The sequence below is a fragment of the Rosenbergiella sp. YN46 genome (assembly GCF_036620675.1).
Lineage (GTDB): Bacteria > Pseudomonadota > Gammaproteobacteria > Enterobacterales > Enterobacteriaceae > Jejubacter.
Genome location: NZ_JAZHEE010000022.1, coordinates 1 through 56,900, shown reverse-complemented (window position 1 = coordinate 56,900; position 56,900 = coordinate 1). Strand labels below are relative to the sequence as shown.

The following is a 56,900-nucleotide window of genomic DNA, read 5'->3' as shown; positions in this document are numbered from 1 at the left end:
AAACGCAGACTCAGGCAACGGGCATCTCCGATCGTCGCTGGAAAAAGGCACTGCGATTACTTCAGGCCAGCGCCTTCTTTAGCGGTCGAGACGCGGTAGCCCCCATCGATCTTATCCTGCTAAAAGACTGCCTGTGGCACGATATCAACAGCCTGCATCAGCTCAATAAAGAGGTGGAGTTATTGATGACCGGGAGCGCCTGGCAGCAACAGGCGATGCTATCCCGTCTTGGTGCCATCAGGCAACAGCTGTTGCGTCTGCAACAGCACCAGAGCGATAAGGACGCGCTGAAGGTCGAACGACAGAGCGGTATGTTCAATCGCCGCCACAGCTACAGCCTGCCGGAGAACCTGCAGGATGCTAACCTCACTCTGCTACTGCAAAAACCGCTGCGACTCCATGATATGGAGGTAATTCACGTTGAAATCGCCCGCAGCGCCTTAAGCACCTGGCTGCAGAAAGGCGGCGAAATTCGCGGCAAACTGAACGGCATTGGCTTCGCCCAGCCGCTGAATATGGAAGTTGACGGCAACCGCCATCTGGTGATCCGCGACATCAGCCTTCAGGAAACCTTCCTGGCGCTGCCGGGTACCCGGCAGCCGGAAGTTCCGGAATCGATTATCGAACAGCTTGATGAGCTGGAAAATACCTGGCGTCAGCAGTACCACGAGTTTAATGAGCAGCAGAGGTGCCTGTTCATCTCACGGGAGTGGTTAGGATCCATCGAAGCCAGCCTGGAGGAAGTCGCTGCCCAGATAAAACAGGCGCGCCAATGCTGAGTCTGGCGGCGCTGGATTCCATCCTCGCCATCAGCGAAGGAGAGCTGATAGAAGGCGTTATCGTGATGCTGCTGGCCGCCCCTCAACTGGAAAGTTTCTTTAAAAAATTTCCGCGCCTGAAAAACGCCGTCTCCCGGGATGTGCCACGCTGGCGGGAAAAACTCAGGATGCGGCTGCACGAAACCCGGGTACCGCCACAGCTGGCCCGGGAAGTACTGCACTATCAGTCCTGTCAGCAGCTGGATACCCCGGACTTTATCATCCAGTTGCCCACGACATTGGCCCTGCTGTCGGAGGTCGCATCGCCCTTTACCGCCCAGGCCCAGCAGATGGCGGCAGATAATCCCCGCTTTACCCCAGCGCTCCATACCCTGTTTCTGCAGCGCTGGCGCCTGAGCCTGATAGTCCAGGCCACCACTCTAAGCCAGAAGCTGCTGGAGGAAGAACGCGAGCAGCTTCTGGCGGAAATTCAGCAACGTCTGGCGTTGAGTGGTCAGTTAGAACCGGTGCTGGTGGCCAGCGATAATGCCGCTGGTCGCCTGTGGGATATGAGTGCCGGGCGCCTGCGCCGTGGCGACTATCAGATGATCGTGAGATACGGCGACTTCCTGCAGCATCAACCCGAATTGCAGGCCCTGGCGGAGCAGCTGGGCCGATCGCGGGAGGCGCGGTCGATCCCCAAACCGGATGCCCCCACCGAAATCTGGCGTCAGCAGGTATGCGTACCCGCTTCAGTGCCTGAGCAGGTGGAAGGGCTGCATCACAGCGACGATATTCTGCGGCTATTGCCACCGGAGCTGGCAACGCTGGGAATCAGCGAGCTGGAGTACGATTTTTATCGACGGCTGGCGGAAAAACAGCTCATCACCTACCGGCTACAGGGAGATGCCTGGCAGGAAAAAATCAGCGAGCGCCCGGTTATCCATCAGGATTTTGACGAGCAGCCGCGCGGCCCGTTTATCGTCTGCGTCGATACCTCCGGCTCAATGGGCGGCTTTAATGAACGCTGCGCCAAGGCGCTCTGTCTGGCGCTGATGCGTATCGCTCTGGCGGATAACCGGCGCTGCTTTATTATGCTGTTCTCAAGCACGGTGGTGCGCTATGAACTGAGCGCCGATGACGGTATTGAACAGGCGATTCGCTTTCTGAGCCAGCGCTTTCGCGGCGGCACAGATCTGGCTGGCTGCCTGCGATCGGTCATCGAAAAAATGCAGGATGGCGAATGGTACGATGCTGACGCGGTGGTTATTTCTGATTTTATCGCCCAGCGCCTGCCGGATGAGGTGATTCGTAAGGTGAAGTCGCTACAGCGCCGCCAGCAGCAGTGCTTTCACGCCATCGCCATGTCAGCTCACGGCAAACCAGGAATACTGAAGATCTTCGATCATATCTGGCGCTTTGATACCGGTATGCGCAGCCGTCTGCTGCGGCGCTGGAAACGCAGCGATCGCAGATAACAAAACCGGGCGACCAGTGCCGCCCGGCGGGGAAAGAAAGATTACAGCAGCGCGTCCACGCTCTCATGCACCTGCGTGGGCCATACGCCGCACTGCACCTGGCCGATATGCGGCAGTTGCAGCAGCAACATCACGAGGCGTGACTGCCCGATACCGCCACCGATCGTTTGCGGCATCTCGCCCGCCAGCAGACTCTGGTGCCATAACTGCTGCAGACGATCTTCATCACCGGTAATCCTGAGCTGACGCTTCAGGGTTTCGGCATCCACCCGGATCCCCATAGAAGATATCTCAAAAGCGTCTTCCAGAACCGGGTTCCAGACCAGGATATCACCATTCAGGCCGGCGAAGCCGTCCGCCGTCGGCGTGGTCCAGTCGTCATAGTCCGGCGCACGCACGTCGTGGCGCTTGCCATCAGCCAGCTTACCGCCAATACCGATCAGGAATACAGCCCCCAGCTCGCGGGCAATAGCCCGTTCACGGCCTTTGCCGTCCAGATCCGGGAAGCGGCGCTGAAGCTCTTCGCTGTGCACAAAGTGAATCTGTTCCGGCAGGAACGGCGTCAGGCCAAACTCGCGGCTCACTTCCGCCTCGGTGGCACGAATGGCCCGCCACAGGGTTTCGACCGTCTGCTTCAGAGTCCCGAGATGGCGTTCGCCATCGCCCATCACCCGCTCCCAGTCCCACTGATCGACATATACCGAATGTACCGGCGAGAGCCGATCTTCATCCGGGCGCAGCGCTTTCATATGAGTATAGATACCTTCGCCGGCGCTGAAATCATGCAGTCCCAGGGTTTTTCGCTTCCACTTGGCCAGTGAATGAACCACTTCGAACTGTGCCTGCGGCAGCGCTTTGACTTTCACCTGCACCGCCTTTTCACAGCCGGACAGATTGTCCTGGGTGCCATCCCCCACCTGACTCAGGATAGGCGCCTGCACTTCCAGCAACCCCAGTTGCTCTTCCAGCTGGCGGGAAAAGTGAGATTTAACGAAACTGATTTGGCGTTGTTTTGCGATCCAGGTGGATTTCATTGTCTTTGCTCCTGTCTTCCAATAGAGAAGATTAAGCAACAAAAACTGCCATGGATTCAATATTCACCATCAAAAAAGCCCTTATCGATTATAATCCAATAATAAATACCAACTAAAAATGAACATCATTTAATATCCATAAGGAAAAACGATGGAAAATTATCAGATCGACAATCTCGACCGCGGCATTCTGACGGCATTAATGAAAAATGCCCGCACCCCCTATGCCGAGCTGGCCAAACAGTTTAGCGTCAGCCCCGGTACCATTCATGTACGGGTGGAAAAGATGAAGCAGGCGGGCATCATTACCGGCGCCCGCATCGATATCAGCCCGAAGCAGCTGGGTTATGACGTCTGCTGCTTTATCGGCATCATCCTCAAAAGCGCCAGGGACTATCCGGCCGCACTGGCCAAACTGGAAAGCCTGGATGAAGTGACCGAGGCGTACTACACCACAGGCCACTACAGCATCTTTATTAAGGTGATGTGTCGCTCCATCGACTCTCTTCAACAGGTACTTATCAACAAGATACAGACCATCGACGAGATCCAGTCTACCGAGACGTTGATCTCCCTGCAGAACCCGATTATGCGTACCATCACGCCATGATACGGCAAATTTAATACCCATGTTGTCCACAGGTAGATCCCATCACGTACACAGCGTACAATAGCGACGTTTTGATTAATGGCGGGACGATGTAATGGCGGATATCACCCTGATTAGCGGCAGCACGCTGGGCAGCGCGGAATATGTTGCGGAACATCTGGCGGAAAAACTGGAAGCCGCGGGTTATACCACCGATACCCTGCATGGCCCGAAGCTTACGGATCTTTCCCTGACAGGTACCTGGCTGGTAGTGACTTCCACCCACGGCGCAGGCGATCTACCGGACAACCTGCAGCCGTTGTATGACGAACTCAGCGCGAAGCGCCCGGATCTCAGTGCACTGCGTTATGGCGCGATCGGAATTGGCAGTAGCGAATATGACACCTTCTGTGGCGCCGTTGAGAAAGTCGATTCCTTGCTGGGCGATCTTGGCGCGCAGCGCCTGGGCGAAACGCTGAAGATCGACATCCAACAATACGATATTCCGGAGGATCCGGCAGAGGCCTGGCTGGGATCCTGGCAAAAATTGCTGTGAGAATTGTAAAGATCTCACGATCTTCTGTGGATAACTATGCTTAAAAGCTTGGATCAAGCGGTAGTTATCCAATGTACAACCTCGGTTCAGTTTTTGACCTGTGTATAACCCTCCATTCTGATCCCAGCTTATACGGTTCGGGATCACCGATCATCCACAACAAAGGATCTTGTCTAATGTTTTGATCCTTTTGGGAAGATCTCGCTTATCCACAGGACAAGGCGATCCTAATAAGAGATCACAATAGAACAGATCCTCTATATAAAGATCTTCTTTTTAATAAGCGACGATCCCAACACTTTCTGAATCGTCTAAAGTTGAGTAGAATTCCCGCCCCGGGGAGATCCCTACCCAGTTCGCACAATCGCGAGGCAGTTAACATGTTTTATCCGGATCCTTTCGACGTCATCATCATTGGCGGGGGTCATGCAGGTACTGAGGCCGCGATGGCCGCCGCTCGTACGGGCCAGCAGACCCTACTTTTGACGCACAATATCGATACACTGGGGCAGATGTCCTGCAATCCAGCGATCGGTGGAATCGGAAAGGGACATCTGGTTAAAGAAGTGGATGCGCTTGGCGGCCTGATGGCCAGTGCCATCGATCGGGGCGGTATTCAGTTCAGGATACTAAACGCCAGCAAAGGGCCGGCTGTACGCGCCACTCGGGCACAGGCCGATCGCGTGCTCTATCGGCAGGCGGTGCGCACAGCCCTGGAGAACCAACCTAATCTCATGATCTTCCAGCAGGCGGTGGACGATCTTATCGTGGAAAACGATCGCGCCGTGGGTGTAGTGACCCAGATGGGACTGAAGTTCCGGGCCAAAGCCGTGGTATTGACCGTTGGAACCTTCCTGGACGGCAAAATTCATATCGGTATGGATAATTACAGCGGTGGTCGCGCTGGCGATCCGCCCTCTATTCCGCTGGCGCGCCGTCTGCGTGAGTTACCGCTGCGCGTAAGCCGCCTGAAAACCGGTACGCCGCCGCGTATCGACGCCCGTACTATCGATTTCAGCCAACTGGCACCGCAGCATGGCGATAACCCTCAGCCGGTTTTCTCTTTCCTGGGGGACGTCAGCCAGCATCCTCAGCAGGTGCCCTGTTACATCACCCACACTAATGAAAAAACGCATGAGGTGATTCGTAACAACCTCGATCGCAGCCCGATGTACGCCGGGGTGATTGAAGGCGTAGGGCCGCGCTATTGTCCTTCCATCGAAGATAAAGTGATGCGCTTTGCCGATCGCAATGCTCATCAGATCTTCCTTGAACCAGAAGGACTGACCAGCAACGAAATTTATCCAAATGGCATTTCCACCAGCCTGCCGTTCGACGTCCAGATGCAGATTGTGCGTTCCATGAAAGGCATGGAAAACGCGAAGATCGTGCGTCCTGGCTACGCCATCGAATACGATTTCTTCGATCCGCGCGATCTGAAGCTGACCCTGGAGAGTAAACATATCCATGGGCTGTTCTTCGCCGGACAAATTAACGGTACTACCGGCTATGAGGAGGCGGCGGCTCAGGGACTGCTGGCGGGTTTGAATGCTTCCCGCTATTCCGCCGATAAAGAGGGCTGGGCCCCTGCTCGCGCTGAAGCCTACCTTGGGGTACTGGTTGACGATCTCTGTACGCTGGGCACCAAAGAACCCTATCGTATGTTCACGTCCCGAGCCGAATATCGGTTGATGCTGCGTGAAGATAACGCCGATCTGCGTCTGACCCCCATTGGACGTGAGCTGGGTCTGGTGGATGATGAACGCTGGGCCCGTTTTAACCAGAAGGTCGAAAATATCGAGCGTGAACTCCAGCGTCTGCGGGATACCTGGGTACATCCGGGTACGGCAGCCGGTGAGGCGGTTAATGCGCTGATCAATTCTCCGCTTTCCCGGGAGGCTAACGGCGAAGATCTGCTAAAACGTCCGGAAGTCACCTATGAGAAGTTGACCGTGAATGCGCCTTTTGCTCCGGCGCTGGAAGATGCCCGGGCGGCAGAACAGGTTGAGATTCAGGTGAAATACGCGGGCTATATCGCGCGTCAGCAGGATGAGATTGAAAAACAGCTGCGCAATGAGAATACCGTTTTGCCGACCGATCTGGACTATCGCCAGGTCATGGGGCTGTCCAACGAAGTGATCGCTAAGCTTAACGATCACAAACCGGCTTCTATTGGTCAGGCATCGCGGATCTCCGGCATCACCCCCGCTGCCATCTCCATTCTGCTGGTCTGGCTGAAAAAACAGGGAATGCTGCGTCGCAGCGCCTGACGGATTACGATGATATGGGTAAGGGGAACCTTACCCATTTTTTATTGGATATAACCATGCTGAATAAACTCGGAGTGTTGCTGGCTGCTGCGGGCATCGAACTTCCCGATCATCAAAAACAGCAGCTGGTGGACTATGTCGGTCTGCTGCATAAATGGAACAAGGCCTATAACCTGACGTCGGTACGCGATCCCGGCGAAATGCTGGTTCGTCACATTCTGGATAGTATCGTGGTGGAACCGCATTTACAGGGCTCGCGCTTTATTGATGTTGGCACCGGCCCGGGACTGCCAGGGATCCCTCTGGCCATCGTTCGACCTGATGCTCACTTCACCTTGCTCGATAGCCTGGGAAAGCGGGTGCGCTTTCTGCGTCAGGTGCAGCACGAACTGGGGCTGGAAAATGTGACGCCTGTTCAGAGCCGGGTGGAAGAGTGGCCGGCAGAACCGCCGTTCGACGGCGTTATCAGCCGGGCTTTCGCTTCGTTGAGCGATATGGTGAGCTGGTGTCGCCAGCTGCCAGGGGAGGAGGGGGCTTTCTACGCCCTTAAAGGCGTGCGTCCTGATGATGAGATAGCAGCCCTGCCTGCCGACCTTCGGGTTCAGCAGATCGTAAAACTGGAGGTTCCCGAACTGGATGGGGAGCGTCATCTGGTGATTATCAGAGCAAATAAAACTTAATATTTATCAAAAAAAGTGTGATTAAAAGGCGCTGCGACTGGCGGAAAATTATACGGTGTTGAATTGTCATGGTTAGTAACATTTAACCTTGCAACAACAAAGGTTTTCCTGCCGATTAACGTAGCGCTTTTTGCTAACACAGAATAATAATCAACATGGAAAATATCAGGGCGCTATAAGTCAGGCAGGCTAATTTAAAACGATATGTTAAATGTTGGTTTTAAATGTCAATGGGATGAGTTCTGCTTGTTTAAGCCTGTTTAAATAACAATTGACTGAAATTGCCTTTTTTATCAGCAAGATGAGTTTTTGTACCGACGACACATTGCTTAAAAAGTTTACAGTAAAAAGTGCGTTATGTGATCAGTTGCACGTTTTGTTGTCAGTCAATTCTGCTTTTTTGCACTTTTGAATGAGCCAGCAGGGTTTCTGCAAAAGTTAGGAAAATGGGCGCCTGAAAATTTTTTAAATAATTATTCACCTTTTTGCTACTTATGGTTTGAAATCACGAGGCCGCACCGTATAATTTGACCGCTTTTTGATGCTTGACTCAGAGCCCCAAAGACAGTTTTATACGACACGCGACATACCTCTAAGGGAGCAGAAGTGGAGAACCTATGTCTGTGTCGCTAATGAATAGAAACGTGGCCCGCAAGCTTCTGTTTATTCAGCTACTGGCAATTGTCGCAATCGGACTGCTGTTTTGCCTGAAAAGTCCCTTTTGGGGCGCTTCCGCATTAGGCGGGGGCATGGCAGTCTGGCTGCCGAACGCGCTGTTTATGATTTTCGCCTGGCGCCACCAGGCTCACACCCCCGCTAAAGGCCGCGTGGCCTGGTCATTCGCTTTGGGCGAAGCGGTTAAGATGGTTGTGACCTTCATCCTGCTGGTGGTGGCGTTGGCTGGCTTTAAGGCGGCATTTCTGCCGTTGATCGTGACCTGGATATCGGTGCTGGTGGTACAGATGCTGGCGCCAGCTGTAATTAACAACCAAGGGTAAGAGGCATCATGTCTGCAGGAGAAATCTCAACCCCGCAGGACTACATAGGACACCATCTGAATAACCTTCAGATTGACCTGCGTACGTTCTCGCTGGTGGATCCGCATAACCCCCCGGCCACATTCTGGACGCTCAACATCGACTCTATGTTCTTCTCTGTGGTTCTGGGTCTGTTGTTCCTGTGGCTGTTCCGTAAGGTAGCCAAAGGCGCCACCAGTGGCGTTCCGGGGAAATTCCAGACGGCGGTCGAACTGGTTGTCGGCTTTGTAAACAACAGCGTCAAGGATATGTATCACGGCAAGAGTAAGGTGATTGCGCCGCTGGCGTTGACCATCTTCGTCTGGGTGCTCCTGATGAACCTGATGGATCTGCTGCCGATCGACCTGCTGCCTTACATCGGCGAGCACGTCTTCGGACTGCCGGCGCTGCGTGTGGTGCCGTCTGCAGACGTCAACATCACTCTGTCGATGGCGCTGGGCGTATTTATCCTGATTCTTTTCTACAGCATCAAAATGAAAGGCGTGGGCGGCTTTACCAAAGAGCTGACTCTGCAGCCGTTCAACCACTGGATCTTCATCCCTGTGAACCTGATCCTGGAAGGCGTAAGCCTGTTGTCCAAGCCGGTTTCTCTTGGCCTGCGACTGTTCGGCAACATGTACGCCGGCGAGCTGATTTTCATTCTGATTGCAGGTCTGCTGCCGTGGTGGTCTCAGTGGGTTCTGAATGTGCCCTGGGCCATTTTCCACATCCTGATCGTTACGCTGCAGGCTTTCATCTTCATGGTTCTGACGATTGTCTATCTGTCGATGGCATCTGAAGAGCATTAATTTTACACAACACTACTGCGTTTAAACTGAAACAAACTGGAGACTGTCATGGAAAACCTGAATATGGATCTGCTGTACATGGCTGCCGCTGTGATGATGGGGCTGGCGGCAATCGGTGCTGCGATCGGTATCGGCATCCTCGGGGGCAAATTCCTGGAAGGCGCTGCGCGCCAGCCTGATCTGATTCCTCTGCTGCGTACTCAGTTCTTTATCGTAATGGGTCTGGTGGATGCAATCCCGATGATCGCTGTGGGTCTGGGTCTGTACGTGATGTTTGCGGTCGCATAAGTCGGGCGTTGCAGTCATTCGAGTATAGACAGATACGCAATATCAGAACGTTAACTAATTAAGAGGCATTGTGCTGTGAACCTTAACGCAACAATCCTCGGCCAGGCCATCGCGTTTGTCCTGTTTGTTCTGTTCTGCATGAAGTATGTATGGCCGCCGATTATGGCTGCCATTGAAAAACGTCAGAAAGAGATTGCTGACGGTCTTGCTTCCGCAGAGCGTGCCAAAAAGGATCTTGACCTTGCACAGGCCAACGCGACCGACCAGCTGAAAAAGGCAAAGGCGGACGCTCAGGTAATTATCGAGCAGGCTAACAAGCGCCGCTCGCAGATCCTGGACGAAGCAAAAGCCGAAGCAGAGCAGGAACGTAACAAAATCGTGGCGCAGGCTCAGGCTGAAATTGAAGCCGAACGTAAGCGCGCTCGCGAAGAACTGCGTAAGCAGGTTGCTGTGCTGGCCGTGGCCGGCGCCGAGAAGATCATTGAACGTTCCGTGGATGAAGCTGCTAACAGCGACATCGTGGATAAACTGGTCGCTGAACTGTAAGGAGGGAGGGGCCGATGTCTGAATTTATTACGGTAGCTCGCCCCTACGCCAAAGCAGCTTTTGACTTTGCAGTCGTTCACCAGAGCGTCGACCGTTGGCAGAACATGCTGGCGTTTGCCGCCGAGGTATCCAAAAACGAAAACATGACAGAGCTTCTCTCCGGCGCTCTGGCGCCGGAAACGCTCGCCAATTCGTTTATCGCCATCTGCGGTGATCAACTGGACGCTAACGGCCAGAACCTGATTCGGGTTATGGCCGAAAACGGGCGTCTGATCGTGCTTCCGGACGTGCTTGAAGAGTTCCTCCGGTTACGCGCAGCCCAGGAAGCGACCGTGGAGGTCGATGTCACCTCCGCAAGTCGGCTGAGCGAAGAGCAGCTTTCGAAGATCGTAAGCGCTATGGAAAAACGTCTGTCACGCAAAGTGAAGCTGAATTGCAAAATTGATAAGTCTGTAATGGCAGGTGTCATCATCCAGGCGGGTGATATGGTCATTGATGGTAGCGTACGCGGCCGTCTTGAGCGCCTGGCAGACGTCTTGCAGTCTTAAGGGGACTGGAGCATGCAACTGAATTCCACCGAAATCAGCGAACTGATCAAACAGCGAATTGAACAGTTCAACGTTGTGAGCGAGGCTCATAACGAAGGTACTATCGTTTCCGTCAGCGACGGAATCATCCGCGTACACGGCCTGGCTGACGTCATGCAGGGTGAGATGATCTCCCTGCCGGGCAACCGCTATGCTATCGCACTGAACCTGGAGCGCGACTCCGTAGGTGCCGTAGTCATGGGGCCTTACGCGGATCTGGCCGAAGGCATGAAGGTAAAATGCACCGGCCGTATTCTGGAAGTTCCGGTTGGCCGTGGCCTGCTGGGCCGTGTGGTTAACACTCTGGGCGCGCCGATTGACGGTAAAGGGCCGGTCGATAACGACGGTTTCTCTCCGGTTGAAGCTATCGCGCCGGGCGTTATCGAGCGTCAGTCCGTAGACCAGCCGGTACAGACCGGTTATAAGTCCGTCGACGCCATGATTCCGATCGGCCGTGGTCAGCGTGAGCTTATCATCGGCGACCGTCAGACCGGTAAAACCGCACTGGCCGTCGATGCTATCATCAATCAGCGTAATTCCGGCATTAAGTGTGTCTACGTCGCTATCGGTCAGAAGGCGTCCACTATCTCTAACGTGGTGCGTAAGCTGGAAGAGCACGGCGCGCTGGACAACACCATCGTGGTTGTCGCGACGGCGTCTGAATCCGCCGCACTGCAGTACCTGGCGCCGTATGCCGGTTGTGCGATGGGTGAATACTTCCGCGACCGCGGCGAAGACGCGCTGATCGTTTATGACGATCTGTCCAAGCAGGCCGTTGCTTATCGTCAGATTTCCCTGCTGCTGCGCCGTCCGCCTGGACGTGAAGCATTCCCGGGTGACGTATTTTACCTCCACTCCCGTCTGCTGGAGCGTGCTGCGCGCGTTAACGCCGAGTATGTAGAAGCCTTCACCAGGGGCGAAGTGAAAGGCCAGACCGGTTCTCTGACCGCGCTGCCGATCATTGAAACCCAGGCGGGTGACGTTTCCGCATTCGTACCGACCAACGTTATCTCCATTACCGATGGTCAGATCTTCCTGGAGTCCAGCCTGTTCAACTCCGGTATTCGTCCGGCGGTTAACCCGGGTATCTCGGTATCTCGTGTTGGTGGCGCGGCCCAGACCAAGATCATGAAAAAGCTGTCCGGCGGTATCCGTACCGCACTGGCGCAGTATCGTGAACTGGCGGCGTTCTCGCAGTTCGCTTCCGACCTGGATGATGCAACGCGTAAGCAGTTGAACCACGGTCAGAAAGTGACCGAATTGCTGAAGCAGAAGCAGTATGCTCCTATGTCCGTTGCTCAGCAGTCTCTGGTACTGTTCGCAGCGGAACGTGGCTACCTGGAAGATGTCGAGATTGCGAAAGTAGGCAGCTTCGAAGCTGCGCTGCTGGCTTATGTTGATCGCGATCACGCGGCCCTGATGCAGGAAATCGACAAGACTGGCGGCTACAACGATGAGATCGAAGGCAAGCTGAAAGGCGTCCTCGATTCCTTCAAAGCAACTCAGTCCTGGTAATGGTCTGGCGGTTCGCATAACGCGGGCCGCCAGGCTTTGAGGAGAAGCTCATGGCCGGCGCAAAAGAGATACGTAGTAAGATCGCAAGCGTCCAGAACACGCAGAAGATCACTAAAGCGATGGAGATGGTCGCCGCTTCCAAAATGCGTAAGTCGCAGGAGCGCATGGCGGCCAGCCGTCCTTATGCCGATACCATGCGCAAGGTGATTGGTCACCTTGCTAACGGTAATCTGGAATATAAGCATCCTTACCTGGAAGAGCGCGAGGTTAAGCGCGTAGGCTACCTCGTGGTTTCTACCGACCGTGGACTGTGCGGCGGTCTGAACATTAATCTGTTCAAAAAGCTGCTCGGTGAAATGAAAACGTGGTCTGACAAAGGCGTTCAGAGCGATCTGGCGCTGATTGGCTCCAAGGGTGCCGCGTTCTTTAACTCCGTGGGCGGTAACGTGGTCGCACAGGTGACGGGCATGGGGGATAACCCTTCCCTGTCTGAACTGATTGGCCCGGTTAAGGTAATGCTGCAGGCCTACGACGAAGGCCGTCTGGACAAGCTTTATATTGTCAGCAACAAATTTATCAACACCATGTCCCAGGAACCGACCATCACTCAACTGCTGCCGCTGCCTGCGGCGGAAGACGAGGAACTGAAGCGTAAGACCTGGGATTATCTGTATGAGCCGGATCCGAAGGCGCTGCTGGATACCCTGCTGCGTCGTTATGTGGAGTCCCAGGTTTATCAGGGCGTGGTGGAAAACCTGGCCAGCGAGCAGGCTGCCCGTATGGTGGCGATGAAAGCCGCAACCGACAACGGCGGAAACCTGATTAAAGAGCTGCAACTGGTGTACAACAAGGCTCGTCAGGCCAGCATTACTCAGGAACTCACCGAGATTGTCTCGGGGGCCGCTGCGGTTTAACCAGGTTATTACCCTAAGTAGTTCGGCAAGCGGGAAGGCAGCTAACGCACCGGCAGGTTGAAATACAACGGGTAAACGAATTACGTAGAGGATTCAAGATGGCAACTGGAAAGATTATCCAGGTAATCGGCGCCGTGGTGGACGTCGAGTTTCCTCAGGATGCTGTACCAAAGGTGTACGATGCTCTTGAGGTTATGAATGGTAACGACAGGCTGGTGCTGGAAGTTCAGCAGCAGCTGGGTGGCGGCGTGGTACGTACCATCGCCATGGGCTCTTCCGACGGTCTGCGTCGTGGTCTGGAAGTCAAAGACCTTGAGCACCCGATCGAAGTGCCGGTAGGTAAAGCGACGCTGGGTCGTATCATGAACGTACTGGGCGAGCCGGTCGACATGAAGGGCGACATCGGCGAAGAAGAGCGCTGGGCGATTCACCGTGCGGCGCCGAGCTATGAAGAGCTCTCCAACTCTCAGGAGCTGCTGGAAACCGGTATCAAGGTTATGGACCTGATCTGTCCGTTCGCGAAGGGCGGTAAAGTCGGTCTGTTCGGTGGTGCGGGTGTGGGTAAAACCGTAAACATGATGGAGCTTATTCGTAATATTGCGATCGAGCACTCCGGTTATTCGGTGTTTGCGGGCGTGGGTGAACGTACCCGTGAAGGTAACGACTTCTACCACGAAATGACCGATTCCAACGTACTGGATAAAGTATCCCTGGTTTATGGCCAGATGAACGAGCCGCCGGGAAACCGTCTGCGCGTTGCGCTGACCGGTCTGACCATGGCCGAGAAATTCCGTGACGAAGGTCGTGACGTTCTGCTGTTCGTCGATAACATCTACCGTTATACCCTGGCAGGTACCGAAGTATCCGCACTGCTGGGCCGTATGCCTTCTGCGGTAGGTTATCAGCCGACGCTGGCGGAAGAGATGGGTGTTTTGCAGGAGCGTATCACCTCCACCAAGACAGGTTCCATCACCTCTGTACAGGCGGTATACGTACCTGCGGATGACCTGACTGACCCGTCTCCGGCAACCACCTTTGCGCACCTTGACGCTACCGTGGTACTGAGCCGTCAGATAGCGTCTCTGGGGATCTACCCGGCCGTTGACCCGCTGGATTCCACCAGCCGTCAGCTTGATCCGCTGATCGTTGGGCAGGAGCACTATGACGTTGCTCGCGGCGTGCAGTCCATTCTGCAGCGCTATCAGGAACTGAAAGACATCATCGCCATCCTGGGTATGGATGAACTGTCTGAAGAAGATAAGCTGGTGGTAGCCCGCGCGCGTAAGATTCAGCGCTTCCTGTCTCAGCCGTTCTTCGTGGCAGAAGTTTTCACCGGCTCTCCGGGCAAGTTCGTTTCTCTGAAAGACACCATCCGTGGCTTTAAAGGCATTATGGACGGTGAATACGATCACCTGCCGGAACAGGCTTTCTATATGGTTGGTACCATTGAAGAAGCCGTGGAAAAAGCCAAGAAACTTTAACGCCTTAATCGGAGGGTGATATGGCTATGACTTACCACCTGGATGTCGTCAGCGCAGAGCAGCAGATGTTCTCTGGTCTGGTTGAGAAAATCCAGGTTACAGGCAGCGAAGGCGAACTGGGGATTTACCCGGGCCACGCGCCGCTGCTTACCGCCATTAAGCCTGGTATGATCCGCATCGTGAAACAGCACGGCCACGAAGAGTTTATCTACCTCTCCGGCGGCATCCTGGAAGTACAGCCCGGCGCCGTAACGGTGCTGGCTGACACCGCGATCCGCGGTCAGGATCTCGATGAGGCGCGGGCGATGGAGTCTAAGCGTAAAGCAGAAGAGCATATCCGTAATTCGCACGGCGACGTCGATTACGCGCAGGCTTCTGCCGAACTGTCTAAGGCCATCGCGAAATTGCGTGTTATTGAGCTGACCAAAAAAGCGATGTGACTCAGGCTTGAAAAGTAAAACGCCAGTCAGGGCAACCCGGCTGGCGTTTTTTATTGATATCTGTCACCGTCAAAACCATCGTGCAGTAAGGATGTATAGTATTAATGCGCGTATTTCTGCGCTATCTGCTTAAGCTCTGTGCTTCTTGATACATCAATGCATTTCATGACGATAAATTCAGAGTTCTCATTTTTACCGACATATTTTTTCGCAAGATACTCTTTAACGAGTTTATTCGTTTCTTCATAGGCTTCGGCGGGATATGAGCCCAGCTCAACATACGCCCCTACGGCTGAAAGCGCATCTTCCTTCACCGCCTTATCTGTGAATCCCTTTGCAAGGCAGGTACTCAGCGCGAAATTTGCTAAATTATATGGTTGTGCACTGTTGCTGGTATCTTTTGCCAGCGCGGGAAAAGTAAATAGCATTGTCATCATGACTACTTTAATGTCCATAACTGAACTCCACTCGATTGCGGAAAATAACATTTATCAGAGCATTTTTTACCATCCCAGAGAGTAACATGCCCCGTTGCATCACTCCAGCCTGTAACATTGAATAACAGAATGCCTTTTTTACCGTCAAAGCCACTGGATATATCTGCTTTACCAAATTTAGAATTTAGAAATTTAATCATATCGCTTACCCGGTATATATACCATTTCTTATCTGCACCAGATGATGTTTTCCATCTGTTTTCATCTCTGGGAATGATAATTCCTGAATAATTAATGGCATAGCTTATGCGGATTGCGCAAGCATATTTCGAATATACGGTCGTTTATATTACTCTCGACTTTGCCTCCAACAACTTTTCCAACCTGAGGTACGCTTCTATTAACCTTCGCAAAGTTATCCCACATCCTGATAAAGCTGGGTCTGCTTGTCATATTTAAGGTCCCTTTATGTGATAATTGTAACAGTAAGAAATAATTGAAACCCCTGAAATGGTGATTTTAGGATTAGAGCCTTTCTTTTTATTTTATGGCTAAAAATAATATATAAAACAGAGGGATAAATAATTTTTCGCCTATGTATGAGTGAAAGCCGGGGGATTTTCCTCATCAGAGACCATTCTGAGGGCATAATGGAGTAAAATTATGCCGGGGCGGATGCTTTTTCCGCAGTTCGTTTTTTGGTGAAAAATATGTAGAATTTTCAAAGCTAAACCGCTTTACTTTTTTCACTCAACATATTCAGGATGCGTATGTCACATAATGCGATGAGCGTAGTGATCCTTGCCGCAGGCAAAGGTACTCGCATGTATTCCGATCTCCCCAAGGTGCTGCATACCCTTGCGGGTAAGCCGATGGTGCAGCATGTCATTGATGCAGCCAGCGAACTGGGGGCGCGTCAGATTCACCTGGTTTATGGTCACGGCGGTGATTTACTGAAGCAGACGCTGAAGAACGATGCGCTGAACTGGGTGTTGCAGGCCGAGCAATTGGGAACCGGTCATGCCATGCAGCAGGCGGCGCTGTTTTTCGCTGATGATGAAGATATCCTGATGCTTTACGGCGACGTGCCGCTGATTTCAGTGGAAACCCTGGCGCGCCTGCGTGAAGCGAAGCCACAGGGCGGCATTGGCCTGTTGACCGTAGAACTGGCCAATCCCACTGGCTATGGTCGCATCACCCGGGAAAATGGTCGGGTGACAGGTATCGTCGAACATAAAGACGCCAGCGAGGCCCAGCGCCAGATAAATGAGATCAATACCGGCATTCTGGTGGCAGGGGGCGCCGACCTGAAGCGCTGGCTGGGACAACTGGATAACAACAATGCCCAGGGCGAATTCTATATTACCGATATCATCGCCATGGCTTATCAGGAAGGTCGCGAGATTGCCGCGGTTCATCCGCAGCGTCTGAGTGAAGTGGAAGGCGTTAATAACAGACTGCAGCTTTCCAGGCTGGAGCGGGTTTATCAGGCTGAGCAGGCGGAAAAGCTGCTGCTGGCGGGCGTGATGTTGCGCGATCCCCAGCGTTTCGATCTGCGCGGCAGTTTGACCCATGGCCGTGATATCGAGATCGATGCTAATGTGATTCTGGAAGGCCAGGTTACGCTGGGCGATCGGGTTAAAATTGGTGCCGGTTGTGTGATTAAAAACAGCATCATTGGCGATAACTGCGAAATTAGTCCCTATACCGTGGTAGAAGATGCCCATCTGGAGGCCGACTGTACCATTGGGCCGTTCGCGCGTTTGCGCCCAGGCGCCGAGCTGGCGGAAGGCGCCCACGTGGGGAATTTCGTCGAAATGAAAAAAGCGCGACTGGGTAAAGGTTCTAAAGCCGGGCATTTGTCCTATCTCGGAGATGCCGAGATAGGTGATAACGTAAATATTGGCGCCGGAACCATCACCTGCAACTATGATGGCGCTAACAAACATAAGACCCTGATTGGCGACGACGTTTTTGTGGGGTCCGATACCCAACTGGTAGCGCCGGTCAGCGTGGCGCGCGGTGCGACGATCGGTGCGGGCACCACCGTGACGCGCGATATCCAGGAAAACGAGCTGGTCATCAGCCGGGTGAAGCAGACTCATATTCAGGGCTGGCAGCGTCCGGTGAAGAAAAAATAATTTTTGCCCCTCTCCTTCCGGGAGAGGGGGAGCAGTGCTTATAAAAATAACCCCACTCTCTACAAAGGCTCGGGGGCCGGGAAAACCGGAATAACAGGTCAGCGACAACGCAGGCGGAAACGCCTTGATCTAAGGAATCAATACGATGTGTGGAATTGTTGGCGCGGTCGCGCAACGTGATATTGCAGAAATTCTTCTCGAAGGGCTACGCCGTCTGGAATACCGGGGCTATGACTCCGCCGGTCTGGCAGTGGTCGACGCACAGGGGAATATGACCCGTCTGCGTCGTCTGGGGAAGGTTCAGGCGCTGGCGCAGGCTGCTGAAGAGCACCCGTTGCATGGCGGCACGGGTATTGCGCATACCCGTTGGGCGACCCACGGCGAACCGTCTGAAGTGAATGCTCACCCGCATGTCTCCGGGCATATCGCGGTGGTACACAATGGCATTATCGAAAACTATGAGCCGCTGCGTGAAACCCTGAAAGCGCGAGGCTATCAGTTTATCTCCCAGACTGATACCGAAGTTATCGCTCATCTGGTTCACTGGGAAATGGAACAGGGCGGCAGTCTGCGTGAAGCGGTGCTGCGCGCCATACCTCAGTTGCGCGGCGCTTACGGCACCGTGATTATGGATACCCGTAATCCGGACACCCTGCTGGCGGCCCGCTCGGGTAGCCCGCTGGTGATTGGTCTGGGCGTTGGTGAAAACTTTATCGCCTCCGATCAGTTGGCTCTGCTGCCGGTAACCCGCCGTTTTATGTTCCTGGAAGAGGGCGATATCGCGGAAGTAACCCGTCGCAGCATCACCGTTTTTGATCGTTCCGGCGAGCCGGTCACGCGTGAAGAGGTGGAGTCGAATCTGCAGTATGATGCCGGCGATAAGGGCGGCTATCGTCACTATATGCAGAAAGAGATCTACGAGCAGCCGAACGCTATTAAGAGCACCCTGACCGGACGTATCAGTCACGGTACTGTGGATCTGAGTGAACTGGGCCCGAACAGCGACGAACTGCTGTCAAAGGTTGAGCATATCCAGATAGTAGCCTGTGGTACCTCCTACAACTCCGGAATGGTGTCCCGCTACTGGTTTGAAGCCATGGCTGGCGTTCCCTGCGATGTGGAGATCGCTTCTGAATTCCGCTATCGCAAGTCAGCGGTGCGCCGTAACAGCCTGATTATCACCCTCTCCCAGTCCGGTGAAACCGCCGATACGCTGGCGGCGCTGCGTCTGGCGAAAGAGCTTGGGTACCTGGGCTCGCTGGCTATCTGTAACGTGCCGGGTTCTTCGCTGGTGCGTGAATCCGATCTGGCGCTGATGACCAAAGCGGGCACTGAAATCGGCGTGGCTTCCACCAAAGCCTTTACTACCCAACTGACCGTGCTGCTGATGCTGGTGGCGAAAATAGGTCGTCTGAAAGGCGTGGATCCAAATGTCGAGCACAATATCGTGCATGCACTGCAGACTCTGCCCAGCCGTATCGAGCAGATGCTGGCTCAGGACAAGCGTATTGAAGCTCTGGCGGAAGACTTCTCTGATAAGCACCATGCGCTGTTCCTGGGGCGTGGCGATCAGTACCCCATCGCGCTGGAAGGGGCACTGAAGCTTAAAGAGATCTCCTATATTCACGCCGAAGCCTATGCCGCCGGTGAGCTGAAGCATGGCCCGCTGGCGCTGATCGATGCTGATATGCCGGTTATCGTGGTTGCACCGAATAACGACCTGCTGGAGAAACTGAAGTCCAATATCGAAGAGGTGCGTGCCCGTGGCGGCCATCTCTACGTGTTTGCCGATGAGGCAGCTGGCTTTGTAGACAGCGAAACCATGCACATCATTCAGATGCCGCATGTGGAAGAGGAGATTGCGCCTATCTTCTATACCGTTCCGCTACAGCTGCTGTCCTACCATGTGGCACTGATTAAAGGCACTGATGTGGACCAGCCGCGAAACCTGGCGAAGTCGGTTACGGTAGAATAATTGGTTATCGTCTATGAAAAACCCGCCGCGACTGGCGGGTTTTTTTTACTTTATTTTGCTACTCAACTGACTGATTTCCTGTTTCAGCGAGCCTATTTCACGCGCGTTGCTCTCCTGATTGCGCTTTAAGGCGTCGTTTTCCCGGGAAAGATCGTCTATTTTCTTGCTAAGGTTGCTGGTCTCTTTTTTCATCTCATCCAGCTGGCGTTTCATATTCTCGCCTGATTGCTTACCGGTATCCTCTATCTGGCGCTTTAATTCATCCCGATCGCGTTTCAGCTGCTCCACATCGCTTTGGGTCTGCTTTAATGACTCTATGCTCGGGTTATCGGTAGTATTTAAGTGGATGACGCCATTGATGTCGGGGCTGCCGTCGGAGGTTACCAGCCGCGCACCGGTGGATGAAAACCCTGAGAATTGCAGGTTGTCTCCGGCACTGGCGTAAAGTGGAACCATCAGGCAGAGCATGCCGGCTCCGATGAGAAATGATTTAACCATCTGTTACCCCTTCTTTTTCTGTGGATAACGAAAAGTATAAATTCAAACTGTGGCGTTTTTAGGGAGACTTTATGGAATTATCTATGCCTGTCTCACCCACTCCAGCCTGCCTGTTGTCATAAAACTGTCATAATTAGTACATGTTGCTGTCACCAAACTGTCCTATTTTGTCCATGCAGTCACATGAGAGCCTGGCGTGGACGATGAGGCAATGAGCACAGGCTTCTTACACAGCAAATGATGACCCCTGCAGGAGACACTATGAACGTAATGCGTACCACCGTCGCTACTGTTGTCGCCGCGACCTTCTCTCTGAGCGCGTTTTCCGCTTTTGCAGCGGCAAGCCTGACTGGCGCGGGCGCCACCTTTCCTGCTCCGGTGTATGCCAAATGGGCCGACAGCTATCAGAAATCTACGGGAAATAAAGTTAACTATCAGGGGATTGGCTCCTCTGGCGGTGTAAAACAGATCATCGCCCATACCGTTGATTTCGGCGCTTCCGACGCCCCTCTCTCCGATGAAAAGCTGCAAAACGGTGGTCTGTTCCAGTTCCCGACCGTGATTGGCGGGGTGGTGATGGCGGTTAATCTGCCAGGCGTTAAGTCTGGCGAGCTGACGCTGGATGGCAAAACCCTGGGCGATATCTATCTGGGCAAAGTTAAGAAGTGGAATGATCCGGCGATTGCCAAACTGAACCCGGGGATTAAGCTGCCTGAGCAGAACATTGCCGTGGTGCGTCGCGCCGACGGTTCCGGCACTTCCTATGTCTTTACCAGTTATCTGTCTAAAGTGAATGAAGAGTGGAAGTCGAAAGTCGGCGCCGGGACTACCGTGAAGTGGCCGACGGGGCTGGGCGGCAAAGGCAACGATGGCATCGCCGCCTTTGTTCAGCGTCTGCCGGGTGCTATCGGCTTTGTTGAGTATGCTTACGCCAAGCAGAACAAACTGGCCTATACCAGACTGATTTCAGGCAGCGGACAGCCGGTCAGCCCGACAGAAGAGAGCTTCTCTAAAGCTGCTGAAAGCGCGGACTGGAGCAAAACCTTTGCTCAGGATCTGACCAACCAAAGCGCTGAAGGAGCATGGCCGATCTCTTCCGCCACCTTTATTCTGGTACATAAGGATCAGAAGAAGCCAGAGCAGGGCACCGAAGTACTGAAGTTCTTCGACTGGGCCTACAAAAATGGCGGCGATGAAGCTAAAAAGCTGGATTATGCCACCCTGCCGGAAAGCGTGGTTGAACAGATTCGCGCCGCGTGGAAAACCAGCGTTAAGGACAGCAGCGGTAACCCGTTGTATAAATAAGCCTTTCCAGAAGGCCGGGTCGCCGGCCTTCAATACTGATTAAGTTGAGTGAGTTTATGGCAGCAAGCAGGCCTGCATTTACACCTCCTGGCAAAAAGGGCGACATTCTGTTCGGCGCGCTGGTAAAACTGGCTGCGCTGATTGTCCTGTTTCTGCTGGGTGGAATTATCGTCTCCCTGATAGTCTCTTCCTGGCCGAGCATTGAAAAGTTCGGTTTCAGCTTCCTGTGGTCTAAAGAGTGGGATGCGCCCAACGATACCTTCGGTGCGCTGGTGCCGATTTATGGCACTCTGGTAACGTCGGCCATCGCGCTGATTATCGCTGTGCCGGTAAGTTTTGGTATTGCGCTGTTTCTGACTGAACTGGCTCCCGGCTGGCTGCGACGTCCGCTGGGTATCGCCATTGAACTGCTGGCGGCGATTCCCAGTATCGTTTACGGCATGTGGGGGTTATTTGTCTTCGCTCCACTGTTCGCCACTTACTTTCAGGAGCCGGTCGGCAACGTGCTGTCATCGATCCCTATTGTCGGTGAGCTGTTCTCTGGCCCGGCTTTCGGGATCGGGATCCTGGCGGCAGGCATTATTCTTGCCATTATGATCATCCCCTATATCGCTTCGGTGATGCGCGACGTGTTTGAGCAGACGCCGGTGATGATGAAGGAATCTGCCTACGGTATCGGCTGCACTACCTGGGAAGTTATCTGGCGTATCGTTCTACCGTTCACCAAAAATGGGGTGATTGGCGGCGTGATGCTGGGGCTGGGTCGCGCGTTGGGCGAAACCATGGCAGTGACCTTTATTATCGGTAATACCTACCAGCTTGATAGCGCTTCACTCTATATGCCAGGCAACAGCATTACTTCGGCGCTGGCGAATGAGTTCGCCGAAGCGGAATCCGGTCTGCATACCGCAGCACTCATGGAGCTGGGGCTTATTCTGTTTGTGATTACCTTTATCGTGCTGGCTGTCTCCAGGCTGATGATTCGCCGACTGGCTAAGAATGAGGGGGCACGCTAATGGCTACCATGGAACTACAAACGGCGGCGACCCTGGCGGAATCGCGTCGCAAAATGCAGGCGAGACGCCGTCTGAAGAACCGTATCGCGCTGACGCTGTCGATGGCGACGATGGCATTCGGCCTGTTCTGGCTGATCTGGATTCTGTTCGCTACGGTGGCGCGTGGCATCGACGGTATGTCGCTGTCGCTGTTTACTGAAATGACGCCGCCGCCTAACTCTGAAGGGGGCGGTCTGGCGAACGCCCTGGTCGGCAGCGGGTTGCTTATCGTGTGGGCCACCGTCTTCGGCACGCCGCTGGGTATTATGGCGGGCATCTATCTGGCTGAGTATGGCCGTAAGTCGTGGCTTGCAGAGGTGATTCGCTTTATCAACGATATTCTGCTGTCGGCTCCTTCCATCGTGGTTGGTCTGTTCGTCTATACCATCGTGGTGGCCCGGATGCAGCACTTCTCTGGCTGGGCCGGGGTGATAGCACTGGCGCTGCTACAGGTGCCTATTGTGATTCGCACCACGGAAAATATGCTCAAGCTGGTACCGGACAGTTTACGTGAGGCCGCTTATGCGCTTGGTACGCCGAAGTGGAAGATGATTTCGGCTATTACCCTGAAAGCGTCCGTATCCGGAATTATTACCGGTGTGCTACTGGCAGTGGCACGTATCGCAGGTGAAACGGCACCACTGCTGTTTACTTCGCTCTCCAACCAGTTCTGGAGCACCGATATGATGCAGCCGATAGCCAACCTGCCGGTCACTATCTTTAAGTTCGCCATGAGTCCCTTCGCCGGATGGCAGGAACTGGCCTGGGCCGGAGTATTGATCATCACACTGTGCGTTCTGTTGCTGAATATTGTGGCGCGCGTGCTGTTTGCGAAACGTAAACACGGTTAATAAGTACGGCGTGGCTGCTGGCGGCGCCGGATGAGGAAAGAGAAGCTAATGAGTATGGTTGAAACCACCCCGGGTAAGATTCAGGTTCGTGATTTGAACTTCTGGTACGGGAAATTCCATGCCCTGAAGGATATCAGTCTGGATATCGCTAAAAATCAGGTAACGGCCTTTATTGGCCCTTCCGGCTGCGGGAAATCGACGCTGCTGCGAACCTTCAACAAGATGTTCGCACTCTACCCTGAACAGCGCGCGGAAGGTGAAATTTTACTGGATGGCGAAAATATTCTGACCCAGAGCCAGGACATTGCCCTGCTACGCGCGAAAGTTGGTATGGTGTTCCAGAAACCCACGCCATTCCCGATGTCGATTTACGATAACATCGCTTTCGGCGTGCGCCTGTTTGAAAAACTGTCGCGAGCCGATATGGACGAACGCGTACAGTGGGCGCTGACTAAAGCAGCGCTGTGGAATGAAACCAGGGATAAGCTCCATCAGAGCGGTTATTCGCTGTCTGGCGGTCAGCAGCAGCGTCTGTGTATCGCCCGTGGTATTGCGATTCGCCCCGACGTTTTGCTGTTGGATGAGCCATGCTCAGCGCTGGATCCCATCTCCACCGGGCGTATTGAGGAGCTTATTACCGAACTGAAGCAAGACTACACCGTGGTGATTGTTACCCATAATATGCAGCAGGCAGCGCGCTGTTCGGATCACACTGCGTTTATGTACCTCGGCGAGCTGATCGAATTCAGCGACACGGATTCTCTGTTTACCACGCCGAAGAAGAAACAGACCGAAGACTACATTACCGGGCGTTACGGCTGACCGTGGGAGAAACAGATGGATAATCTCAACCTTAATAAGCACATTTCCGGCCAGTTCAACGCTGAACTGGAACATATTCGTACTCAGATTATGACCATGGGCGGGCTGGTGGAGCAGCAACTGACCGACGCCATCACCGCCATGCATAACCAGGACGCCGAACTGGCACAGCGGGTTATCGAAGGCGATAAAAAGGTCAATATGATGGAGGTGGAGATTGACGAAGCCTGCGTGCGCATTATCGCCAAGCGCCAGCCCACAGCCAGTGACCTGCGTCTGGTGATGGCTATCATCAAAACCATTTCCGAACTGGAACGCATAGGCGATGTGGCGGATAAGATCTGCCGTACGGCGCTGGAGAAGTTTTCTCGCCAGCACCAGCCGCTGCTGGTGAGTCTGGAGTCGCTGGGCCGCCACACGGTGCAGATGCTGCATGATGTGCTGGATGCCTTCGCCCGCATGGATATCGATGAAGCGGTACGCATCTACCGGGAAGATAAGAAGGTCGATCAGGAGTATGAAGGCATAGTCCGCCAGTTGATGACCCATATGATGGAGGACACGCGCACCATTCCGAGCGTATTGACTGCGCTGTTCTGCGCCCGCTCCATTGAGCGAATTGGCGATCGCTGCCAGAACATTTGCGAATTTATCTTCTACTTCGTTAAAGGCCAGGACTTCCGTCACGTGGGGGGCGATGAACTGGATAAGCTGCTGGCTGGCAGCGATCCTAAGGAATAGCACGGGCTAATTCACTGATGCCATCGCCGAATTATGATGGCATCATTATTTTTCTGATAGCGGCGCTGAGATATATTTCACTGTAAATTTCTAAATCCCAGCGTTATCATCCATAATCTTACCGCAGCTTCTGTCATATAGCTGTTATTCTTCGGTTTATAACACCGTATCAAATGAATTTCCTTTTGTCTGAATTATGTCCCTGTACTGTATAGGGGTTGAAAAAATAAACTGCTTTATTATTTTTATAAAACAGACGATATCAATATGATAACTGCTATTGATTATCATCACACCTGATTAATCACTTATTGATTTTTAGCGTTTTTTTTATCAATGGCTTTCTTTCCTTTTTATTTATTCTGGTTTTTTGACGGTTATTATTCCATTTTGTATGTTTTTTTTGGTTTTTTATATTTTATGATGGGCGGTGTTCTTGGATTTATGAGGTTGCTCCTCGTTATGTGAAGTGCTAACCTCTGAACGATATATTGTTTTTATATATTAAAGTTGTCACAGCAATCGTCATAATTATGAATGTAAAATAATTCTTCGTTTTTTATTAAAGAGAGTTTTGCTCATTTATGGATATTATTGACCGTCTTATTAATGAATTTTTCCCTGAGCGCCAGGTACCATTGATTCAAAAAAAATTATTTAAATGGGCTTTAGGCGAAAAACTTTTTTCTCCATTTTTAAATGATATCAATGACAGGTGGGGCTTAGAATATGTATATGCCGCTGCAAAAAAACTAAATTTGCAGATAAATGTTAACTGCTATGATTATGATAACATTCCGGCAACAGGGCCTGTTGTTATCGTATCAAACCACCCCTCACTGGTTGATGGGCTTGCTCTGGTCAGTACTGTCTCGGTAGTAAGAAAAGATATAAAAATCATCGCTAATCACCTGCTTCAGATCATGTTTCCAGCGATTGAAGGCAACTCTATCGGCATTCAAAATATGCATGGTAAGTTCGCTAAAAAACAGTTTAAAGAGATCAATGAACATTTGAAGAATGGCGGTGTGCTTATTATTTGTCCATCAGGTCGTCTGGCTAAAGCAACATTAACAGGAATTAAAGAGTCTCAGTGGTATACCGGATTTATTCAGTTTGCGGTCAGGGCTAATGCTTCATTAGTTCCGGTTTATATCTCGGGAAGAAATTCACTGCTATATTATTTGGTGGCTACTGTCTGGCGACAGCTTTCTAACATTATGTTCATGCGTGAATTACTTCGTCATAAAGATAAAAAGATACATCTTAAAATAGGGAAGCAAATAGATTTATCATCCGTTTATAATGATAAGAAAAATATTGATTGGATTTCTGATAATATCAGGGAGCATGTTTTAAGAATCGGAGAGGGGAAGAAAACGATTCTCCCTGAACTACCTCCCGTTGCTCTTCCTGAAGATCGCGTTAAATTATTCAAAGAACTTAATGAGGGTAAGAAGTTAAGAGTATTGAATGATGGAAAGATTCTTTTTCTTTATCAGTATCAAAAGGGTGGATATTCACCTGTTATTGCAGAACTTGGCCGCCTTCGGGAGTTGACTTACCGCTCCATTGGCGCCGGGACAAGGAATCGACGTGACAATGATATTTACGATAATGAATATTATCATATCATACTTTGGGACCCTGATGAACTTGAGATCGTGGGGGCCTACCGACTAATGCCTGCAGGTGTACAAATTGAAAGGAAAGGAATTGAGGGATTATATAGCAATAGCATTTTTAACTATCAGCAAGAGTTTATTCCAAAAATAAATGAGTGTATTGAGATTGGTAGGGGATTTATACAAAATAAATATCAAAGAACTGGAACGCTTGATGCGTTATGGAAAGGTATTTTTAGCTTTGTTATAAATTATCCCCAATGTAAGTATTTTCTGGGGGTGTTATCGATACCTCAATCATACCCAGAATATGCATGTAAGCTAATTGTGCATTTCTTTAATGTTTATTTTTACGATAGTGATAATGTCTGTGTGTCGCCTAATTATTATTCGGTAAATGATGAGGATATTACACGTGTTTTTTCTGGTGGTTGTTTTGAAGATGACTGGCAGGTGTTAAATAAAAAATTATGTGAGCTGGGCTGTGAACTTCCATGGCCATATAAACAGGCAGCAAAGTGGTATCAGCCCGGAGGCTCCCGGATTTTCTGTTTCACCGTGGATGATCATTTTAATTCTATTGCTGGGTTGAATTTTTGTGAGATTTCTAAGTTAAAAAAATCTTATTTCTCTCATTATATAGCCAAACAAAAGTTAGCATAATATTTTATTGTCCAGAATCACGGCGTGTGAATGAATCACATGCTTTTTAATTATATAGTATGTGTATATCATGATGTTAATCATAAAAAAACTGATGATTGCTTTAGTATTTTTTAGTCTGTGTGGATGCGATAATTCAGCTAATGACAGTTTATCAGGATTTGTTAGTGGTGACTTTGTATATCTATCGCATAATCAAACAGAGAAAGTGAAGGAGGTCTTTGTAGAAAAGGGAATGAGGGTTAAAAAGGGGCAACGCCTGGTTTTAATGGATCAGTTTATAACGGAAAATGCCAGGCATATCGCTGATAAAAATTATCAGGCCGAGCTGGCGCTGCTGAGAAACCTCCAGACCGGGGAACGGAGCGAGGAACTTGACATTATTCGTTCTCAGCTTGAACGGGCAAATTCGGCGGCGGATATGGCAAAGAATCAAATGAATAGATATCGGAAGCTCTATCAAACTCATGTAATATCGGGAGCTGACTGGGATGCAGCCAGAGACGATTACATTCAAAAAATGGCTCAGGTTAAAGAACTGACTTCTCAGTTAAAGGCAAAAAATCTCCCTGCGCGCAGTGAGCAGATCAAAAACCAGGAGTCCCGGGTAGAATCCGCCAGACTACAGTTAGATAAAGCACTCTGGGATGAGCAGCAAAACGTTATCACGGCTCCGATGGACGCGCTTGTCTACGATATTATTTATTTACCTGGCGAGCGACCTGTTGCCGGTCGCCCGGTAATGAGTTTATTGCCGCCAGAAAATATCAAAGTTCGTTTTTTTGTTCCTGAAAAAAAACTGGGTGCTCTTTCTTTAGGGCAGAAAGTCAGGTTGAGTTGCGATGGTTGTTCTAAATCTCTTTCGGGAAATATTAGTTATATCAGTGCTCAGGCCGAATATACGCCGCCAGTTATCTATAGTGCTTCCCGCCGCGAGAAATTATTATTTATGGCTGAAGCCAGGCCTGACCAGACAGCTTCATTAGCTTTGAAGGCTGGACAGCCTGTAGAGGTAGGGTTGGTCTTCAATGAGTGAGCTGTCCATTGATGTTGAAAATCTGAATAAATACTTTGGTGCTAACCATGCCGTTAAAGATTTTTCATTACAGGTAAAAAAAGGTGATATCTACGGGTTTCTCGGCCCTAATGGTAGTGGAAAAACTACTTCGATCCGGATGATGTGTGGCCTGATTACGCCTGACTCAGGAAGCGGACAATGCCTGGGGATGGATATTTTTACTCAACGCGAAGCCATAAAACAGCATATTGGTTATATGACTCAGCATTTTTCTATGTGGGGAAATTTAACGATAAGTGAAAATCTGCTGTTTATCTCCCGGCTATATGCGCTGGAAAATGCCAGGCAACGGGTTGCTCAAACGCTGGATTATCTGGGGTTGACATCCCGACAGCATCAGCTGGCGAAAGTCCTTTCTGGAGGATGGAAACAGCGTATGGCTCTGGCGGCATGTATGTTGCATCGTCCTTCGCTGTTATTTCTTGATGAGCCTACCGCCGGTGTTGATCCTAAGGCACGTCGGGAATTCTGGCATACGCTTCACCAGCTTTCGGATGAGGGGATTTCTATCCTTGTCAGTACGCATTATATGGATGAAGCCGAGCGCTGCCATAAAATCGCATATATTTCTTATGGAAATTTACTGGCCAATGGCACTATTCGGGAAATCATTAAAGCGCAGAATCTTATGACGCTACAGATTCGTGGAAAAGCACTTTCTGAACTGGAAATCCGTCTTCAGGCATTGAGTGAGGTTGAGCAGACGGTTATTTTTGGCAATGCGCTTTATGTTACTGCCAGAGAGGGAGGGGGATTGTTAAGCGCATTGCATCGTATTCTTCCTCTGGATTATGAAATTAACCCCGTGGAAACCAATCTTGAAGATGCTTTTACCTGGTTGATGAAAAATAATGATGAAAAGAACAATAATTAATTTTTCGCTCACGCGCTGGCTTGGTGTTTTAATTAAAGAATTTCATGAGTTACGACGTGATAAAGTTAGTGTGGCAATGGTTTTTTTAACGCCGCTTTTTCAGTTAATTATTCTTGGTTATGCTGTGAATATGGATCCGCATAAGATACCTACTGCGCTATTGAATTATGATGCAGAAAGGATGAGCCAGGTTTTTGTTACAGCAGCAAAAAATACGGATTACTTTTCTTTTATCCCCATGGCAACAGAGCAGGAAGCGAGAAATGCTTTTGTTCGTGGTGATGTTATATTTATTGTAACTATTCCTGAAGGGTTTACTAAAAAAATGCTTAGGGGTGAAAAACCTCAGCTTCTTATTCAGGGTGACGCTATTGATCCTATGACAATTGGGAACGCATTAAGCGCACTGGTTCAGTCGTCTAAAAATATGTATCAACGAGATCTTCCAGATGCTTTAAGATATGATAAGGCAGATGTCCAAGATAATTTTGAACTCGTTATTCATAGAATGTTTAACCCTGAGGGGATAACTCAATATAATACTATACCGGGTATCATTGGCTCTATATTGAGTACTACTCTTATTCTTATGACTGCGCTGGCAATTACGCGTGAAAGAGAAAGTGGGGCAATGGAAAATCTGTTAATCTCTCCAGTGACAGGGTTTGAAGTTATTTTGGGTAAAATAACACCGTATGTCATGATAGGTGTTTTTCAGTCATTGATGATTGTGATTTGCTCTGTGTTTTTATTCAAAATACCTTTGTCAGGCAGCATTTTTTTTCTTGTTTTTGTGTTGGTGTTGTACATTTTTTTATGTCTGGCCATTGGTATTAGCATTTCTGGTATGGCCAAAAGCCAGCTACAGGCATTGCAGATGTCTTCTTTCTATTTTATTCCTTCCGTTATGCTATCTGGTTTTATCAGTCCTTTTATCAGTATGCCTGTCTGGGCTCAGGTGATAGGTTCCTGCCTGCCTTTGACATATTTTATCCGATTAGTGAAAGGAGTGATGCTTAAAGGATATACTGTTATTGAGCTATTACCGGATTTGTTGTCATTACTGGGTCTGGCAGTTGTTATTATTTTTATCGCCCTGAAGACATATCGAAAAACGCTTGATTAGTGATATTTCCGGCCCTGCATTTACAGAGCCGTTTGGTTTAGTGACAAATATTCCATCCCCGGGCTTCCCACAGCGACGGTAGCTGCGCCAGGTCGGTAAAGGTGGTCACTTTCGGGTGATCTATGGGTTTATTGTGAGGATCGGCGCAGAAGTAGAAAACTTCCATACCGGCGGCGATACCGGCCTGGGCGCCCGCCATAGAGTCATCTACCAGGATGCAGCGCCGGACGTCCACTCCCATTACCTCCGCCGCGTGGAACATCATCGCCGGGTCTGGCTTCCAGCGTTGCAGATCGTAACCGCTGAATAAACGCTGCGGGAAGTGATGCAGCATGCCGGTTTTACCCAGCGAATGTTCCATTTTGCTGACCGGGCCGTTAGAGACCACGCACATGGGCAGACTGATGCTGTCCAGCAGGGATTGCGCGCCGGGAATGGCTTCCAGTTCGGCTTCAAACAGGCGAGCCACTTCGGCGCGATAGACTGGCTCCAGCGCTTCCCGGGTCAGGGCGGTGCCATGCTCCTGGTTAATGATGTCGATAATTTCGTAGAGCTTGACGCCCTTAAAGCGTTTAAAAACGGTTTCCAGATCCAGTTCAATACCGTAGCTGGCGAACATATGCACGTAGGCACGGGAACAGATGACTTCGCTGTCGACCAGCGTTCCGTCACAATCGAAAAATAGCGCTTCTATCTGAGACATGCTGTTTCCTGTAGGTAAGTGTTAAGGGGAATTGTGCCACGCAATCGATGCCGTATAAGCAACTTCAATGAAAAAAGTGCATATTTACCGTCAACCCGGCGCCATTTTGGTATAGGATAGCGGCGGATTTTTTCCCCTCTTAAAATTCGGTAACTGATAATGAGCCAACAACAGACTCCCCGTCCGGCGGAACAGGGACTTTTTGAGCGCGTGTTTAAATTACGCGATCACGGCACGACGGTACGCACCGAGGTGATAGCCGGTTTTACCACATTCCTGACCATGGTCTATATCGTTTTCGTCAATCCGCAGATTCTGGGGGCGGCGGGTATGGATACCCAGGCGGTATTCGTCACCACCTGCCTGATTGCTGCCTTCGGCAGTATCCTTATGGGCCTGTTTGCCAACCTGCCGGTTGCCCTGGCGCCTGCGATGGGGCTGAATGCCTTTTTCGCCTTCGTGGTGGTGGGGGCTATGGGGCTCTCCTGGCAGGTGGGCATGGGTGCTATTTTCTGGGGCGCCGTTGGGTTGCTGTTGCTGACGCTGTTCCGCGTCCGCTATTGGATGATAGCTAATATTCCGCTGGGGCTGAGAGTGGGGATTACCAGTGGTATTGGGCTGTTTATTGGCATGATGGGCCTGAAAAACGCCGGGATTATCGTCGCCAATCCGGAAACCCTGGTCGCCATTGGCGATCTCAGCTCTCACAGCGTGCTGTTGGGCGTTCTGGGTTTCTTTATCATTGCTATCCTGGCGTCGCGTAATATTCACGCAGCAGTACTTATTTCCATTGTAGTGACTACGCTGCTGGGACTGTGGTTTGGCGATGTGCACTACGGTGGCATGATCTCGATGCCGCCGGGAATCACTTCTGTGGTGGGCCAGGTGGATCTGTCCGGCGCGCTCGATCTGAGCCTGGCAGGCGTTATTTTCTCATTTATGCTGGTGAACCTGTTCGACTCTTCCGGCACTCTGATTGGCGTCACGGACAAAGCGGGACTGACCGACAGTCAGGGGAAATTCCCGCGAATGAAGCAGGCACTGTTTGTGGATAGCGTATCTTCGGTTGGTGGAGCCTTTATTGGTACCTCTTCGGTTACCGCATACATTGAATCCACCGCCGGGGTCTCTATTGGTGGACGTACCGGCCTGACGGCAGTGGTGGTCGGCATTCTGTTCCTGTTGGTTATCTTCCTGTCGCCGCTGGCGGGAATGGTGCCCGGTTACGCGGCCGCGGGCGCGCTGATTTACGTGGGGGTATTGATGACCTCCAGCCTGGCGCGGGTGAAGTGGGACGATCTGACGGAAGCGGTACCGGCTTTTATCACGGCAGTGATGATGCCCTTCAGTTTCTCCATTACTGAAGGGATCGCGTTGGGCTTTATCTCTTACTGCATTATGAAAGTCTTTACCGGCCGCTGGCGCGATCTTAGCCTGTGTGTGGTGGTTGTGGCGCTGCTTTTTATTCTTAAGATCGCTTTTGTAGACTGATTTTTAAGAAATAAAAACGCCAGCCTTCGGGCTGGCGTTTTGCTGGTCAAGCCAGTGCTGATTGTGGCGCAGTGTACCCGGCACCGACCAGAGCAGAATCATCGTCAGCGCAAGGGGACAGATCCTGAGCGGCCAGACGGCGCTAAAACCGAATCATTCTCCGTAATTTTTCCCCACAACGACGAAAGATAAAGCCCTTCAGCAAATAGAGATGAACCAGGTAGAAGACTTTGGTGCTGCATCAAAGGCAGCCAGTAGAGCCAGCCTAATGTCCAACGTCAGGTACAGAAACTCAAGCCAGATAAAAGCCCCCTGGTTCAGGGAGCGGAGGGAAGGTTATGCCTTAATGCTGACCCGGGCGATGTAGTTGGCAAATGCCGTCAGTTGGCTGCCAAGATGATCGCGGGTCGCCTGATCGATAACTTCGCCGCTTTCCGGATCGATTTTGTTCTGGATTACGCCGCCCATAAATTCGGGCTTATTCATTACTATTGCATCCAGGAAAACCAGAATCTGGCGCAGGTGATACTGGCAACGGGCACCGCCGATAACGCCCATTGAGCTGGTTTGAATCAGCACCGGTTTACCTGCCAGTGGCTGATCGGGCAGGCGGGAAAGCCAGTCGATGGCGTTTTTCAGGCCTCCGGGGACCGAATAGTTATATTCCGGGGTAACGATAACCAGACCATCCGCCAGACGGATTTGTTCAGCCAGGGCTTCTACCGTGGCAGGAAACCCTTGTTCCTCCTGAATATCGGCGTCATAGAGTGGGATGTCGGCAATTGAAGGCAAGGGATTCACCTCCATGTTAGACGGCGCCACCTGCGGCAGCGTGCGGGCCACCATCGCGTTAAAGGATCCCTTACGCAGGCTGCCCAGCAGCGTAACAACTTTCAGTTTTTCTGACATTGTGACTCCTTATGTCGCGGAAGTGTGAGATGAGTTAAAGGTTAGCGTTTTCTCCTTTTGATGGCAGGTAAATCGCATCATTCGGTTGATGGACTCGCCAGTGGTACGCTGTTCTTCAGCGATAGCCTGCCAGCCGTAACGGTTGTCCAGTTCCCAGAACTGCAATGTACCGACTTCTGGAGAGGCGGCCAGGCTCCATATCAGGATGTCTTCGGCGTCGCAAAGCGCCTCTATCCGGTGTTTGCCTTCAAGACGCATACGACCCGCGCCAGGCTGTAATTCTACCTCCATTCCTGATGGGCCCAGAAGTTTTCCTACACTTTTTCTTAGCGTCGTCAGCAGGATGCGGGCTTCAATGGGGTCACTCTGGTTGTTGATCCAGATGAGTTCGGTACGGGTAAAGTTTTCGCTTCTGGCGGGGCCTGGCAGACTGGTGCTGCGGCGTAGTGCCATATCCAGCCCGCACTCGCCGCTGGTGGAAAGCGCCACCCCTACCACATTTCCCGCGCAGGCCAGAGAGAACGAGACGGGGATATTATCGGCAAAAAACAGGCGTCCGCCGGGGCCGGGGATGATGGGCGGGAGTTGGGCCGTGCCGTAAAGCATAAACATTAGCTCGGCCAGTAATGCCCGGGTTGCCAGAAAGCGATTACGTCGGAAGGGCTGCATCTGTCTGGCCTGGGCGTGGCATTCCGCAGAAAGGCGGGTGGATATGGGGTAGCTTGGGTTGATGATCCCTCTTGCGAAATGCATGGCCATTTTTCACTCCGTGATGAATGGTATTAAGGAGTAATCGTAAGTGTTTTCTTGAAAAAAGACCTGAGATAACAGAATAAATCAGGAGAAAACCTTTTGCATTTAGTGCTATTGGCTGGTTTTTTTTCGTTCGAAAGTCAGATATGGGATAGCGGATGTATTCTGATACCTGAATCAGCGTCGGATCTTCGGAGCCGACGCTGATAGTGATTACTTACCAATACAGAAACTGGAAAAAATCCGGCCCAGCAGATCGTCAGAGGTGAACTCGCCGGTGATTTCGCTTAGCTGCTGCTGCGCCAGACGCAGCTCTTCAGCCAGCAGTTCACCTGCCCGGGCGCCCAGCAGTTGGGATTTCCCCTGCTGAAGATGCTGTGCCGCCAGCTCCAGCGCCTGAAGGTGGCGTCGGCGGGCCATAAAGCCGCCTTCCATCCGGGTATCAAAACCCATGCTCTGCTTCAGATGGTCGCGCAGCAGCGCCATTCCCTCGCCGGTTCGTGCTGAAAGGCGAATTAAGGTATGGTTTTGCATCTGGCTGGCGCCGATGGGTTCCCCCGTGACGTCAGCTTTGTTGCGCACCACCGTGACAGGCAGTTTTGTTGGCAGTCGGGCGATAAAATCTGGCCAGATTTGCGCCGGATCGGTCGCCTCTGTGGTGGTGCCATCCACCATAAACAGTACCCGATCCGCCTGCTCAATCTCCTGCCAGGCGCGCTCAATGCCGATACGCTCGACTTCATCGCTGGCGGCGCGCAGGCCAGCGGTATCGATAATATGGAGCGGCATACCGTCCAGATTGATCTGCTCGCGCAGGACGTCACGGGTGGTACCGGCGATGTCGGTAACGATCGCCGCTTCGCGTCCTGCCAGTGCGTTAAGCAGGCTTGATTTTCCGGCGTTAGGACGCCCGGCAATCACTACCTTCATCCCTTCACGCAGCAGGCTGCCCTGGCGTGCTTCGGCGCGCACGGCATCGAGATCGGTAATGACCTGGTTAAGCTGCGCTTCTATCTTCCCGTCGGAGAGAAAATCGATCTCTTCGTCGGGGAAGTCGATGGCGGCTTCGACGTAAATACGCAGATGGGTCAGCGCTTCCACCAGCGTATTCACCCGGGTGGAGAAAGCGCCCTGTAACGAGCCGACCGCGGAACGAGCCGCCTGTTCTGAACTGGCATCGATCAGGTCAGCAATGGCCTCGGCCTGTGCCAGATCCAGCTTGTCGTTCAGAAACGCGCGTTCGGAAAACTCGCCGGGACGGGCGATGCGCAAACCGGGCAACTGCAGAATGCGCTTTAACAGCAGGTCGAGGATGACCGGGCCGCCATGGCCCTGAAGTTCCAGCACATCCTCGCCGGTAAATGAATTCGGGCCGGGAAACCACAGCGCAATCCCCTGATCCAGCACGCTGCCGTCAACGTCGAGGAATGGTAGATAGTCGGCATAGCGCGGTTTCGGAAGCTTACCCAGTACCGCCTGAGCCACCTCGCGGGCATGTTGCCCGGAAATACGCAGAATACCTACCCCGCCGCGCCCCGGCGGGGTAGCCTGAGCAATGATAGTGTCGTTATGATTCATAAAATGGCTCTTAATAAAAAAGGCGGTCGTTAAGACCGCCTTCTGCATTTAGTTAGCTGAACCGCTTATCAGGTCTTTTTCTTGTCGCGGCTGTGCAGGCCACGTTTCTCAAGACCACGATAAATCAGCTGCTGCTGAATGATGGTCACCAGGTTACTGACGATATAGTACAGCACCAGACCGGACGGGAACCACAGGAAGAAGACCGTGAAGATGACCGGCATAAAGGTCATGATCTTCTGCTGCATCGGGTCGGTCACGGTAGTCGGCGACATCTTCTGAATGAAGAACATCGTCACGCCCATCAGAATCGGCAGAATGTAGTACGGGTCCTGGGCCGACAGGTCGTGAATCCACAGCGCGAACGGCGCATGGCGCAGCTCAACGGAGCCCATCAGCATGTAGTAGAGCGCCAGGAAGATAGGCATCTGGATAATCAGCGGGAAGCAGCCGCCCAGCGGGTTCACCTTCTCGGATTTATACAGCGCCATCATCTCCTGACTCATGCGCTGCTTGTCGTCACCAAGACGTTCGCGCATCGCCTGAATCTTCGGCTGCAGCATACGCATCTTCGCCATTGAGGTGTACTGTGCTTTGGTCAGCGGATACATGATACCGCGCACGATAAAGGTGATGACGATGATGGAGAAGCCCCAGTTGCCCAGGAAGCTATGGATCCACTTCAGCAGCTTAAACAGCGGCTGAGAGATGAACCACAACCAGCCGTAGTCTACGGTCAGATCCAGATGCGGGGCGACAGCAGCCATTTTGTCCTGAATTTCCGGGCCAACCCACAGAGTGCTGGAAATCTTACCGGTCTGACCCGGCTGAACCAGTACCGGCGAGGACTTATAACCTACGGCAGCAGTACCGTCCTGCAACTTGTTGGTATAGAAGTGGTTGTCGCCTTCGGTGCGGGGTACCCATGCAGTGGCAAAGTACTGCTGGAGCATCGCGACCCAGCCACCTTTGGAGTTCAGGTTCAGGTTTTCGCCGTCGGCGATGGTATCGAACTTGTACTTGGTGTACTTCTCGTCGCTGGTGGAGTAAGCCGCGCCGCGGAAGGTGTGCAGCGCGAAGTTGCTGCTGCCGGTATCACGGTGCTTCGGCAGATCGATGGTCTGCTTAAGCTGGCCGAAGCTTGAAAGCTCCAGTGGCTTCTGACTGGCGTTCTGCACGCTGTAGTCCACATTTACCGCAAACTCGCCACGCTTCAGAGTGAAGGTTTTGGTAAAAGTATTGCCTGCGGCATCGGTCCATGTCAGCGGAATCGCCAGTTCGTTCTGGCCGTCTGCCAGCGTAAAGCTGTCCTGAGCAGCATTATACAGCGGGCGATCGCCATTAGCCGGGTTATCCGGGCCGTCGCGACCGGTCAGGCCGCTCTGCGCCTGGTAAACGAACTGCGGAGTGGTTTCCAGCAGCTGGAAAGGTTCCTGAGAGCCCAGTTCCTTTGGATAAGTCAGCAGCAGCGCCTGTTCAACATCACCGCCGCGGGTGTTGATGGTCAGATCGAGGACGTCCGTTTTAACTGTAATCAGTTTTCCCTGGCCACTGGCCGGCACGCCCTGGTTTGCGGCGCTACCCTGGCTGTTCGTTGTCTGTGTGGTTTGAGTCTGCTGAGGCTGCGGGGCTTTGTCCTGCTCCCATGCCTGCCAGATCATAAAAGACACGAACAACAAAGCGATGATAAGGAGATTGCGTTGCGAATCCATCGTTAGTGTTCTCTGGTATCAAATGGTCCTGGCGGGACAGGATCGTCCCCACCGGGGTTCAAAGGGTGGCATTTTAATACGCGTTTTATCGTCAACCAACTGCCTTTTATCACTCCAAACCTGCGCAATGCCTCAATTCCGTAGTGCGAACAGGTTGGCGTGAACCGACAGTGCGGCCCGAGAAGCGGACTAATCAGGCGCTGATAGACCCTTATCAGGGCTATCAGGATTCGCGAGCCAGGCGACAATGGCGGCGCCATAACTTTTCCAGTGCTTCCGACAGCGCCCGATTATCGAGGTCGGCTACGCCCTTTTTCGCCACTATCACAAAATCCATCGGTGGAAGTTTATGCTGACGTAAGCGGAAGCTTTCGCGCACCAGGCGTTTAATCCGGTTGCGTTCATGCGCACGCTTAACGTTCTTTTTGGCGACGGTAAGACCGATACGGGGATGCCCCAGCGAATTCAGGCGGCCGAGGATGGTGATTTGCGGCGTGCCCGCACGGACTGGCTGCTGGAAGACGAAAGTGAAATGACCGGGAGTTAACAAACGTAACTCCCTGGGAAAAGCGAGCTTAACCACAGAGGGTTAGCTATTACTTAGAAGAAACGGTCAGACGAGCGCGGCCTTTAGCACGACGACGTGCCAGAACCTGACGACCATTTTTGGTTGCCATACGAGCACGGAAGCCGTGAGAACGGTTGCGCTTCAGTACAGACGGTTGAAAAGTGCGTTTCATGGCGATTTCTACCTAAACAATTAATATCACTGATCTTTTGCGTATGCCCGCACGGTAAGCGAACGACCAACGCCGAAGTCGTGGCGGATTCAAAGAGGCCGGATTGTAATAATTGTACACTCCGGAGTCAATTCACTTCCTTTATTTCTCTGGCCTTTTCTATATAAGGAAGAGCCCAGAAAAATCGGGGCGCTACGCACCGGGTGGAGAATTATACGGGGGACTCGCTAAAGTGCAAGGATCCTGCGGGATCTTCTGGCGATCGCCTTAGCAAAAAAGCGTGCTCTGCCATTGAATTTTCTGATATCGGGCAGAAATCATGCGCGTCTGGCTCAGGATCGTTTACACTTAACCGTCCCGGGCAGCCCTGTGGATAAATCGGGAGAAATCTGTGAGAAACAGAAGATCTCTGGCGCGCTTTAGGCTATGATCCGCGTCCCGATCGGGATCCTGGATCCTTAAGCAAGATCTCGGGGAAAACCGCAAATAGCGGTTCGCACGCTACCCGTACCGGGTTGTCGGCGTGTGTCAACAATCATGATGAATCAGTTTTTTGTCTTTTGATCGACTTTTGTTCGAGTGGAGTCCGCCGTGTCACTTTCGCTTTGGCAGCAGTGTCTTGCCCGATTGCAGGATGAGTTACCAGCCACAGAATTCAGCATGTGGATACGCCCCCTACAGGCGGAACTGAGCGATAACACGCTGGCCCTGTATGCGCCAAACCGTTTTGTGCTCGATTGGGTAAGGGATAAGTACCTGAATAACATCAACGGATTGCTTAATGACTTTTGCGGTAGCGACGCGCCGTTGCTGCGTTTTGAGGTCGGAGTCAAGCCGGTCAACCAGACGTTAAACGCGCCTGCAAGCGTTGCGGTGCCGGAAAAGCAGAGCGCGCGGGTGGCGGCTGCGCCAGTTATGCCCAGTTGGGATAACGTGCCAGCGCCTGCTGAACCGTCCTACCGTTCCAACGTTAACCTGAAACACACCTTTGATAACTTCGTTGAGGGTAAATCCAACCAGCTGGCACGCGCGGCGGCGCGCCAGGTGGCGGACAATCCGGGCGGCGCCTATAATCCTCTGTTCCTGTATGGCGGAACCGGTCTGGGTAAAACCCACCTGTTGCACGCCGTGGGCAACGGCATCATGGCCCGTAAGCCCAACGCTAAAGTGGTCTATATGCATTCAGAACGCTTTGTGCAGGACATGGTAAAAGCGTTACAGAACAACGCCATTGAGGAGTTTAAGCGCTACTATCGTTCGGTGGATGCACTGCTTATCGACGATATTCAGTTCTTTGCCAATAAAGAGCGTTCTCAGGAGGAGTTCTTCCATACCTTCAATGCGCTGCTGGAAGGTAATCAACAGATCATCCTGACGTCGGATCGCTACCCCAAAGAGATCAATGGGGTGGAAGATCGTCTGAAGTCTCGCTTCGGTTGGGGACTGACGGTGGCTATTGAGCCGCCGGAACTGGAAACCCGCGTGGCGATTCTGATGAAAAAGGCGGACGAAAACGATATCCGCCTGCCGGGAGAGGTGGCGTTTTTTATCGCCAAACGCCTGCGTTCCAACGTTCGTGAACTGGAAGGGGCGCTGAACCGCGTTATTGCCAACGCTAACTTTACCGGACGCGCGATTACCATCGATTTTGTTCGCGAAGCGCTGCGGGATCTGCTGGCACTTCAGGAAAAACTGGTCACCATCGACAATATTCAGAAGACGGTGGCGGAGTACTACAAGATCAAGGTTGCCGATCTGCTCTCCAAGCGGCGTTCCCGCTCGGTAGCCAGACCGCGCCAGATGGCGATGGCGCTGGCTAAGGAGCTGACCAACCATAGTCTGCCGGAAATTGGCGACGCTTTTGGGGGTCGTGACCATACCACGGTGCTGCACGCCTGCCGTAAAATCGAGCAGTTGCGTGAAGAGAGCCACGATATTAAAGAAGATTTTTCCAATTTAATCAGAACATTATCTTCGTGACGCTATGAAATTTACCGTTGAACGTGAACATTTATTAAAGCCGCTACAGCAGGTGAGCGGTCCGCTGGGAGGTCGCCCGACGCTCCCCATTCTCGGAAACCTGCTGCTACAGGTCGCTGACGGTACCCTTTCTCTGACCGGCACCGATCTGGAAATGGAAATGGTCGCCCGGGTTTCGCTGTCGCATCCTCACGAGCCTGGCGCCACGACGGTTCCGGCGCGTAAGTTTTTCGACATCTGCCGTGGTCTGCCTGAAGGGGCGGAGATTGCGCTACAGCTGGAAGGCGATCGCATGCTGGTGCGTTCCGGGCGCAGCCGTTTTTCGCTTTCCACGCTGCCGGCGGCGGATTTCCCAAATCTGGACGACTGGCAGAGTGAGGTAGAGTTTACGCTGCCGCAGGCCACCATGAAGCGTTTGATCGAAGCGACTCAGTTTTCGATGGCGCATCAGGACGTGCGTTACTACCTGAATGGCATGCTGTTCGAAACGGCGGGCGAAGAGTTACGCACCGTAGCGACTGATGGTCACCGTCTGGCGGTCTGCTCTATGCCAATTGGCGAAGCGTTGCCCGACCATTCGGTGATCGTGCCGCGTAAAGGGGTGATTGAGCTAATGCGTATGCTGGACGGCGGAGATACGCCGCTGCGCGTACAGATCGGCAGTAATAATATCCGTGCCCACGTCGGTGATTTTATCTTTACCTCCAAGCTGGTGGATGGTCGTTTCCCTGACTACCGACGGGTACTGCCGAAAAATCCGGACAAGACCCTGGAGGCGGGCTGCGATCTGCTGAAGCAGGCATTTGCCCGCGCGGCGATTCTCTCGAACGAGAAATTCCGCGGCGTACGCATCTATCTGGCTGAAAATCAGCTGAAAATTACTGCCAATAACCCGGAACAGGAAGAAGCGGAAGAGATTCTGGACGTCACTTATGGCGGCACCGAGATGGAGATTGGCTTTAACGTCAGCTACATTCTGGATGTGCTTAACGCGCTGAAGTGCGAAAATGTGCGCCTGCTGCTGACTGATTCAGTTTCCAGCGTGCAGATTGAAGATAGCGCCAGTCAGGCGGCGGCCTATGTCGTCATGCCCATGCGCTTGTAGAATATATCGGGCTGGCTTACTTGCCATTTTAAACCAGGGCAGTGCTCGCCCCGGTCACGTACTTCGTGTACGCTCCCGGGTCTGTGCGCTGTCCGTGTTTAAACTGGCTGCGCCGCCGACGCCCTGGAAGCGGCGATCCCCGTTTTCTGCCCGGAAAAGAATATGTCTCTATCCCGCCTTCTTATCAAAGATTTCCGCAATATCGAAAATGCGGATCTCGCGCTCTCTTCGGGTTTTAATTTTCTGGTTGGCGCCAACGGTAGCGGTAAAACCAGCGTGCTGGAGGCCATCTATACCCTGGGGCACGGGCGCGCTTTTCGCAGCCAGCAAACGGGCAGGGTTATTCGCCACGAGCAGCCCAGCTTTGTGCTGCATGGTCGTCTGCAGGGCACCGAGCGTGAAACCGCTGTCGGGCTGACCAAAGACCGCCAGGGCGATAGCACGGTGCGTATCGACGGCAGTGATGGCCACCGGGTGGCGGAGCTGGCGAAGATGATGCCGATGCAGTTAATAACCCCGGAGGGGTTTACTTTGCTCGGCGGCGGCCCCAAGTATCGTAGAGCGTTCCTTGACTGGGGATGCTTTCATAACGAGCCAGGCTTCTTCGTGGCCTGGAGCAACCTTAAGCGCCTGATGAAACAGCGCAATGCCGCGCTGCGTCAGGTTACCCGCTACGCGCAGCTGCGTCCCTGGGATCAGGAGCTGGTGCCGCTGGCGGAGCAAATCAGCCGCTGGCGCGCGCAATACAGCGCCGCCATTGTCGAAGATATGGCGGACACCTGCGCCCAGTTTTTGCCGGAATTTTCCCTGAGTTTTTCTTTCCTGCGCGGCTGGGAAAAAGAGAGTGACTATGCGGAAGTGCTGGAACGTCACTTTGAGCGCGATCGCATGCTGACTTATACCGCCCATGGCCCCCATAAGGCGGATTTCCGTATTCGGGCCGACGGCGCGCCGGTGGAAGATACCCTTTCCCGCGGGCAGCTTAAGCTTCTGATGTGCGCCTTGCGTCTGGCTCAGGGGGAGTTTCTGACCCGTGAAAGCGGTCAGCGCTGTCTGTATCTGATCGACGACTTTGCTTCGGAGCTTGACGACCAGCGGCGCGGGCTGCTCGCCAGCCGTCTGAAAGCCACGCAGTCACAGGTATTCGTTAGCGCCATTAGCGCAGAACATATAATAGACATGGCGGATAAAAATTCGAAGATGTTCGCCGTGGAACAAGGTAGAATAACGGATTCATCCAGGATTAAATGAGCGAGAAACGTTGATGTCGAATTCTTATGACTCCTCCAGTATCAAAGTCCTTAAGGGGCTGGATGCGGTGCGTAAGCGCCCGGGTATGTATATCGGCGATACGGATGACGGCACCGGTCTGCACCATATGGTATTCGAGGTCGTGGATAACGCAATCGACGAAGCGCTCGCGGGGCACTGTAAAGACATCGTGGTCACCATCCATGCCGACAATTCCGTGTCGGTTCAGGACGATGGCCGTGGTATTCCTACCGGGATCCACCCGGAAGAAGGGGTTTCTGCTGCCGAAGTGATCATGACCGTTCTGCATGCGGGCGGTAAGTTCGATGATAACTCCTATAAGGTTTCCGGTGGCCTGCACGGAGTTGGGGTTTCCGTGGTTAACGCCCTGTCCCAGAAGCTGGAACTGGTGATTCGCCGCGAAGGTAAAATCCATAAGCAGGTTTATGAGCACGGTGTGCCGCAGGCGCCGCTGGCAGTGACTGGCGATACCGAAGATAGCGGTACTCTGGTGCGCTTCTGGCCAAGCCTGGAAACCTTTACTAACGTAACCGAATTCGAATACGACATTCTGGCCAAGCGCCTGCGCGAACTGTCGTTCCTGAACTCCGGCGTCTCTATTCGCCTGCGCGACAAGCGCGACGGTAAAGAAGATCATTTCCACTATGAAGGCGGCATCAAGGCGTTTGTTGAGTTTTTGAACAAGAACAAAACGCCGATTCACCCGAATATCTTCTATTTTTCCACCGAAAAGGACGGTATCGGTGTGGAAGTGGCGCTGCAGTGGAATGACGGCTTCCAGGAAAATATTTACTGCTTCACCAACAACATTCCTCAGCGCGATGGGGGTACCCATCTTGCGGGCTTCCGTGCGGCAATGACCCGTACCCTGAATGCCTATATGGATAAAGAGGGCTACAGCAAGAAAGCTAAAGTCAGCGCCACCGGCGACGATGCGCGTGAAGGCCTGATCGCCGTGGTTTCCGTGAAGGTGCCGGATCCCAAGTTCTCGTCCCAGACTAAAGATAAGCTGGTCTCCTCCGAGGTGAAATCGGCGGTAGAGCAGCAGATGAACGAGCTGCTGGGTGAATATCTGCTGGAAAACCCGAACGACGCGAAAATCGTGGTCGGCAAGATTATCGATGCCGCTCGCGCTCGTGAAGCCGCACGCCGCGCCCGCGAAATGACGCGTCGTAAAGGCGCGCTGGATCTGGCGGGACTTCCGGGCAAACTGGCGGACTGCCAGGAGCGCGATCCGGCGCACTCTGAACTCTACCTGGTGGAGGGTGACTCTGCGGGCGGCTCGGCCAAGCAGGGCCGTAACCGTAAAAACCAGGCGATTCTGCCGCTGAAGGGTAAGATCCTGAACGTAGAGAAGGCGCGCTTCGACAAGATGCTCTCTTCTCAGGAAGTGGCTACGCTTATCACCGCGCTGGGCTGCGGCATTGGCCGGGATGAGTACAACCCGGACAAGCTGCGCTATCACAGCATTATCATCATGACCGATGCAGACGTCGATGGTTCGCACATCCGTACCCTGCTGCTGACTTTCTTCTATCGTCAGATGCCGGAAATCATTGAGCGCGGTCACGTCTACATTGCCCAGCCGCCGCTGTACAAGGTGAAAAAAGGCAAGCAGGAACAGTACATCAAAGATGATGAAGCGATGGATCAGTATCAGATAGCCATCGCGCTGGACGGCGCCACGCTGCATGCCAACGCCAGCGCTCCGGCGATTGCTGGCGCCGCTCTGGAACAGCTGGTTTCTGAGTATAACAGCGTGCAGAAGATGATTGGCCGCATGGAGCGCCGTTTCCCGCGCGCGCTGCTGAAGAGCCTGATCTATCATCCGACCCTGACGGAAGCCGATATGGCCGACGAGGCGAAGGTGACTCGCTGGATCTCCGAGCTTGTGACAACGCTGAACGACAACGAAAAGCACGGCAGCCTGTGGAAGTATGATGTCCGTGAAAACGGCGATCGTAATCTCTTTGAGCCGGTTATCCGGGTACGTACCCATGGTGTGGATACCGATTATCCTCTCGATCATGACTTCGTTACCGGCGGCGAGTATCGCCATATCTGTACCCTTGGCGAGAAGCTGCGCGGGCTTATCGAAGAAGATGCTTATATCGAGCGTGGTGAACGCCGCCAGCCGGTCAGCAGCTTCGAAAGCGCGCTGGAATGGCTGGTGAAAGAGTCGCGTCGCGGCCTGTCCGTACAGCGCTATAAAGGACTGGGCGAGATGAACCCGGAGCAGCTGTGGGAAACTACCATGGATCCGGAAAGCCGCCGCATGCTGCGGGTCACGGTGAAAGACGCTATCGCGGCGGATCAGCTGTTCACTACGCTGATGGGCGATGCGGTTGAACCGCGTCGTGCCTTTATCGAAGAAAACGCCCTGAAAGCGGCCAATATCGACATTTAAGGCAGGTTGCCTTATCAAGCGCCGTGCATCTTTGCGCGGCGTTTTCATTTATGGAACTAAACTAAGAAAGAACGAATACAATCAGGAGGAAAAAATGGGACTTTTAGATCAGGTAACTGGCATGTTGGGTGGTCAGGGCGGTGAGGCTGGTAAATTCCAGGCTATCCTGAGCTGGGTGAATGAGCAGGGCGGCGTTCAGGCTATTCTGGAAAAATTTCGTCAGGGTGGTCTGGCAGGCGTCGTGGAATCCTGGATCAGCAGTTCCATGACCAATCAGAGCATCAGCGCCGAGCAGATTCAGTCGGTTCTGGGCTCTCCGGCAATCAGCGCGCTGGCTGGGAAACTGGGCATCGACGCCGGTAATGCTTCCTCGCTGCTGGCGGAATACCTGCCGCAGATCGTGGATAAGCTCTCTCCGGAAGGCGAAGTTAAAGCGGATAACGGTAACGATCTGCTGGCAAAAGGCTTCGATCTGCTGAAAGGAAAGCTGTTTTCATAATCCCCTGCCGCCGCCGGTAGTCACCGGCGGCGCATTCAGCACTTGCTGCTGTTTTGGTGACCAGAATCACGTTAAAATGTGGGCAAACCCCACAACTTCGCAGGTCTTATGTCCATAAAACTCATTGCCATCGATATGGATGGTACGCTGCTGCTGCCGGATCATACCGTGTCTCCTGGCGTTAGAGCGGCCATTGCCGCTGCGCGTTCCAGGGGCATCCGGGTGGTTCTGACCACCGGTCGTCCCTTTGCCGGCGTGGAACGCTATCTGACCGAGCTGGGAATGACCGGGAAAGAGGATTACTGCATTACCTACAACGGCGCGCTGGTGCAAAAGGCGCAGGATGGCAGTACGGTGGCCCAGACGCCGCTAAGTTACGACGACTATCGCTTTCTTGAGCGACTGTCGCGCGAGGTGGGGTCGCATTTTCATGCCCTCGATCGCCATACGCTCTATACCGCCAACCGCGATATCAGCCGCTATACGGTGCATGAGTCTTATGTGGCCACCATTCCGTTGATGTTCTGTGAAGCCGAAAATATGGACCCCAACGCCACCTTTCTTAAGGTGATGATGATTGATGAGCCTGCCATCCTCGACCAGGCTATTGCCCGCATTCCTGACGAGGTAAAGATGCGTTATACCTTCCTGAAGAGCGCTACTTACTACCTGGAAATCCTGAATAAGCGGGTCAATAAAGGCGAAGGCGTGCGTCTACTGGCAGAGTCCCTGAATATCGCTTCCGACGAGGTGATGGCGATAGGCGATCAGGAAAATGATATCGCCATGATTCAGTATGCCGGTACCGGCGTGGCGATGGGCAATGCTATCGATTCGGTGAAAGAGGCGGCAAATTTTATTACCGGCACTCACCTGGAAGATGGCGTGGCGCAGGCCATTGAGCGCTTCGCGTTGGTTTGAGCATTCTTGTTTCGCTGCGGCGCGATCCCGCCCGGGTAACCACCTGAAAATTCCCCTATAATCTGGGCGGTTAAGGCAGGGGAAACAACAATGAAAACCGATATTGAGATAGCCCGTGATTGTGCGATAAAGCCGGTCGTGGAGGTGGCTGAAGCGCTGGGAATCGACGCGGAGGATCTGGAGCTCTACGGCAGGTATAAAGCTAAATTTTCCGAAGCGTTATGGAGCAAGCTGGATGATGCTCCCCATGGAAGGCTGGTGCTGGTCACCGCCATTAATCCCACGCCGGCTGGCGAAGGCAAAACTACAGTCACCGTAGGCCTGGGGCAGGCGCTGTCCCGACTGGGGAAAAAATCTATCGTTGCGCTACGGGAACCCTCCCTTGGCCCCTGTTTTGGTATGAAGGGCGGCGCGGCCGGGGGTGGGTATGCACAACTGGTGCCGATGGACGATCTCAACCTTCACTTTACCGGCGACTTTCACGCGATTACCGCCGCCAATAATCTGCTGGCGGCGCTGCTGGATAATCATCTGCATCAGGGAAATGCCCTTAATATCGACAGCCAGAAAATCGTCCTCAGACGCTGCATGGATATCAACGATCGTGCCTTACGCCACACCGTTGTCGGCCTGGGTGGGCGTGTTAATGGCATAACGCGTGAGGATGGCTTCGTGATTACCGTGGCATCGGAAATCATGGCGATTCTGTGTCTGGCCTGCGATCTGGCCGATTTAAAGCGGCGCCTGGCACGGATGATCGTTGCCTGGCGGCGGGACGATACGCCGGTGACGGTGGGTTGCCTCCAGGCGACCGGCGCGCTGGCGGTACTGCTAAAAGATGCCCTGAAGCCTAACCTGGTTCAGACCCTGGAGCACAGCCCGGCTATCGTACACGGCGGGCCTTTCGCCAATATCGCCCACGGCTGTAGCAGCGTACGCGCGACCCGGCTGGCCCTGAAACTGGCGGATATCGTGGTGACCGAGGCAGGCTTTGGCGCCGATCTCGGCGCCGAGAAATTCTTCAATATTAAGTGCCGTGACAGCGGATTACGGCCGGATGCCGTCGTGCTGGTGGCGACGGTCAGGGCATTGAAATATAACGGCGGCGTGACGAAGTGCGAACTGGGTTATGAGAATCTGGACGCCCTGCGCCAGGGGCTGGCTAATCTGGGCAAACATATCGAAAACCTGCGAAAATTTGGCGTACCTGTGGTGGTTACGCTGAACGTTTTTACCTCTGATACCGATGCCGAGCATGCGCTTATCGACCAGTACTGCCGGGAGCGTGGCTGCTGTCTGGTGCTGTCCCGGGTCTGGGAGCAGGGCGGAGCCGGAGGCGAAGCGCTGGCGCAGCGGATAGTTGAGCTGCTGGAAAATTCCCCCGCAGAATTTCGCCTGCTCTATCCGGATACGCTGACGCTGGAGGAGAAAATTGCCACTATCGCCACAGAGATCTACGGCGCACAAGGTGTCAGCTATAGCCCGGCGGCGCAACGATCCCTTAAGCGTATTAGCGATGCAGGTATGGCGTCACTGCCTATCTGCATGGCGAAGACCCAGTATTCATTGTCTGACGATCCTAAAGCACTCGGGCGCCCGGAAGGGTTCCGGCTGCATATCCGGGATGTTCAGGCTGCGGCCGGAGCTGGCTTTGTGGTGGCTTTCGCCGGGGACATTATGACCATGCCGGGCCTGCCTGCGACCCCGGCAGCGCTGAATATCGATATCGACGATAACGGCGTTATCAGCGGTCTGTTCTGATTTTCCTCATTTTTTAACTCCCTTTCTGCGGGCGGCCCGTTTTCGGGCCGTGTTCCTTTACGGCCGGATGTTCCCGATTGTCTTTTTTGTGATCTAAATTGTAGTACAACATGATAGTATCGTACTACTATACACTCATTAACAGAGGCATAACAAAAAATCTTGTAGTACAAAAACGATGCTAAAACCGGCGTTCCAGGGTAAACAGAAGGGATAGTCTGAACAGAAAGGAATGACCATGACTCTGACGAAGACCGATCGCATTATCGAGGCTCTTGGCCGCCAGATCGCTGGTGGAAAGTATGCACCGGGGGCGGCACTGCCAGCAGAAACCGAGCTATGTGATGAGTTTGAAACCTCGCGCAACATCATCCGTGAAGTATTTCGCTCGCTAATGGCGAAGCGGCTGATTGAAATGAAGCGTTATCGCGGGGCCTTTGTCGTACCGCGCAGTCAGTGGAACTACCTCGATACCGAGGTACTTCAGTGGGTGCTGGAAAACGACGACGACCCACAGCTGATCGGCGCCATGAGCGAGGTGCGTAATCTGGTGGAGCCGACTATTGCGCGTTGGGCGGCTGAACGGGCGACATCAAGCGACCTGGCGCAAATTGAGTCGGCGCTAAACGACATGATTGACAATAACCAAAACCGGGACGCCTTCAATGAAGCGGATATCCGCTATCACGAAGCGGTGCTCCGGTCGGTACACAACCCGGTGTTACAGCAGCTTAGCGTGGCGATCAGCTCGCTACAGCGGGCGGTGTTTGAACGAACCTGGATGGGCGATGAGGCCAACATGCCGCAAACGCTCCAGGAGCATAAAGCGCTGTTTGATGCGATACGTCATCAGGACGGCGATGCAGCAGAACAGGCGGCATTAACCATGATTGCCAACTCGACACGAAGGTTGAAGGAAATTACATGACATTTCGCTACATCGCTATTGACTGGGGATCGACCAATCTACGCGCCTGGCTTTGTCAGGGCGAAAAATGCCTGGAGAGCAGGCAGTCGGAAGCTGGCATCACTCGCCTGAATGGCCGGAACCCGAAAGCGGTGTTAGCTGAAGTGACGCAAAACTGGTGTGACGACGCCACGCCCGTAGTAATGGCGGGAATGGTCGGTAGCAATGTTGGCTGGAAAGTCGCGCCTTACCTGCCGGTTCCCGTCCAATTTTCTGCTATTGGCCGGCAGTTAACCTCCGCTGGCGACAATATCTGGATAGTTCCCGGACTCTGCGTTTCCCGCGGAGATAACAATAACGTGATGCGCGGCGAAGAGACGCAACTGCTTGGCGCGCGCCTGCTGTCTCCTTCCTCTGTCTATGTCATGCCCGGCACTCACTGTAAATGGGTGCAGGCCGATGATGCGCAAATTCTGGATTTTCGTACCGCAATGACTGGCGAGCTGCATCATGTGCTGCTGCGTCATTCGCTGGTGGGGGCTGGGCTGCCTGAACAGGAAAGCTCCACGAAAGCGTTTAGCGCCGGGCTGGAACGCGGATTGTCTGCACCAGCCGTTTTACCGCAGCTGTTTGAGGTTCGTGCTTCACACGTGCTGGGCGCGCTCCCGCGCGAGCAGGTCAGCGAATTTTTATCCGGTCTGCTGATCGGTGCGGAAGTCGCCACGCTTGGCGAACGCTTTTGCGCGCAGCAGGTCACGATCGTTGCCGGCGATGCGCTGGCAGAACGCTACCGGCAGGCGCTGAACGCCGTGGGGCGGAGCGTGAAGGTGGTTTCCGGCGATGTGGCATTTCAGACAGGTATAAGGAGTATCGTACATGCAGTGGCAGACTGAACTCCCGCTAATTGCAATTCTGCGCGGTGTGAAGCCCGATGAGGCGCTGGCGCACGTTGGCGCGGTTATTGACGCGGGGTTTGACACAGTGGAGATCCCGCTTAACTCGCCCCAGTGGGAACAAAGCATCCCGGCTGTGGTGGAGGCTTACGGCGAAAAAGCGCTAATTGGCGCGGGGACGGTGTTAAAACCGGAGCAGGTGGACTGGCTTGCAGAGGCGGGCTGTAAGCTTATCGTCACGCCCAATATTCAGCCCGAGGTGATCCGCCGCGCAGTAAACCGTGGCATGACCGTTTGCCCGGGCTGCGCCACAGCCAGCGAAGCTTTTGCCGCGCTTGATGCGGGCGCGCAGGCGTTGAAAATTTTTCCGTCATCGTCCTTCGGCCCGGGGTATATCAACGCGCTGAAGGCGGTGCTTCCTGCCGATGTCCCGGTTTTTGCCGTCGGCGGCGTTACGCCAGACAACCTGGCGCAGTGGATTAACGCCGGTTGCGTTGGCGCCGGGCTGGGCAGCGATCTCTATCGTGCCGGACAGCAGGTTGAACGCACCGCGCAGCAGGCGGCCGCATTTGTTAAGGCGTATCATGAGGCTGTGAAATGAAAATAACCAAACTTACGACGTATCGCTTACCGCCACGCTGGATGTTCCTGAAGATTGAAACCGACGAAGGCGTGACGGGCTGGGGCGAGCCGGTGATTGAAGGACGAGCGCGCACGGTGGAAGCGGCAGTGCACGAACTGGGCGACTATCTGATTGGTCAGGATCCATCGCGTATCAATGACTTATGGCAGGTGATGTACCGCGCTGGTTTTTACCGCGGCGGCCCGATTCTGATGAGTGCTATCGCTGGTATCGATCAGGCGCTGTGGGATATTAAAGGCAAAGTGCTGAACGCGCCGGTCTGGCAACTGCTTGGCGGTCTGGTGCGGGACAAAATCAAAGCTTACAGCTGGGTGGGGGGCGATCGACCCGCTGAGGTTATCGCCGGAATGAATACCCTGCGCCAGATTGGTTTCGATACCTTCAAGCTGAATGGCTGTGAAGAGATGGGAATGATTGAAAATTCCCGTCAGATCGATCGTGCGGTAAATGTCGCGGCGCAAATACGGGAAACCTTTGGCGATGAAATTGAATTCGGCCTCGATTTTCACGGCAGGGTCAGCGCGCCGGTCGCTAAAATATTAATTAAAGAGCTGGAGCCGCTGCGCCCATTATTTATTGAAGAGCCAGTTCTGGCGGAACAGGCGGAATATTATCCGCAACTGGCGCAGCAAACTGCTATTCCGCTGGCGGCAGGGGAGCGTATGTTTTCACGCTTTGATTTTAAGCGAGTGCTGGGCGCCGGCGGGATTTCGATATTACAGCCAGATCTGTCCCACGCCGGGGGGATTAGCGAGTGCTATAAAATTGCCGCTATGGCGGAAGCGCATGATGTCAGCTTTGCGCCTCATTGTCCGCTGGGGCCGCTGGCACTGGCGGCCTGCCTGCATGTCGATTTTGTCTCGCGTAATGCGGTGCTCCAGGAGCAGAGTATGGGGATTCACTACAATAAGGGGGCGGAACTGCTTGATTATGTGAAGAATAAACAGGACTTCTCGATGAAAGGCGGCTGGTTCAGCCCACCACAAAAACCCGGATTAGGCGTTGAGGTGGATGAAGAACTGGTTGAAGCGCGCAGCCGTGAGGCTGGCGACTGGCGTAATCCAGTGTGGCGTTATCCCGACGGTGCCGTTGCAGAATGGTAATTGCCCACGCTCGTTAATTTATAAAAACAGAACAACAATACTCAATCCACTGTTTTAAGACAGAGGCCGGGCAGCGTCCGCGCTATGGTGAGGTAATGATAATGAATCTGTACTCTACAACTCTGCGGCAATTAAATAAGAGAATTATTCCGTTTATTGTGATCTGCTATTTTGTGGCGAATCTCGATAAAACCAATATTTCCATTGCCGCGCTGCAAATGAATGCCGATCTTGGACTGAGCGCCAGTATGTATGGTCTTGGGGTCGGAATGTTCTATATCTCATATATTATTTTTGAAATTCCCAGCAACGTGATTATGACGAAGGTGGGCGCCAGGCGGTGGATCGCCCGTATTATGATCACCTGGGGTATCGTCAGTGCCGGGATGTCGCTGGTGCAGACGCCGACTCAGCTTTACGTGATGCGGTTTCTGCTGGGCATGGCGGAAGCGGGGTTTGCGCCGGGGATTATCTGGTATATCTCCTGCTGGTTCCCGAAGAGCAATCGGGCCAGGGCGATGTCCTTCTTTTATATGGGATCGGTCATGGCGTCGGTTATCGGACTGCCACTCTCCGGATCCCTGCTGAATATGCATGGGCTGGCGGATATCGCCGGCTGGCGCTGGTTGTTCGCTCTGGAGGGCATTCCGGCTGTCGCGCTGGGCATCATGGTGTTGTGGTGGCTGCCGCAAACGCCGGAGCAGGCGACCTGGCTGACTCCGCAGCAAAAGAGCTGGCTGACCCGACAACTGGCGCAGGATAACGTTGGCGTTGAAATCAGCGATCGCCGCTGGTGGCGGGCCCTGAAGGATAAAACGGTACTGATGCTCAGCCTGGTATGGTTTCTGCAGGCGTTTGGCACTATCGGCATTACCCTGTTTTTACCCCTGATCATCAAAAGTATGGCCAGCGACAGTAGCAACCTGCTGGTTGGGGTTCTGTCGGGGATCCCCTTTATTTTCGCCTGTCTGTTTATGTACCTGAATGGTCGTCATTCCGATACCAGCGGCGAGCGCGCCCTGCATATGGGGCTGCCGCTTATTCTTTCCGGTCTGGCGCTGGCTGCTGCGGTATGGTCGCCGAGCCAGGGGCTGGCTTATCTGCTGCTGATCCTGACCGTGGGGCTTAACTTTGCCCTGACGCCGGTATTCTGGGCCGTGACCACCGAAAAGCTGGCTGGCGTGGCGGCAGCAGCCTCTATCGCGTTTATCAACACCATCGCCAACTTTGTTGGGCTGGGGCTGCCGCCGGTGCTGGGCCGCATTAAGGATCTGACTAACAGCTACCATTCGGGGTTGATGATTGTGGCGGCCGCGCTGGTGCTGGGCGGTATTCTGGGCGTGATCGTCGCCCGCCCGGGACGAAATCAGGCTGTAAAAAGCGCGGTAACGCGTATCTGAGGATTGACGATGACGAAGCAGAAGGTACTGAAGCAGGCGGGTTTGCCCGATGCGCTAACGGCAGAGCTGGCGAAGCGCTATGACCTGTATGACTATGATGGGCTGACGCCGGTCGATGCGCAGAGGCTGGCGGAAAGCTGCGAGGTGGCCATTACCAACGGTGAAGCGGTAGTTTCCCGGGCCTTTATGGCCTCAATGCCGGCGTTAAAGCTAATAGCGGTGTTCGGTGTGGGTTACGACGGGGTGGATATTGCTGCGGCCCGCGAGTTTGGCATCACCGTCACCCATACGCCGGGCGTGCTGACCGACGATGTTGCCGATCTGGCAATGGGGCTGATGCTGGCGACATCGCGGCGTATTGTGGCAGCACAGAAATTTATCGAACGCGGCGGCTGGCGGGACGGCGGCTTTACGTGGACGCGCAAAGTCAGCGGCGCGCGACTGGGGATTGTCGGCATGGGGAGGATTGGTCAGACTCTGGCCCGCCGGGCCAAAGGATTTGATATGCCTGTTGCGTACTATAACCGCACGCCGGTTGTTGGCCCCGACTGGCGACGGGTTGAGGATTTGAGTGCACTGGCGTCTGACAGCGACTTTCTGGTGGTTTGCCTTCCCGGCGGCGAGGATACCCGGGGGCTTATCAGTAGCAACGTGTTGGCAGCGCTGGGGCCGCAAGGGATTCTGATCAATATCGGACGTGGCAGCGTGGTGGATGAAGTGGCGCTGATAAAGGCGCTGGATGTGGGGATTATCGCCGGCGCGGGGCTGGATGTTTTTGCCTGCGAACCGGACGTTCCGCAAGCGCTCCAGGGGCGTGATAATGTGGTGATTACACCCCATATGGCGAGCGCCACGCATGATACCCGCGCGCAGATGTCCCGACTGGTGCTGGACAACGTGGCGGCCTGGTTTGCGACGGGAAGGGCGGTCACGCCCGTAGTGTAACAATAGGTTTTTGCCCCAGGATCTTCTACCCTATACAGCGATCGGGGTCGGGAGATTATTTACGTGAAACAGCTTACTTTTGCTAAGCGCAACCATCAGCTTACCAATATCAACGCCTGGACGCCGGATGGCCGCTGGCTGGTTTTTGATGTCCGCCCGTCCGGCGCCTCCTTTACTGGCCAGACTATCGAGCGGGTTAATGTGGAAAACGGCGAGGTAGAGGTGCTCTACCGGGCGCCGCAGGGGGCTCATGTTGGCGTGGTCACGGTGAATCCATGTGCTCCTGAACGCTATGTCTTTATTCACGGACCGGAGAATCCCGATGCCGCCTGGCAGTATGATTTTCACCACCGGCGCGGCGTGGTAGTGGAAGCGGGGCGGGCGACTAATCTGGATGCGATGGATATTACCGAGCCCTACACGCCCGGTGCGCTACGCGGCGGTAGTCACGTTCACGTCTGGAGCCCGGACGGCAGTCGGCTGAGTTTTACCTATAACGATCACGTGCTGCATGAGCGCGATCCCGCGCTCGATTTGCGCAACGTCGGTGTAGCGCTGCCGTTTGGCCCGGTTAGGCCGCCGCTCAACCATCCCCGGGAATATGCTGGTAGCCACTGGTGCTCGCTGGTCAGCCATACCACACCGACGCCGCGCCCGGGCAGTGATGATATCAGCCGCGCTTATGAAGAAGGCTGGGTGGGGAGTCAGGGCTATCTGAAGCCGGATGGCACGCGTCAGCGCTGGGCGCTGGCCTTTATCGGCGATACCTGCGATCGCCACGGCGGTAAGGTGCCGGAGCTGTTTATCGTCGATCTGCCAGAGGATGAAGCGGCATGGAAGCGTCCAGGTATGTTACCGCTGGAAGGTACGTCAGGCACTATGCCGGCGCCGCCGGACGGCGTTGCGCAACGTCGGCTGACCTTTACTCACCACTTCAGCCATCCCGGACTGGTTAATTCGCCGCGCCACTGGGTGCGTAGTGATCCGGCAGGTGAAAATCTGGCGTTCCTGATGGGCGATGAGAATGGCGTGGCGCAACTGTGGCTGATTTCGCCAAACGGCGGCGAACCGCGTCAGTTAACGCATGGATTGCAGGGGGTGGATTCCGCTTTTAACTGGCATCCGTCAGGCCAGGCGCTGGGCTTTGTGCAGGGAAGGCGCATTGTGTTGTGCGATGCCCGCAGCGGCACTCTGACTCCGATAACAGAGCCGCTTGCTGCGGCGCCGTCAGGCGACGCAATTGTTTTCTCACCGGACGGCGCTCACATTGCCTGGATGCAGGATGTGGACGGCTTCCGGCAGCTATTTATGACCCCTACCGGGTGTTGATCAGGAAGCCGGCGGGATCGCGGAATTGGTGGCGAGGTTTTTATTTTCGCTTTCCTCTACCCGGGATTTGATGGATTTGTCGGTACGGAAGGCATCCCAGGGGATCAATACGGTATCCATGACGGCGGTGAAGGGCATATCCAGGGCGACCAGCGGTTTCATGCCCCAGCTGGTTTCGTCATCCTTTAACATTTTGTAGCTGGCGCGGGTGCCGGGATAATAACCCAGCTCGCCGCCGCCGGTGTGGCTCATGACGCTTGAACATCCGCACACAGCAGTGACTGCGCTGCTCAGCAGGAGCTTCTGAAAAATTCTTTTCATGTTCACTCTCTTCCGTTGGGAGGCATCGCGCTACCCCTGAATCTGAAGACCTGAAGGTCCCTGGTCCTTTACTGAATGTCGTTATTTGCGCGCTACGCGATAGCACGTTAGCTCGGCTGCTTCTGGCTGTAGTCTAAGCAAAGATAAGCGTGGCGACAAAAAAATCTCCAGCCTGCCTTGAAAATTTGCGAGGCGGCGCCATTTAAAGAATGTGGCCAATTGAGGCGCTTGCCGACAGGGAGCGCGGGCCATCCGGTCTGTCCGACAGGAAGACTTTTATTTATCTCGCTGATTTCAGGAGCAAACTCATGCGTAATTTTGATTTATCCCCCCTTTATCGTTCCGCTATTGGTTTCGATCGCCTGTTTAACCTGCTGGAAAACAATCAGAGCCAAAGCAACGGCTATCCTCCGTACAATGTTGAACTGGTTGATGAGAACCATTACCGCATTGCTATTGCCGTCGCCGGCTTCGCTGAAAGCGAACTGGAGATCACTGCGCAGGATAACCTGCTGGTGGTGAAAGGCGCCCATGCGACCGAACAGAAAGAGCGAACCTATCTTTACCAGGGGATTGCCGAACGTAACTTCGAGCGCAAATTCCAGCTGGCGGAAAATATCCATATCCGCGGTGCAAACCTGGTGAATGGCCTGCTGTACATCGATCTGGAACGCGTGATTCCGGAAGCGATGAAACCGCGTCGCATCGAAATTAACTAATTTTTCGGGTTGGCCATAAGGCCGGCCCTCGTTCCCTGCTTGCCGAATTCGGGAGCAGACGCTGGCGCCTGGGGCGCTGGCGCAATATGACTCGCTTCAAAGAAGGAGAAATGCCATGCGTAACTTTGATATTTCACCGCTGCTGCGTCAGTGGATCGGCTTTGACAAACTCGCTAACGCGCTGCAAAGCGCCAGCGACGCTCAGGGCTTCCCCCCTTACAACATCGAAAAGAGCGATGATAACCATTATCGCATCACGCTGGCTCTGGCCGGTTTTCGTCAGGAAGATCTGGATGTTGAGCTGGAAGGTACCCGTCTGAGCGTGAAGGGAACGCCTCCGGCCCAGAAGGAAGAAACCCGCTGGTTGCATCAGGGGTTGGTGACCCAGCCGTTCAGCCTGAGCTTTACCCTGGCCGAACATATGGAAGTTTCCGGCGCGACCTTTACTAATGGTCTGCTGCATATCGATCTGACCCGTAACGTTCCGGAGGCTATTGCCCCGCAGCGTATTGCTATCAGCGAACGTCCGGCACTGAATAGTTGATTTGCCTGATAAGATAAAAAAAGCTCCCTGACGGGAGTAATGCCAGTCAGTTAAGCAACTGACTGGCTGTTTTTCTCCGGGCCCTGCTGTATTTCTGGGGCCTCTCTTTTACC

Annotated in this window: 56 protein-coding genes (1 of these 56 running past the window's edge); 43 read left to right on the top strand and 13 right to left on the bottom strand. The window is 53.4% G+C overall.

Translation table 11 applies throughout. The features are described from left to right. A protein-coding gene (gene ravA / locus V3W49_RS15325) for an ATPase RavA (protein WP_500146661.1) crosses the window boundary here: on the top strand, positions 1-779 show its 3' portion. Its footprint begins 718 nt before the window's first position; only the last 779 of its 1,497 coding nucleotides appear in the window; its start codon lies beyond the left edge, outside the window; its stop codon occupies positions 777-779. After that, positions 773-2,236 carry an ATPase RavA stimulator ViaA gene (gene viaA, locus V3W49_RS15320; protein WP_500146647.1) on the top strand — a complete coding sequence of 488 codons (1,464 nt, stop codon included), beginning with the start codon at positions 773-775 and terminating at the stop codon, positions 2,234-2,236. Before ravA ends, viaA begins: the two co-directional genes overlap by 7 nt. A 41-nt stretch (positions 2,237-2,277) precedes the next feature. On the opposite strand, the gene asnA is transcribed toward viaA, so the two are convergent. After that, a complete protein-coding gene (asnA, locus tag V3W49_RS15315; RefSeq protein WP_500146645.1) occupies positions 2,278-3,270 on the bottom strand; it encodes an aspartate--ammonia ligase in 993 nt (330 codons plus the stop codon). Positions 3,271-3,421: 151 nt separating this feature from the next. Here asnA and asnC point away from each other — a divergent pair, with 151 nt between their 5' ends. From asnC to V3W49_RS15250, 13 genes are all read left to right on the top strand, one after another. After that, complete coding sequence (gene asnC, locus V3W49_RS15310) at positions 3,422-3,880, top strand: transcriptional regulator AsnC (protein WP_500146643.1); 459 nt, start codon at positions 3,422-3,424, stop codon at positions 3,878-3,880. A 94-nt stretch (positions 3,881-3,974) separates the two neighbouring features. Continuing rightward, on the top strand, positions 3,975-4,415 hold the full coding sequence (gene mioC, locus V3W49_RS15305; RefSeq protein ID WP_500146642.1) for an FMN-binding protein MioC: 441 nt from the start codon (positions 3,975-3,977) through the stop codon (positions 4,413-4,415). A gap of 380 nt (positions 4,416-4,795) precedes the next feature. Continuing rightward, positions 4,796-6,685 (top strand): tRNA uridine-5-carboxymethylaminomethyl(34) synthesis enzyme MnmG, encoded by a 1,890-nt coding sequence (gene mnmG, locus V3W49_RS15300; protein WP_500146641.1) that lies wholly within the window; start codon positions 4,796-4,798, stop codon positions 6,683-6,685. 56 nt (positions 6,686-6,741) lie between these two features. Beyond that, the gene (gene rsmG, locus V3W49_RS15295; RefSeq protein ID WP_500146640.1) at positions 6,742-7,365 is read left to right on the top strand and encodes a 16S rRNA (guanine(527)-N(7))-methyltransferase RsmG; all 624 of its coding nucleotides are present in this window, start codon (positions 6,742-6,744) and stop codon (positions 7,363-7,365) included. A 617-nt stretch (positions 7,366-7,982) separates the two neighbouring features. Then, entirely contained in the window at positions 7,983-8,363 is a 381-nt protein-coding gene (atpI, locus tag V3W49_RS15290) for a F0F1 ATP synthase subunit I (protein ID WP_500146638.1), read from the top strand. 8 nt (positions 8,364-8,371) lie between these two features. Further along, the gene (atpB, locus tag V3W49_RS15285; protein WP_154775959.1) at positions 8,372-9,190 is read left to right on the top strand and encodes a F0F1 ATP synthase subunit A; all 819 of its coding nucleotides are present in this window, start codon (positions 8,372-8,374) and stop codon (positions 9,188-9,190) included. Positions 9,191-9,238: 48 nt separating this feature from the next. Next, positions 9,239-9,478 (top strand): F0F1 ATP synthase subunit C, encoded by a 240-nt coding sequence (gene atpE / locus V3W49_RS15280; protein ID WP_000429386.1) that lies wholly within the window; start codon positions 9,239-9,241, stop codon positions 9,476-9,478. Positions 9,479-9,553: 75 nt separating this feature from the next. After that, positions 9,554-10,024 (top strand): F0F1 ATP synthase subunit B, encoded by a 471-nt coding sequence (gene atpF / locus V3W49_RS15275; RefSeq protein ID WP_500146629.1) that lies wholly within the window; start codon positions 9,554-9,556, stop codon positions 10,022-10,024. A 14-nt stretch (positions 10,025-10,038) separates the two neighbouring features. Further along, a complete protein-coding gene (gene atpH, locus V3W49_RS15270) occupies positions 10,039-10,572 on the top strand; it encodes a F0F1 ATP synthase subunit delta (RefSeq protein WP_500146628.1) in 534 nt (177 codons plus the stop codon). A gap of 12 nt (positions 10,573-10,584) precedes the next feature. After that, positions 10,585-12,126, top strand: coding sequence for a F0F1 ATP synthase subunit alpha (gene atpA / locus V3W49_RS15265; protein WP_500146627.1), 1,542 nt, complete (start codon positions 10,585-10,587; stop codon positions 12,124-12,126). 50 nt (positions 12,127-12,176) lie between these two features. Further along, positions 12,177-13,040: a F0F1 ATP synthase subunit gamma gene (gene atpG / locus V3W49_RS15260; protein WP_500146625.1), complete on the top strand. Its 864-nt coding sequence runs from the start codon at positions 12,177-12,179 to the stop codon at positions 13,038-13,040. A gap of 98 nt (positions 13,041-13,138) precedes the next feature. Continuing rightward, positions 13,139-14,521: a F0F1 ATP synthase subunit beta gene (gene atpD, locus V3W49_RS15255; RefSeq protein ID WP_500146623.1), complete on the top strand. Its 1,383-nt coding sequence runs from the start codon at positions 13,139-13,141 to the stop codon at positions 14,519-14,521. 20 nt (positions 14,522-14,541) lie between these two features. Continuing rightward, positions 14,542-14,961, top strand: coding sequence for a F0F1 ATP synthase subunit epsilon (locus V3W49_RS15250; protein ID WP_500146621.1), 420 nt, complete (start codon positions 14,542-14,544; stop codon positions 14,959-14,961). A gap of 101 nt (positions 14,962-15,062) precedes the next feature. On the opposite strand, the gene V3W49_RS15245 is transcribed toward V3W49_RS15250, so the two are convergent. Together V3W49_RS15245 and V3W49_RS15240 are read right to left on the bottom strand one after the other, a co-directional pair. Further along, the gene (locus V3W49_RS15245) at positions 15,063-15,416 is read right to left on the bottom strand and encodes a T6SS amidase immunity protein Tai4 family protein (protein WP_500146620.1); all 354 of its coding nucleotides are present in this window, start codon (positions 15,414-15,416) and stop codon (positions 15,063-15,065) included. Then, on the bottom strand, positions 15,401-15,673 hold the full coding sequence (locus V3W49_RS15240; RefSeq protein WP_500146660.1) for a T6SS effector amidase Tae4 family protein: 273 nt from the start codon (positions 15,671-15,673) through the stop codon (positions 15,401-15,403). The genes V3W49_RS15245 and V3W49_RS15240 overlap by 16 nt, the downstream gene beginning before the upstream one ends. Before the next feature lie 495 nt (positions 15,674-16,168). Between V3W49_RS15240 and glmU the strand changes: the two genes are divergently transcribed. Together glmU and glmS are read left to right on the top strand one after the other, a co-directional pair. Then, positions 16,169-17,539 (top strand): bifunctional UDP-N-acetylglucosamine diphosphorylase/glucosamine-1-phosphate N-acetyltransferase GlmU, encoded by a 1,371-nt coding sequence (glmU, locus tag V3W49_RS15235; protein WP_500146619.1) that lies wholly within the window; start codon positions 16,169-16,171, stop codon positions 17,537-17,539. Between the two features lie 145 nt (positions 17,540-17,684). Continuing rightward, positions 17,685-19,514 (top strand): glutamine--fructose-6-phosphate transaminase (isomerizing), encoded by a 1,830-nt coding sequence (gene glmS, locus V3W49_RS15230; protein WP_500146617.1) that lies wholly within the window; start codon positions 17,685-17,687, stop codon positions 19,512-19,514. Between the two features lie 45 nt (positions 19,515-19,559). On the opposite strand, the gene V3W49_RS15225 is transcribed toward glmS, so the two are convergent. Beyond that, a complete protein-coding gene (locus tag V3W49_RS15225) occupies positions 19,560-20,012 on the bottom strand; it encodes a hypothetical protein (protein WP_500146615.1) in 453 nt (150 codons plus the stop codon). Positions 20,013-20,273: 261 nt separating this feature from the next. Here V3W49_RS15225 and pstS point away from each other — a divergent pair, with 261 nt between their 5' ends. The 9 genes from pstS to V3W49_RS15180 all read left to right on the top strand — a co-directional run bounded on the left by pstS (position 20,274) and on the right by V3W49_RS15180 (position 30,152). Then, positions 20,274-21,317: a phosphate ABC transporter substrate-binding protein PstS gene (gene pstS / locus V3W49_RS15220; protein ID WP_500146614.1), complete on the top strand. Its 1,044-nt coding sequence runs from the start codon at positions 20,274-20,276 to the stop codon at positions 21,315-21,317. Positions 21,318-21,373: 56 nt separating this feature from the next. After that, positions 21,374-22,333 carry a phosphate ABC transporter permease PstC gene (gene pstC / locus V3W49_RS15215; protein WP_500146612.1) on the top strand — a complete coding sequence of 320 codons (960 nt, stop codon included), beginning with the start codon at positions 21,374-21,376 and terminating at the stop codon, positions 22,331-22,333. Further along, a complete protein-coding gene (gene pstA / locus V3W49_RS15210) occupies positions 22,333-23,223 on the top strand; it encodes a phosphate ABC transporter permease PstA (protein ID WP_500146610.1) in 891 nt (296 codons plus the stop codon). The genes pstC and pstA overlap by 1 nt, the downstream gene beginning before the upstream one ends. A gap of 48 nt (positions 23,224-23,271) precedes the next feature. Next, positions 23,272-24,045 carry a phosphate ABC transporter ATP-binding protein PstB gene (gene pstB / locus V3W49_RS15205; RefSeq protein WP_500146608.1) on the top strand — a complete coding sequence of 258 codons (774 nt, stop codon included), beginning with the start codon at positions 23,272-23,274 and terminating at the stop codon, positions 24,043-24,045. A gap of 15 nt (positions 24,046-24,060) precedes the next feature. Then, complete coding sequence (gene phoU / locus V3W49_RS15200) at positions 24,061-24,786, top strand: phosphate signaling complex protein PhoU (protein ID WP_154775945.1); 726 nt, start codon at positions 24,061-24,063, stop codon at positions 24,784-24,786. A 584-nt stretch (positions 24,787-25,370) separates the two neighbouring features. Beyond that, the gene (locus V3W49_RS15195; RefSeq protein ID WP_500146606.1) at positions 25,371-27,074 is read left to right on the top strand and encodes a bifunctional lysophospholipid acyltransferase family protein/GNAT family N-acetyltransferase; all 1,704 of its coding nucleotides are present in this window, start codon (positions 25,371-25,373) and stop codon (positions 27,072-27,074) included. Positions 27,075-27,144: 70 nt separating this feature from the next. Beyond that, positions 27,145-28,110: an HlyD family secretion protein gene (locus tag V3W49_RS15190; RefSeq protein ID WP_500146604.1), complete on the top strand. Its 966-nt coding sequence runs from the start codon at positions 27,145-27,147 to the stop codon at positions 28,108-28,110. Beyond that, on the top strand, positions 28,103-29,026 hold the full coding sequence (locus tag V3W49_RS15185; protein ID WP_500146603.1) for an ABC transporter ATP-binding protein: 924 nt from the start codon (positions 28,103-28,105) through the stop codon (positions 29,024-29,026). Before V3W49_RS15190 ends, V3W49_RS15185 begins: the two co-directional genes overlap by 8 nt. Then, the gene (locus V3W49_RS15180) at positions 29,007-30,152 is read left to right on the top strand and encodes an ABC transporter permease (protein ID WP_500146659.1); all 1,146 of its coding nucleotides are present in this window, start codon (positions 29,007-29,009) and stop codon (positions 30,150-30,152) included. The genes V3W49_RS15185 and V3W49_RS15180 overlap by 20 nt, the downstream gene beginning before the upstream one ends. A gap of 37 nt (positions 30,153-30,189) precedes the next feature. Here V3W49_RS15180 and yieH read toward each other — a convergent pair whose 3' ends face one another. Next, a complete protein-coding gene (gene yieH, locus V3W49_RS15175) occupies positions 30,190-30,855 on the bottom strand; it encodes a 6-phosphogluconate phosphatase (protein ID WP_500146601.1) in 666 nt (221 codons plus the stop codon). Between the two features lie 159 nt (positions 30,856-31,014). On the opposite strand from yieH, the gene V3W49_RS15170 reads away from it, so the two are divergent. Next, entirely contained in the window at positions 31,015-32,346 is a 1,332-nt protein-coding gene (locus V3W49_RS15170) for an NCS2 family permease (protein WP_500146600.1), read from the top strand. A 336-nt stretch (positions 32,347-32,682) separates the two neighbouring features. Here the strand turns inward: V3W49_RS15170 and V3W49_RS15165 are convergent, their stop codons facing one another. The 7 genes from V3W49_RS15165 to rpmH form a co-directional block, all read right to left on the bottom strand. Further along, entirely contained in the window at positions 32,683-33,255 is a 573-nt protein-coding gene (locus V3W49_RS15165; RefSeq protein ID WP_500146599.1) for an NADPH-dependent FMN reductase, read from the bottom strand. Positions 33,256-33,264: 9 nt separating this feature from the next. Further along, entirely contained in the window at positions 33,265-34,014 is a 750-nt protein-coding gene (locus tag V3W49_RS15160) for a 4'-phosphopantetheinyl transferase family protein (protein ID WP_500146597.1), read from the bottom strand. A 207-nt stretch (positions 34,015-34,221) separates the two neighbouring features. Continuing rightward, positions 34,222-35,586 (bottom strand): tRNA uridine-5-carboxymethylaminomethyl(34) synthesis GTPase MnmE, encoded by a 1,365-nt coding sequence (mnmE, locus tag V3W49_RS15155; protein WP_500146596.1) that lies wholly within the window; start codon positions 35,584-35,586, stop codon positions 34,222-34,224. A 68-nt stretch (positions 35,587-35,654) separates the two neighbouring features. Beyond that, positions 35,655-37,298 carry a membrane protein insertase YidC gene (gene yidC, locus V3W49_RS15150; protein ID WP_500146594.1) on the bottom strand — a complete coding sequence of 548 codons (1,644 nt, stop codon included), beginning with the start codon at positions 37,296-37,298 and terminating at the stop codon, positions 35,655-35,657. Positions 37,299-37,300: 2 nt separating this feature from the next. After that, entirely contained in the window at positions 37,301-37,558 is a 258-nt protein-coding gene (gene yidD, locus V3W49_RS15145; RefSeq protein WP_138095065.1) for a membrane protein insertion efficiency factor YidD, read from the bottom strand. Continuing rightward, positions 37,522-37,881, bottom strand: a complete 360-nt coding sequence (gene rnpA / locus V3W49_RS15140; RefSeq protein WP_138095066.1) for a ribonuclease P protein component — start codon at positions 37,879-37,881, stop codon at positions 37,522-37,524. The genes yidD and rnpA overlap by 37 nt, the downstream gene beginning before the upstream one ends. A 13-nt stretch (positions 37,882-37,894) precedes the next feature. Beyond that, entirely contained in the window at positions 37,895-38,038 is a 144-nt protein-coding gene (gene rpmH / locus V3W49_RS15135) for a 50S ribosomal protein L34 (RefSeq protein ID WP_004906236.1), read from the bottom strand. A gap of 591 nt (positions 38,039-38,629) precedes the next feature. Here rpmH and dnaA point away from each other — a divergent pair. The 14 genes from dnaA to V3W49_RS15065 all read left to right on the top strand — a co-directional run bounded on the left by dnaA (position 38,630) and on the right by V3W49_RS15065 (position 55,203). Next, positions 38,630-40,018, top strand: coding sequence for a chromosomal replication initiator protein DnaA (gene dnaA / locus V3W49_RS15130; RefSeq protein ID WP_500146592.1), 1,389 nt, complete (start codon positions 38,630-38,632; stop codon positions 40,016-40,018). 4 nt (positions 40,019-40,022) lie between these two features. Beyond that, entirely contained in the window at positions 40,023-41,123 is a 1,101-nt protein-coding gene (gene dnaN, locus V3W49_RS15125; protein WP_500146591.1) for a DNA polymerase III subunit beta, read from the top strand. Positions 41,124-41,285: 162 nt separating this feature from the next. Then, a complete protein-coding gene (recF, locus tag V3W49_RS15120) occupies positions 41,286-42,374 on the top strand; it encodes a DNA replication/repair protein RecF (protein WP_500146590.1) in 1,089 nt (362 codons plus the stop codon). Between the two features lie 13 nt (positions 42,375-42,387). Continuing rightward, positions 42,388-44,802, top strand: a complete 2,415-nt coding sequence (gyrB, locus tag V3W49_RS15115) for a DNA topoisomerase (ATP-hydrolyzing) subunit B (protein WP_500146588.1) — start codon at positions 42,388-42,390, stop codon at positions 44,800-44,802. A 94-nt stretch (positions 44,803-44,896) separates the two neighbouring features. Next, on the top strand, positions 44,897-45,301 hold the full coding sequence (locus V3W49_RS15110) for a YidB family protein (protein WP_500146587.1): 405 nt from the start codon (positions 44,897-44,899) through the stop codon (positions 45,299-45,301). Positions 45,302-45,409: 108 nt separating this feature from the next. Continuing rightward, positions 45,410-46,222: a sugar-phosphatase gene (gene yidA / locus V3W49_RS15105; RefSeq protein ID WP_500146585.1), complete on the top strand. Its 813-nt coding sequence runs from the start codon at positions 45,410-45,412 to the stop codon at positions 46,220-46,222. A 90-nt stretch (positions 46,223-46,312) separates the two neighbouring features. Further along, on the top strand, positions 46,313-47,983 hold the full coding sequence (locus V3W49_RS15100) for a formate--tetrahydrofolate ligase (RefSeq protein WP_500146583.1): 1,671 nt from the start codon (positions 46,313-46,315) through the stop codon (positions 47,981-47,983). 238 nt (positions 47,984-48,221) lie between these two features. After that, the gene (gene dgoR / locus V3W49_RS15095) at positions 48,222-48,911 is read left to right on the top strand and encodes a D-galactonate utilization transcriptional regulator DgoR (protein WP_500146581.1); all 690 of its coding nucleotides are present in this window, start codon (positions 48,222-48,224) and stop codon (positions 48,909-48,911) included. Continuing rightward, on the top strand, positions 48,908-49,783 hold the full coding sequence (locus tag V3W49_RS15090) for a 2-dehydro-3-deoxygalactonokinase (protein WP_500146580.1): 876 nt from the start codon (positions 48,908-48,910) through the stop codon (positions 49,781-49,783). Before dgoR ends, V3W49_RS15090 begins: the two co-directional genes overlap by 4 nt. Next, positions 49,767-50,384, top strand: coding sequence for a 2-dehydro-3-deoxy-6-phosphogalactonate aldolase (locus V3W49_RS15085; protein WP_500146578.1), 618 nt, complete (start codon positions 49,767-49,769; stop codon positions 50,382-50,384). The genes V3W49_RS15090 and V3W49_RS15085 overlap by 17 nt, the downstream gene beginning before the upstream one ends. Next, the gene (gene dgoD, locus V3W49_RS15080) at positions 50,381-51,529 is read left to right on the top strand and encodes a galactonate dehydratase (RefSeq protein ID WP_500146576.1); all 1,149 of its coding nucleotides are present in this window, start codon (positions 50,381-50,383) and stop codon (positions 51,527-51,529) included. Before V3W49_RS15085 ends, dgoD begins: the two co-directional genes overlap by 4 nt. A 95-nt stretch (positions 51,530-51,624) precedes the next feature. Next, positions 51,625-52,929 carry an MFS transporter gene (locus V3W49_RS15075; protein ID WP_500146574.1) on the top strand — a complete coding sequence of 435 codons (1,305 nt, stop codon included), beginning with the start codon at positions 51,625-51,627 and terminating at the stop codon, positions 52,927-52,929. Between the two features lie 9 nt (positions 52,930-52,938). Further along, positions 52,939-53,874: a 2-hydroxyacid dehydrogenase gene (locus V3W49_RS15070; RefSeq protein WP_500146572.1), complete on the top strand. Its 936-nt coding sequence runs from the start codon at positions 52,939-52,941 to the stop codon at positions 53,872-53,874. 63 nt (positions 53,875-53,937) lie between these two features. Next, the gene (locus V3W49_RS15065; protein WP_500146570.1) at positions 53,938-55,203 is read left to right on the top strand and encodes a YidR family protein; all 1,266 of its coding nucleotides are present in this window, start codon (positions 53,938-53,940) and stop codon (positions 55,201-55,203) included. Here the strand turns inward: V3W49_RS15065 and V3W49_RS15060 are convergent, their stop codons facing one another. Then, on the bottom strand, positions 55,204-55,524 hold the full coding sequence (locus V3W49_RS15060; protein ID WP_500146569.1) for a YceK/YidQ family lipoprotein: 321 nt from the start codon (positions 55,522-55,524) through the stop codon (positions 55,204-55,206). It lies immediately after the preceding gene. Between the two features lie 308 nt (positions 55,525-55,832). Here V3W49_RS15060 and ibpA point away from each other — a divergent pair, with 308 nt between their 5' ends. Continuing rightward, on the top strand, positions 55,833-56,243 hold the full coding sequence (ibpA, locus tag V3W49_RS15055) for a small heat shock chaperone IbpA (RefSeq protein WP_500146567.1): 411 nt from the start codon (positions 55,833-55,835) through the stop codon (positions 56,241-56,243). Positions 56,244-56,358: 115 nt separating this feature from the next. Beyond that, positions 56,359-56,787, top strand: a complete 429-nt coding sequence (gene ibpB / locus V3W49_RS15050; RefSeq protein ID WP_500146565.1) for a small heat shock chaperone IbpB — start codon at positions 56,359-56,361, stop codon at positions 56,785-56,787. Positions 56,788-56,900 lie beyond the last annotated feature (113 nt).

What these genes read in the sequence shown, in the direction of transcription:
- viaA (WP_500146647.1), top strand. Translation starts at nt 773, where the DNA reads ATGCTGAGTCTGGCGGCGCTGGATTCCATCCTCGCCATCAGCGAAGGA.
- asnA (WP_500146645.1), bottom strand. Translation starts at nt 3,270, where the DNA reads ATGAAATCCACCTGGATCGCAAAACAACGCCAAATCAGTTTCGTTAAA.
- asnC (WP_500146643.1), top strand. Translation starts at nt 3,422, where the DNA reads ATGGAAAATTATCAGATCGACAATCTCGACCGCGGCATTCTGACGGCA.
- mioC (WP_500146642.1), top strand. Translation starts at nt 3,975, where the DNA reads ATGGCGGATATCACCCTGATTAGCGGCAGCACGCTGGGCAGCGCGGAA.
- mnmG (WP_500146641.1), top strand. Translation starts at nt 4,796, where the DNA reads ATGTTTTATCCGGATCCTTTCGACGTCATCATCATTGGCGGGGGTCAT.
- rsmG (WP_500146640.1), top strand. Translation starts at nt 6,742, where the DNA reads ATGCTGAATAAACTCGGAGTGTTGCTGGCTGCTGCGGGCATCGAACTT.
- atpI (WP_500146638.1), top strand. Translation starts at nt 7,983, where the DNA reads ATGTCTGTGTCGCTAATGAATAGAAACGTGGCCCGCAAGCTTCTGTTT.
- atpB (WP_154775959.1), top strand. Translation starts at nt 8,372, where the DNA reads ATGTCTGCAGGAGAAATCTCAACCCCGCAGGACTACATAGGACACCAT.
- atpE (WP_000429386.1), top strand. Translation starts at nt 9,239, where the DNA reads ATGGAAAACCTGAATATGGATCTGCTGTACATGGCTGCCGCTGTGATG.
- atpH (WP_500146628.1), top strand. Translation starts at nt 10,039, where the DNA reads ATGTCTGAATTTATTACGGTAGCTCGCCCCTACGCCAAAGCAGCTTTT.
- atpA (WP_500146627.1), top strand. Translation starts at nt 10,585, where the DNA reads ATGCAACTGAATTCCACCGAAATCAGCGAACTGATCAAACAGCGAATT.
- atpG (WP_500146625.1), top strand. Translation starts at nt 12,177, where the DNA reads ATGGCCGGCGCAAAAGAGATACGTAGTAAGATCGCAAGCGTCCAGAAC.
- atpD (WP_500146623.1), top strand. Translation starts at nt 13,139, where the DNA reads ATGGCAACTGGAAAGATTATCCAGGTAATCGGCGCCGTGGTGGACGTC.
- V3W49_RS15250 (WP_500146621.1), top strand. Translation starts at nt 14,542, where the DNA reads ATGGCTATGACTTACCACCTGGATGTCGTCAGCGCAGAGCAGCAGATG.
- V3W49_RS15245 (WP_500146620.1), bottom strand. Translation starts at nt 15,416, where the DNA reads ATGGACATTAAAGTAGTCATGATGACAATGCTATTTACTTTTCCCGCG.
- glmU (WP_500146619.1), top strand. Translation starts at nt 16,169, where the DNA reads ATGTCACATAATGCGATGAGCGTAGTGATCCTTGCCGCAGGCAAAGGT.
- glmS (WP_500146617.1), top strand. Translation starts at nt 17,685, where the DNA reads ATGTGTGGAATTGTTGGCGCGGTCGCGCAACGTGATATTGCAGAAATT.
- V3W49_RS15225 (WP_500146615.1), bottom strand. Translation starts at nt 20,012, where the DNA reads ATGGTTAAATCATTTCTCATCGGAGCCGGCATGCTCTGCCTGATGGTT.
- pstS (WP_500146614.1), top strand. Translation starts at nt 20,274, where the DNA reads ATGAACGTAATGCGTACCACCGTCGCTACTGTTGTCGCCGCGACCTTC.
- pstC (WP_500146612.1), top strand. Translation starts at nt 21,374, where the DNA reads ATGGCAGCAAGCAGGCCTGCATTTACACCTCCTGGCAAAAAGGGCGAC.
- pstA (WP_500146610.1), top strand. Translation starts at nt 22,333, where the DNA reads ATGGCTACCATGGAACTACAAACGGCGGCGACCCTGGCGGAATCGCGT.
- pstB (WP_500146608.1), top strand. Translation starts at nt 23,272, where the DNA reads ATGAGTATGGTTGAAACCACCCCGGGTAAGATTCAGGTTCGTGATTTG.
- phoU (WP_154775945.1), top strand. Translation starts at nt 24,061, where the DNA reads ATGGATAATCTCAACCTTAATAAGCACATTTCCGGCCAGTTCAACGCT.
- V3W49_RS15195 (WP_500146606.1), top strand. Translation starts at nt 25,371, where the DNA reads ATGGATATTATTGACCGTCTTATTAATGAATTTTTCCCTGAGCGCCAG.
- V3W49_RS15190 (WP_500146604.1), top strand. Translation starts at nt 27,145, where the DNA reads ATGATGTTAATCATAAAAAAACTGATGATTGCTTTAGTATTTTTTAGT.
- V3W49_RS15185 (WP_500146603.1), top strand. Translation starts at nt 28,103, where the DNA reads ATGAGTGAGCTGTCCATTGATGTTGAAAATCTGAATAAATACTTTGGT.
- V3W49_RS15180 (WP_500146659.1), top strand. Translation starts at nt 29,007, where the DNA reads ATGAAAAGAACAATAATTAATTTTTCGCTCACGCGCTGGCTTGGTGTT.
- yieH (WP_500146601.1), bottom strand. Translation starts at nt 30,855, where the DNA reads ATGTCTCAGATAGAAGCGCTATTTTTCGATTGTGACGGAACGCTGGTC.
- V3W49_RS15170 (WP_500146600.1), top strand. Translation starts at nt 31,015, where the DNA reads ATGAGCCAACAACAGACTCCCCGTCCGGCGGAACAGGGACTTTTTGAG.
- V3W49_RS15165 (WP_500146599.1), bottom strand. Translation starts at nt 33,255, where the DNA reads ATGTCAGAAAAACTGAAAGTTGTTACGCTGCTGGGCAGCCTGCGTAAG.
- V3W49_RS15160 (WP_500146597.1), bottom strand. Translation starts at nt 34,014, where the DNA reads ATGGCCATGCATTTCGCAAGAGGGATCATCAACCCAAGCTACCCCATA.
- mnmE (WP_500146596.1), bottom strand. Translation starts at nt 35,586, where the DNA reads ATGAATCATAACGACACTATCATTGCTCAGGCTACCCCGCCGGGGCGC.
- yidC (WP_500146594.1), bottom strand. Translation starts at nt 37,298, where the DNA reads ATGGATTCGCAACGCAATCTCCTTATCATCGCTTTGTTGTTCGTGTCT.
- yidD (WP_138095065.1), bottom strand. Translation starts at nt 37,558, where the DNA reads ATGGCGCCGCCATTGTCGCCTGGCTCGCGAATCCTGATAGCCCTGATA.
- rpmH (WP_004906236.1), bottom strand. Translation starts at nt 38,038, where the DNA reads ATGAAACGCACTTTTCAACCGTCTGTACTGAAGCGCAACCGTTCTCAC.
- dnaN (WP_500146591.1), top strand. Translation starts at nt 40,023, where the DNA reads ATGAAATTTACCGTTGAACGTGAACATTTATTAAAGCCGCTACAGCAG.
- recF (WP_500146590.1), top strand. Translation starts at nt 41,286, where the DNA reads ATGTCTCTATCCCGCCTTCTTATCAAAGATTTCCGCAATATCGAAAAT.
- gyrB (WP_500146588.1), top strand. Translation starts at nt 42,388, where the DNA reads ATGTCGAATTCTTATGACTCCTCCAGTATCAAAGTCCTTAAGGGGCTG.
- V3W49_RS15110 (WP_500146587.1), top strand. Translation starts at nt 44,897, where the DNA reads ATGGGACTTTTAGATCAGGTAACTGGCATGTTGGGTGGTCAGGGCGGT.
- yidA (WP_500146585.1), top strand. Translation starts at nt 45,410, where the DNA reads ATGTCCATAAAACTCATTGCCATCGATATGGATGGTACGCTGCTGCTG.
- V3W49_RS15100 (WP_500146583.1), top strand. Translation starts at nt 46,313, where the DNA reads ATGAAAACCGATATTGAGATAGCCCGTGATTGTGCGATAAAGCCGGTC.
- dgoR (WP_500146581.1), top strand. Translation starts at nt 48,222, where the DNA reads ATGACTCTGACGAAGACCGATCGCATTATCGAGGCTCTTGGCCGCCAG.
- V3W49_RS15090 (WP_500146580.1), top strand. Translation starts at nt 48,908, where the DNA reads ATGACATTTCGCTACATCGCTATTGACTGGGGATCGACCAATCTACGC.
- V3W49_RS15085 (WP_500146578.1), top strand. Translation starts at nt 49,767, where the DNA reads ATGCAGTGGCAGACTGAACTCCCGCTAATTGCAATTCTGCGCGGTGTG.
- dgoD (WP_500146576.1), top strand. Translation starts at nt 50,381, where the DNA reads ATGAAAATAACCAAACTTACGACGTATCGCTTACCGCCACGCTGGATG.
- V3W49_RS15075 (WP_500146574.1), top strand. Translation starts at nt 51,625, where the DNA reads ATGATAATGAATCTGTACTCTACAACTCTGCGGCAATTAAATAAGAGA.
- V3W49_RS15070 (WP_500146572.1), top strand. Translation starts at nt 52,939, where the DNA reads ATGACGAAGCAGAAGGTACTGAAGCAGGCGGGTTTGCCCGATGCGCTA.
- V3W49_RS15060 (WP_500146569.1), bottom strand. Translation starts at nt 55,524, where the DNA reads ATGAAAAGAATTTTTCAGAAGCTCCTGCTGAGCAGCGCAGTCACTGCT.
- ibpA (WP_500146567.1), top strand. Translation starts at nt 55,833, where the DNA reads ATGCGTAATTTTGATTTATCCCCCCTTTATCGTTCCGCTATTGGTTTC.
- ibpB (WP_500146565.1), top strand. Translation starts at nt 56,359, where the DNA reads ATGCGTAACTTTGATATTTCACCGCTGCTGCGTCAGTGGATCGGCTTT.